49 protein-coding genes and 2 pseudogenes (1 of these 51 running past the window's edge) are annotated in these 50,663 nt (G+C 62.8%); 33 read left to right on the forward strand and 18 right to left on the reverse strand.

Features of this window, described 5'->3' with window-relative positions; translation table 11 throughout:
* On the reverse strand, positions 1–86 hold the 5' portion of the coding sequence (gene hisB, locus AC0L2M_RS26195) for an imidazoleglycerol-phosphate dehydratase HisB (RefSeq protein WP_091592962.1). Its footprint begins 514 nt before the window's first position; only the first 86 of its 600 coding nucleotides appear in the window; its start codon is at positions 84–86; the stop codon falls past the left edge of the window.
* Positions 87–325: 239 nt separating this feature from the next.
* On the opposite strand from hisB, the gene hslV reads away from it, so the two are divergent.
* The 5 genes from hslV (at position 326) to AC0L2M_RS26220 (ending at position 4,644) form a co-directional block, all read left to right on the forward strand.
* A complete protein-coding gene (hslV, locus tag AC0L2M_RS26200; protein ID WP_023796923.1) occupies positions 326–877 on the forward strand; it encodes an ATP-dependent protease subunit HslV in 552 nt (183 codons plus the stop codon).
* Positions 878–950: 73 nt separating this feature from the next.
* The gene (locus AC0L2M_RS26205; protein WP_473536303.1) at positions 951–1,481 is read left to right on the forward strand and encodes a GNAT family N-acetyltransferase; all 531 of its coding nucleotides are present in this window, start codon (positions 951–953) and stop codon (positions 1,479–1,481) included.
* A 40-nt stretch (positions 1,482–1,521) separates the two neighbouring features.
* Positions 1,522–2,121 (forward strand): DUF2585 domain-containing protein, encoded by a 600-nt coding sequence (locus tag AC0L2M_RS26210; RefSeq protein WP_023796925.1) that lies wholly within the window; start codon positions 1,522–1,524, stop codon positions 2,119–2,121.
* A 4-nt stretch (positions 2,122–2,125) separates the two neighbouring features.
* Complete coding sequence (gene hslU / locus AC0L2M_RS26215; protein WP_023796926.1) at positions 2,126–3,439, forward strand: ATP-dependent protease ATPase subunit HslU; 1,314 nt, start codon at positions 2,126–2,128, stop codon at positions 3,437–3,439.
* A gap of 245 nt (positions 3,440–3,684) precedes the next feature.
* The gene (locus AC0L2M_RS26220; protein WP_023796927.1) at positions 3,685–4,644 is read left to right on the forward strand and encodes a DUF1402 family protein; all 960 of its coding nucleotides are present in this window, start codon (positions 3,685–3,687) and stop codon (positions 4,642–4,644) included.
* A 261-nt stretch (positions 4,645–4,905) separates the two neighbouring features.
* Here AC0L2M_RS26220 and AC0L2M_RS26225 read toward each other — a convergent pair whose 3' ends face one another.
* The 3 genes from AC0L2M_RS26225 to AC0L2M_RS26235 are packed head-to-tail and all read right to left on the reverse strand — an operon-like array spanning position 4,906 to position 7,621.
* A complete protein-coding gene (locus tag AC0L2M_RS26225; RefSeq protein WP_473531374.1) occupies positions 4,906–6,135 on the reverse strand; it encodes an NAD(P)/FAD-dependent oxidoreductase in 1,230 nt (409 codons plus the stop codon).
* Between the two features lie 5 nt (positions 6,136–6,140).
* Positions 6,141–6,455, reverse strand: coding sequence for a MocE family 2Fe-2S type ferredoxin (locus tag AC0L2M_RS26230; RefSeq protein WP_023796929.1), 315 nt, complete (start codon positions 6,453–6,455; stop codon positions 6,141–6,143).
* A gap of 56 nt (positions 6,456–6,511) precedes the next feature.
* Positions 6,512–7,621: a fatty acid desaturase family protein gene (locus tag AC0L2M_RS26235; RefSeq protein ID WP_128172837.1), complete on the reverse strand. Its 1,110-nt coding sequence runs from the start codon at positions 7,619–7,621 to the stop codon at positions 6,512–6,514.
* Positions 7,622–7,786: 165 nt separating this feature from the next.
* Here AC0L2M_RS26235 and AC0L2M_RS26240 point away from each other — a divergent pair, with 165 nt between their 5' ends.
* The 7 genes from AC0L2M_RS26240 to AC0L2M_RS26270 all read left to right on the forward strand — a co-directional run bounded on the left by AC0L2M_RS26240 (position 7,787) and on the right by AC0L2M_RS26270 (position 15,400).
* Positions 7,787–8,818, forward strand: a complete 1,032-nt coding sequence (locus AC0L2M_RS26240) for a LacI family DNA-binding transcriptional regulator (protein WP_473536287.1) — start codon at positions 7,787–7,789, stop codon at positions 8,816–8,818.
* A gap of 371 nt (positions 8,819–9,189) precedes the next feature.
* On the forward strand, positions 9,190–10,131 hold the full coding sequence (locus AC0L2M_RS26245; RefSeq protein ID WP_077374705.1) for a sugar ABC transporter substrate-binding protein: 942 nt from the start codon (positions 9,190–9,192) through the stop codon (positions 10,129–10,131).
* A gap of 158 nt (positions 10,132–10,289) precedes the next feature.
* Positions 10,290–11,366, forward strand: coding sequence for an ABC transporter permease (locus AC0L2M_RS26250; RefSeq protein ID WP_128168852.1), 1,077 nt, complete (start codon positions 10,290–10,292; stop codon positions 11,364–11,366).
* Between the two features lie 2 nt (positions 11,367–11,368).
* Positions 11,369–12,136 carry an ATP-binding cassette domain-containing protein gene (locus AC0L2M_RS26255; RefSeq protein WP_128172835.1) on the forward strand — a complete coding sequence of 256 codons (768 nt, stop codon included), beginning with the start codon at positions 11,369–11,371 and terminating at the stop codon, positions 12,134–12,136.
* Positions 12,137–12,261: 125 nt separating this feature from the next.
* The gene (iolG, locus tag AC0L2M_RS26260; RefSeq protein WP_473531372.1) at positions 12,262–13,263 is read left to right on the forward strand and encodes an inositol 2-dehydrogenase; all 1,002 of its coding nucleotides are present in this window, start codon (positions 12,262–12,264) and stop codon (positions 13,261–13,263) included.
* A 23-nt stretch (positions 13,264–13,286) separates the two neighbouring features.
* The gene (locus AC0L2M_RS26265) at positions 13,287–14,081 is read left to right on the forward strand and encodes an SDR family oxidoreductase (protein WP_023796934.1); all 795 of its coding nucleotides are present in this window, start codon (positions 13,287–13,289) and stop codon (positions 14,079–14,081) included.
* 227 nt (positions 14,082–14,308) lie between these two features.
* The gene (locus AC0L2M_RS26270) at positions 14,309–15,400 is read left to right on the forward strand and encodes a 3-deoxy-7-phosphoheptulonate synthase (RefSeq protein ID WP_023796935.1); all 1,092 of its coding nucleotides are present in this window, start codon (positions 14,309–14,311) and stop codon (positions 15,398–15,400) included.
* A gap of 56 nt (positions 15,401–15,456) precedes the next feature.
* Here AC0L2M_RS26270 and AC0L2M_RS26275 read toward each other — a convergent pair whose 3' ends face one another.
* Positions 15,457–16,566 carry a Gfo/Idh/MocA family protein gene (locus AC0L2M_RS26275; protein WP_473531369.1) on the reverse strand — a complete coding sequence of 370 codons (1,110 nt, stop codon included), beginning with the start codon at positions 16,564–16,566 and terminating at the stop codon, positions 15,457–15,459.
* 154 nt (positions 16,567–16,720) lie between these two features.
* Between AC0L2M_RS26275 and AC0L2M_RS26280 the strand changes: the two genes are divergently transcribed.
* From AC0L2M_RS26280 to phnN, 9 genes are all read left to right on the forward strand, one after another.
* The gene (locus AC0L2M_RS26280) at positions 16,721–17,566 is read left to right on the forward strand and encodes a MurR/RpiR family transcriptional regulator (protein ID WP_473531368.1); all 846 of its coding nucleotides are present in this window, start codon (positions 16,721–16,723) and stop codon (positions 17,564–17,566) included.
* Between the two features lie 144 nt (positions 17,567–17,710).
* Positions 17,711–19,645, forward strand: a complete 1,935-nt coding sequence (locus AC0L2M_RS26285; protein ID WP_473531367.1) for a bifunctional 5-dehydro-2-deoxygluconokinase/5-dehydro-2-deoxyphosphogluconate aldolase — start codon at positions 17,711–17,713, stop codon at positions 19,643–19,645.
* 35 nt (positions 19,646–19,680) lie between these two features.
* Positions 19,681–21,531, forward strand: a complete 1,851-nt coding sequence (gene iolD / locus AC0L2M_RS26290; protein ID WP_473536288.1) for a 3D-(3,5/4)-trihydroxycyclohexane-1,2-dione acylhydrolase (decyclizing) — start codon at positions 19,681–19,683, stop codon at positions 21,529–21,531.
* A 44-nt stretch (positions 21,532–21,575) separates the two neighbouring features.
* The gene (iolE, locus tag AC0L2M_RS26295; RefSeq protein ID WP_473531365.1) at positions 21,576–22,493 is read left to right on the forward strand and encodes a myo-inosose-2 dehydratase; all 918 of its coding nucleotides are present in this window, start codon (positions 21,576–21,578) and stop codon (positions 22,491–22,493) included.
* A 48-nt stretch (positions 22,494–22,541) separates the two neighbouring features.
* Positions 22,542–22,760 carry a DUF3329 domain-containing protein gene (locus AC0L2M_RS26300; protein ID WP_287051263.1) on the forward strand — a complete coding sequence of 73 codons (219 nt, stop codon included), beginning with the start codon at positions 22,542–22,544 and terminating at the stop codon, positions 22,758–22,760.
* A gap of 6 nt (positions 22,761–22,766) precedes the next feature.
* Positions 22,767–23,579: a 5-deoxy-glucuronate isomerase gene (gene iolB / locus AC0L2M_RS26305; protein ID WP_473536289.1), complete on the forward strand. Its 813-nt coding sequence runs from the start codon at positions 22,767–22,769 to the stop codon at positions 23,577–23,579.
* Between the two features lie 153 nt (positions 23,580–23,732).
* Positions 23,733–24,440: a DUF1045 domain-containing protein gene (locus AC0L2M_RS26310; protein ID WP_023796943.1), complete on the forward strand. Its 708-nt coding sequence runs from the start codon at positions 23,733–23,735 to the stop codon at positions 24,438–24,440.
* A 90-nt stretch (positions 24,441–24,530) separates the two neighbouring features.
* Positions 24,531–25,670: an alpha-D-ribose 1-methylphosphonate 5-triphosphate diphosphatase gene (locus tag AC0L2M_RS26315; protein WP_287220439.1), complete on the forward strand. Its 1,140-nt coding sequence runs from the start codon at positions 24,531–24,533 to the stop codon at positions 25,668–25,670.
* Positions 25,667–26,296: a phosphonate metabolism protein/1,5-bisphosphokinase (PRPP-forming) PhnN gene (gene phnN / locus AC0L2M_RS26320; protein ID WP_023796945.1), complete on the forward strand. Its 630-nt coding sequence runs from the start codon at positions 25,667–25,669 to the stop codon at positions 26,294–26,296. Before AC0L2M_RS26315 ends, phnN begins: the two co-directional genes overlap by 4 nt.
* 47 nt (positions 26,297–26,343) lie before the next feature.
* On the opposite strand, the gene AC0L2M_RS26325 is transcribed toward phnN, so the two are convergent.
* The 3 genes from AC0L2M_RS26325 to AC0L2M_RS26335 all read right to left on the reverse strand — a co-directional run bounded on the left by AC0L2M_RS26325 (position 26,344) and on the right by AC0L2M_RS26335 (position 30,146).
* Positions 26,344–27,339 carry an ABC transporter permease gene (locus AC0L2M_RS26325; RefSeq protein ID WP_473536290.1) on the reverse strand — a complete coding sequence of 332 codons (996 nt, stop codon included), beginning with the start codon at positions 27,337–27,339 and terminating at the stop codon, positions 26,344–26,346.
* A gap of 82 nt (positions 27,340–27,421) precedes the next feature.
* On the reverse strand, positions 27,422–28,966 hold the full coding sequence (locus tag AC0L2M_RS26330) for a sugar ABC transporter ATP-binding protein (RefSeq protein WP_473536304.1): 1,545 nt from the start codon (positions 28,964–28,966) through the stop codon (positions 27,422–27,424).
* 217 nt (positions 28,967–29,183) lie between these two features.
* Positions 29,184–30,146 (reverse strand): sugar-binding protein, encoded by a 963-nt coding sequence (locus tag AC0L2M_RS26335; RefSeq protein ID WP_023796948.1) that lies wholly within the window; start codon positions 30,144–30,146, stop codon positions 29,184–29,186.
* Between the two features lie 581 nt (positions 30,147–30,727).
* Here AC0L2M_RS26335 and AC0L2M_RS26340 point away from each other — a divergent pair.
* Positions 30,728–31,867, forward strand: a complete 1,140-nt coding sequence (locus AC0L2M_RS26340; RefSeq protein ID WP_473536291.1) for a LacI family DNA-binding transcriptional regulator — start codon at positions 30,728–30,730, stop codon at positions 31,865–31,867.
* Positions 31,868–32,126: 259 nt separating this feature from the next.
* Here the strand turns inward: AC0L2M_RS26340 and AC0L2M_RS26345 are convergent.
* Positions 32,127–32,545: pseudogene (locus AC0L2M_RS26345) on the reverse strand (winged helix-turn-helix transcriptional regulator).
* Positions 32,546–32,588: 43 nt separating this feature from the next.
* On the opposite strand from AC0L2M_RS26345, the gene AC0L2M_RS26350 reads away from it, so the two are divergent.
* Positions 32,589–33,521, forward strand: coding sequence for an NAD(P)-dependent oxidoreductase (locus tag AC0L2M_RS26350; protein WP_473536292.1), 933 nt, complete (start codon positions 32,589–32,591; stop codon positions 33,519–33,521).
* Between the two features lie 428 nt (positions 33,522–33,949).
* Here AC0L2M_RS26350 and AC0L2M_RS26355 read toward each other — a convergent pair whose 3' ends face one another.
* Positions 33,950–34,096 carry a hypothetical protein gene (locus AC0L2M_RS26355; protein WP_236393309.1) on the reverse strand — a complete coding sequence of 49 codons (147 nt, stop codon included), beginning with the start codon at positions 34,094–34,096 and terminating at the stop codon, positions 33,950–33,952.
* A 45-nt stretch (positions 34,097–34,141) separates the two neighbouring features.
* On the opposite strand from AC0L2M_RS26355, the gene AC0L2M_RS26360 reads away from it, so the two are divergent.
* The 3 genes from AC0L2M_RS26360 to secDF all read left to right on the forward strand — a co-directional run bounded on the left by AC0L2M_RS26360 (position 34,142) and on the right by secDF (position 37,660).
* Entirely contained in the window at positions 34,142–34,399 is a 258-nt protein-coding gene (locus AC0L2M_RS26360) for an SRPBCC domain-containing protein (protein WP_236393308.1), read from the forward strand.
* A gap of 204 nt (positions 34,400–34,603) precedes the next feature.
* Positions 34,604–34,969 carry a hypothetical protein gene (locus AC0L2M_RS26365; RefSeq protein ID WP_287171476.1) on the forward strand — a complete coding sequence of 122 codons (366 nt, stop codon included), beginning with the start codon at positions 34,604–34,606 and terminating at the stop codon, positions 34,967–34,969.
* A 135-nt stretch (positions 34,970–35,104) separates the two neighbouring features.
* Complete coding sequence (secDF, locus tag AC0L2M_RS26370) at positions 35,105–37,660, forward strand: protein translocase subunit SecDF (protein WP_473536293.1); 2,556 nt, start codon at positions 35,105–35,107, stop codon at positions 37,658–37,660.
* A gap of 97 nt (positions 37,661–37,757) precedes the next feature.
* On the opposite strand, the gene AC0L2M_RS26375 is transcribed toward secDF, so the two are convergent.
* Complete coding sequence (locus AC0L2M_RS26375) at positions 37,758–37,988, reverse strand: hypothetical protein (RefSeq protein ID WP_473536294.1); 231 nt, start codon at positions 37,986–37,988, stop codon at positions 37,758–37,760.
* A gap of 61 nt (positions 37,989–38,049) precedes the next feature.
* Here AC0L2M_RS26375 and AC0L2M_RS26380 point away from each other — a divergent pair, with 61 nt between their 5' ends.
* Positions 38,050–39,018, forward strand: a complete 969-nt coding sequence (locus AC0L2M_RS26380) for a LysR family transcriptional regulator (protein ID WP_473536295.1) — start codon at positions 38,050–38,052, stop codon at positions 39,016–39,018.
* Positions 39,019–39,190: 172 nt separating this feature from the next.
* On the opposite strand, the gene AC0L2M_RS26385 is transcribed toward AC0L2M_RS26380, so the two are convergent.
* Positions 39,191–39,793: an ArsR/SmtB family transcription factor gene (locus tag AC0L2M_RS26385; protein ID WP_473536296.1), complete on the reverse strand. Its 603-nt coding sequence runs from the start codon at positions 39,791–39,793 to the stop codon at positions 39,191–39,193.
* 235 nt (positions 39,794–40,028) lie between these two features.
* On the opposite strand from AC0L2M_RS26385, the gene AC0L2M_RS26390 reads away from it, so the two are divergent.
* Positions 40,029–40,421, forward strand: coding sequence for a GFA family protein (locus AC0L2M_RS26390; RefSeq protein WP_128244616.1), 393 nt, complete (start codon positions 40,029–40,031; stop codon positions 40,419–40,421).
* Positions 40,422–40,460: 39 nt separating this feature from the next.
* Here AC0L2M_RS26390 and AC0L2M_RS26395 read toward each other — a convergent pair.
* Positions 40,461–41,977, reverse strand: a pseudogene (locus tag AC0L2M_RS26395) (winged helix-turn-helix domain-containing tetratricopeptide repeat protein).
* Positions 41,978–42,111: 134 nt separating this feature from the next.
* Between AC0L2M_RS26395 and AC0L2M_RS26400 the strand changes: the two are divergent.
* Positions 42,112–42,357, forward strand: coding sequence for a DUF1127 domain-containing protein (locus AC0L2M_RS26400; RefSeq protein ID WP_287171490.1), 246 nt, complete (start codon positions 42,112–42,114; stop codon positions 42,355–42,357).
* Between the two features lie 143 nt (positions 42,358–42,500).
* Here AC0L2M_RS26400 and AC0L2M_RS26405 read toward each other — a convergent pair whose 3' ends face one another.
* The 3 genes from AC0L2M_RS26405 to AC0L2M_RS26415 all read right to left on the reverse strand — a co-directional run bounded on the left by AC0L2M_RS26405 (position 42,501) and on the right by AC0L2M_RS26415 (position 44,496).
* On the reverse strand, positions 42,501–42,776 hold the full coding sequence (locus tag AC0L2M_RS26405; RefSeq protein ID WP_287343529.1) for a hypothetical protein: 276 nt from the start codon (positions 42,774–42,776) through the stop codon (positions 42,501–42,503).
* Between the two features lie 334 nt (positions 42,777–43,110).
* Positions 43,111–43,989 carry an ankyrin repeat domain-containing protein gene (locus AC0L2M_RS26410; RefSeq protein ID WP_473536297.1) on the reverse strand — a complete coding sequence of 293 codons (879 nt, stop codon included), beginning with the start codon at positions 43,987–43,989 and terminating at the stop codon, positions 43,111–43,113.
* Between the two features lie 183 nt (positions 43,990–44,172).
* Positions 44,173–44,496 (reverse strand): winged helix-turn-helix transcriptional regulator, encoded by a 324-nt coding sequence (locus AC0L2M_RS26415; protein ID WP_473536298.1) that lies wholly within the window; start codon positions 44,494–44,496, stop codon positions 44,173–44,175.
* 129 nt (positions 44,497–44,625) lie between these two features.
* Between AC0L2M_RS26415 and AC0L2M_RS26420 the strand changes: the two genes are divergently transcribed.
* The 4 genes from AC0L2M_RS26420 to AC0L2M_RS26435 all read left to right on the forward strand — a co-directional run bounded on the left by AC0L2M_RS26420 (position 44,626) and on the right by AC0L2M_RS26435 (position 48,269).
* Positions 44,626–44,904 carry a hypothetical protein gene (locus tag AC0L2M_RS26420; RefSeq protein WP_473536299.1) on the forward strand — a complete coding sequence of 93 codons (279 nt, stop codon included), beginning with the start codon at positions 44,626–44,628 and terminating at the stop codon, positions 44,902–44,904.
* Complete coding sequence (locus AC0L2M_RS26425; protein WP_473536300.1) at positions 44,901–45,872, forward strand: quinone oxidoreductase family protein; 972 nt, start codon at positions 44,901–44,903, stop codon at positions 45,870–45,872. The genes AC0L2M_RS26420 and AC0L2M_RS26425 overlap by 4 nt, the downstream gene beginning before the upstream one ends.
* A 54-nt stretch (positions 45,873–45,926) precedes the next feature.
* On the forward strand, positions 45,927–46,055 hold the full coding sequence (locus tag AC0L2M_RS26430; RefSeq protein ID WP_023796963.1) for a hypothetical protein: 129 nt from the start codon (positions 45,927–45,929) through the stop codon (positions 46,053–46,055).
* Positions 46,056–46,445: 390 nt separating this feature from the next.
* Positions 46,446–48,269 (forward strand): adenylate/guanylate cyclase domain-containing protein, encoded by a 1,824-nt coding sequence (locus AC0L2M_RS26435; RefSeq protein WP_473536305.1) that lies wholly within the window; start codon positions 46,446–46,448, stop codon positions 48,267–48,269.
* Between the two features lie 440 nt (positions 48,270–48,709).
* Here the strand turns inward: AC0L2M_RS26435 and AC0L2M_RS26440 are convergent, their stop codons facing one another.
* On the reverse strand, positions 48,710–49,741 hold the full coding sequence (locus AC0L2M_RS26440; RefSeq protein WP_473536301.1) for an S-adenosylmethionine:tRNA ribosyltransferase-isomerase: 1,032 nt from the start codon (positions 49,739–49,741) through the stop codon (positions 48,710–48,712).
* Positions 49,738–50,460, reverse strand: coding sequence for an SDR family NAD(P)-dependent oxidoreductase (locus AC0L2M_RS26445; protein WP_473536302.1), 723 nt, complete (start codon positions 50,458–50,460; stop codon positions 49,738–49,740). Before AC0L2M_RS26445 ends, AC0L2M_RS26440 begins: the two co-directional genes overlap by 4 nt.
* Positions 50,461–50,663 lie beyond the last annotated feature (203 nt).

Here is a 50,663-nt window from a genome sequence, read left to right on the forward strand (position 1 = left end):
GATTTTCCCGAGCCGTCGACCTGGACCGATACGGAGATGTCGGTTTCCCTGGTCTTGCGGCTTGCGTTGGCGGAACGGGGCGGCATGTTCATCCTTGTCCAGAGTTCAGGCGTTCCAAGCGTCCACATGCTTGAAAGCGTCCACATGCTTGAAAACGAGAGCCTTCTAGCAGCATGATCCGGTGATTGCCAGTTGCCGTGCCAAGCAGTATCGAGCCTGGCCGATGACCGGTTGGCAATCGTCGGACCTATGCATACATAGGGTCGATCAAGTCACTCGTAATGCGCCAATCGCCTTGTCGGGACCGGTGCTGATCGGAGCAGAGATGTCGAACGAACTGACCATGCACGCCACGACGATCCTGACCGTGCGCAGGGGCGGCAAGGTGGTGATCGCCGGTGATGGCCAGGTCAGCCTTGGCCAGACGATCATGAAAGGCAACGCCAAGAAGGTGCGCCGAATCGGCAAAAGCGGCAATGTCATTGCCGGTTTCGCCGGCGCCACCGCTGATGCCTTCACGCTTCTGGAGCGGCTGGAGGCCAAGCTCGAACAATATCCGGAGCAATTGACGCGGGCCTGCGTCGAACTCGCCAAGGACTGGCGCACCGACCGCTATCTGCGCCGGCTGGAAGCGATGATGCTGGTTGCCGACAAGTCGGTCTCGCTGGCGCTGACCGGCACCGGCGACGTGCTCGAACCCGAACATGGCGTCATGGCGATCGGCTCGGGCGGCAATTATGCGCTGGCCGCGGCGCGCGCGCTGATGGACACCGACAAGGATGCCGAAGAAATCGCCCGCAAGGCGATGCAGATCGCATCCGACATTTGCGTCTACACCAACAACAATTTTGTCATCGAAATCCTCGATGCCGGCTGAGCCGGCCGCTGGCCATGATCCCGAAAAGTGGAAACCGGTTTTTGCTTCGCTGACCTTCGGTTCGCAGGAGATCATGGCCAAACGAGAAAATAGATATGATTTTCGACCGGTGACGGAGGCGGACCTGCCGATGATCGCGGCATGGCTGGCCGAGCCGCACGTCGCGGAGTGGTGGGACGATCCCGAGACGGAGATCGCCCAGATCCGCGAGCATATCGACAGCATTTCCGTCGAGCCGCTGATCATCGAGCTCGACGGCGAGCCGATCGGCTACATGCAGAGCTACGATCCGCATCTGGAGGACGGCCACCCCTACAGCGACCAGCCTTTCGGCACGCTCGGCATCGATCTGTCGATCGGCAGGCCCGAGCTTGTCGGACGCGGCCACGGCTCGGCAATTGTCCGGCAGTTCGTGGAACAGCTGTTCGAGGAAGGGGCACCGCGTGTCATCATCGACCCGGATCCATCCAACGGACGAGCGATCCGTGCCTATCAAAAGGCCGGGTTCAGAGCTATCGATCGCAGGCAATCGGAATATGGCGACGCCGTGCTGATGGCAATTGACGCCGAAGAGCGCGACGCCCAAGAGGGCAATATCGAATAGGGTGACGCCGAATAAGGCGCCGAAGAGGGGCAGTAACAGCATGAGTACAAGCGGCGCCGACAAGACCGTCTCGGCCTATGAAGACAGCTGGCGGATGGGACTTCTGCTCGTCCTCGGCCTGATTATATTCCAGGCTGGAGCCCTTTACGGCATGGGCCGAACGCCGATCTGCGAATGCGGCTATGTCAAGCTGTGGCACGGCATCGTGCAGAGCTCGGAGAATTCCCAGCATATTTCCGACTGGTACACATTCTCGCACCTCATCCACGGCTTCCTGTTCTACGCGCTGGCGTGGGCTCTGTTCCCGCGCTCGCCGATCGGGCTCAGGCTGGCTTTTGCCGTCGTCATCGAGGGCGGCTGGGAGCTTCTCGAGAACAGCCCGTTGATCATCGAGCGCTACCGCGCCGGCACGATCTCGCTCGACTATTACGGCGACAGCATCATCAATTCGGTGGCGGACACGCTGGCGATGGTGCTGGGATTTGTGATGGCGCGCAGGCTTCCTATATGGGTGATCGTGACCCTCGCTCTCATCTTCGAATTCGGTGTCGGCTACATCATCAGGGACAATCTGACACTCAACGTGATCATGCTGCTGCATCCGTTCGAGTCCATCCGGCAGTGGCAAAGTGGAATTTAGCGATATGACCACATTCTCACCCCGCGAAATCGTTTCGGAACTCGATCGCTTCATCATCGGCCAGAAGGACGCCAAGCGCGCCGTGGCCATCGCCTTGCGCAACCGCTGGCGCCGCCAGCAGCTCGAAGGCCAGATGCGTGAAGAGGTGATGCCGAAGAACATCCTGATGATCGGCCCGACCGGCGTCGGCAAGACCGAGATCTCGCGCCGCCTAGCGCGCCTTGCCGGTGCGCCGTTCGTCAAGGTCGAGGCGACCAAGTTCACCGAGGTCGGCTATGTCGGCCGCGACGTCGAGCAGATCATCCGCGACCTGGTCGAGATCGCCATCGGCCTGGTGCGCGAGAAGATGCGCGAGGACGTCAAGGCGCGCGCCCATATCAATGCCGAGGAACGCGTGCTGGAGGCGCTCGTCGGCAAGACGGCGAGCCCGGCGACGCGCGACAGTTTCCGCAAAAAGCTGCGCGACGGCGAGCTCGACGACAAGGAGATCGAGATCGAAGTGAGCGATACCGGCACCGGCGGCATGCCCGGCTTCGAGATCCCCGGCATGCCGGGCGCCAATATCGGCGTGTTGAACATCAACGACATGCTGTCGAAAGCGATGGGCGGCCAGAAGACCAAGACCCGCAAGACGACGGTGAAGGAATCCTACGCGGTGCTGGTCGGCGACGAGTCCGACAAGCTGCTCGACCAGGACGAGGTGGTGCGCAGGGCGCTCGAATCGACCGAAAACGACGGCATCGTCTTCCTCGACGAGATCGACAAGATCGCCTCGCGCGAAGGCGGCATGGGCGCCGGTGTTTCCCGCGAAGGCGTGCAGCGCGACCTGCTGCCGCTTGTCGAAGGCACCACGGTCGCGACCAAATACGGACCGGTGAAGACGGATCACATCCTGTTTATCGCATCGGGCGCGTTCCACGTTGCCAAGCCATCCGACCTGCTGCCCGAACTGCAGGGCCGTCTGCCGATCCGCGTCGAGCTGCGTGCGCTGGAGAAGGACGATTTCGTCCGCATCCTGACCGAGACCGAGGCCAGCCTGATCAAGCAGTACATCGCGCTGATGAAGACCGAGGGCGTCGATCTCGTCTTCACCGACGACGCCATCGATTCACTGGCCGGCATCGCCGTCGATCTCAACGCCAGCGTCGAGAACATCGGCGCCAGGCGGCTGCAGACGGTGATGGAGCGGGTGCTGGACGAGATCTCCTATGACGCGCCGGACCGCCACGGCACGTCGGTGACAGTCGACGCCGCCTATGTGGAGAAGCATGTCGGCGATCTGTCGAGAAACACGGATCTGTCGCGATTCATCCTGTAGCAGGCGATCCATCCGCAAGAGTCGGACCGGCGGAGCCGGCACGTGTGGCCAAATGGAAGCATCTGGCCAGCTTTTGTCTTGCCGGGCGACGGGGCTCTCGACTCCCGTTGCAGCTTTACCTAGTTTGCCGGCAACACCAGCGCCGCGCAGCTTTTTGGATGCGCAAAGGACGCTGTACAGTTGGTTCTGCGCATGACCCCCGAAAATCGGTTCCGAGGGTCATGCGTTGTTGCAGGCGGCGGCGCATGAAAAAAACGATCCTCGTCACTCTCGGGCTGACGCTGGCGACAGCCATGTTCGCCGCCGAAGCGGCGACCATGGTGCCGCCGGGCAACAGTCATGTCGAGCAGCCCAACATACCGGGCGCCTCAAGCCGGCGCACCCAGGCCACCAACACCACCTTCCAGTCGAAATACCGCAAGGTCTATGCGCTGCTGCAGCACGACGCCGGTCTTCGCGGCAAGATCGAGCAGGCAGCAGCGACCTATGGCATCGATCCTATGCATATCGTCGGCGCCATCGTCGGCGAGCACACCTACAATGTCGACGCCTACGACCGGCTGCAGACCTACTACGTCAAGGCGATCTCCTATCTGTCGAGCAAGCTGTCCTTCGCCTACGAAGGCGAGGACATCACCGATTTCGTGCAACGGCCGCAATTCCAGGAATGCGTCGGCAAATCGGATAGTTACGAGCTCTGGGAATGCCGCGAGCAGGTGTGGAACCTTTCCTTTCGCGGCAAAACTGTCGGCGGTGAGAGCTTCCCCGACGACCGCTTCGGCGCGACTTTCTTCCAGCCCTATTATGCCGGCCAGACTTTTGGCCTGGGCCAGCTCAATCCGCTGACCGCCTTGCAGATGAGCGATCTCGTGCACCAGGTGTCCGGCCTGCCGAAGCTCGACGTCGGCGATCCGAACGCGGTCTACAAGACCATCATGGATCCGGACCTGACCTTGGACTATGTCGCGGCGACGATCCGGAAATCGATCGATGCCTATCAGAGCATTGCCGGCTTCGACATATCGGGCAATCCCGGCATCACATCGACGCTCTACAATGTCGGCAATCCTGAGCAGCGCGCCCATGCGCTGAAGGCCGAAAACGACAGGCGCCGCGCCGCGGGCGAACCGGAGAAGCTGCCTGAGGAAAATTACTATGGCTGGCTGGTCAACGACAAACTGCCGGAGCTCAACGCGCTGTTTTAGTGGGTGTTGAGATCTGGCCTTCGAGCTGAAATCGAAGTCGCCTCTTCGGCGTTTGCGCTGCCCCTCATCGCCCTGCCGGGCACGTCTCCCCGTATAGCGACGGGGAGAAGGACGCCTTCGCAAAGGATTTCGCCAATCGCCCAGGGTTGCAGAAAGAACGCCAGGTTCGCGGCCAGCTTCTTTCTCCCCGTTTACGGGGAGAAATGCCCGGCAGGGCAATGAGGGGCGGCGCCTGCTTTCGACAATCGGCACGCACCGGGCTCACGCCGCCAGCAGCGACTTCAGCTTGATCGTTTGCGAACCGAGCGCCTCAGGCGCCGGCTTTGCCCTTTTTGCGATCAGCATCTCGGCCAGCCTGATGTCGCGGGCGACAGAATTGCCCGGACCGATTCCGCTCGCCGCGACCAGCCTGCCGTCTTGCGCCAGGTGAAACAGGATGAAGGCGCCGTCGTCGAGGTCGCGGCGCACGACCTTGCTGCCCTCGTCCGACAGCCCAGATATCTGCAAGGTCAGGCCGTACTGATCCGACCAGAACCATGGCACAGCCGAGTGGGCCTCACCGGCGCCAAGCATGTTGCTGGCCGCAATCGCGCCCTGCTCCTGCGCGTTGCGCCAGGCCTCCAGCCGCACGCGCCGGCCGCCATAGACGGCAAGCGGAAACGAGCAGCAATCGCCGGCGGCAAAGATATCCGGATCGCTGGTGCGAAGCTCGGCATCGACGGCTATGCCGTTGTCGATCGTCAGGCCCGCTTCTGCGGCAAGTCCGGTCACCGGCACAGCGCCGATGCCGATCACCGCCAGGTCGGCGACGATGTCCTGCCCGCCGGCAAGCGCGATGCTCACCTCGGCGCCGTCATCGGCAATCGCGGCGATTGCGTCGCCGCACAGGATTTTGACGCCTTCGGCTTCATGCGCCTCGTGGACGATCTTGGCGATCTCGGCCGGCACGCCGCGCATCAGGATGCGCGGCTGCGCCTCGATGACGGTGACAACTGCGCCCAGTCTGCGTGCTGCGGCGGCGAGCTCAAGACCGATGAAGCCGCCGCCAATGATGGCGATGCGGTTTCCGGCGCGGAGATGGGCTCGAATTGCCAGCGCGTCGTTGAAGGTCCGGAGATAGGCACAACGCGGCCCGAGGCCCGGCATTGGCAGTCTGCGCGGCAGGGAACCGGTCGCCAGCAGCAATTTGTCGTATGGCAGCGCCGAGCCGTCCGACAGGCGCACGACATGAGCAGCGCGGTCGATCGCCACCGCCTGAACCGAATGGATATGCCTTATCGATCTCTCGGCCAGGATCTCATCGCTGGCGATCGCCTTGATCACCGGCGCATCGCCGGCCATCGCGTCCTTCGACAGCGGCGGCCGCTCATAGGGCAGATGCGGCTCGTCGCCTACCAGCGTCACCGGGCCATCATAGCCGAGATCGCGCAGCGCCAGGGCAGCCCGCCCGCCGCATTCGCCGGCGCCGATGATGAGCATTCCTTTCGCCATCACCGTCACCCGATCTGAATGAGGATTTTGCCGGCGTCGAGCTTGACCGGATAGGTCCTGAGATTGACGCAGACCGGCGCGCCCCTGGCTGCACCGGTCTTGTAATTGAAGCGGCCATTGTGCTTCGGGCATTCGATGATGTCGTCCATCACCAACCCGTCGGCCAGATGCACCTTCTCATGCGTGCAAAGGCCGTCCGTCGCGAAATATTCGTCGTCGGGACTGCGATAGATGGCGAAGGTGCGGCCGTCATGGTCGAACCGCATCACGTCCTCTTCGTCGATGTCATCGGCACCACAGGCCTCGACCCAGTCGCTCATTGGTCCTCCCGGGCAGAATTTTTCTTGGTCAACATGCCCCGGCACAGGCGCGCAAATCATTCGGCTGCTGCCGCGACGGCGTCGTTATCGTTGTGGAATTCCTCGCGATAAGGCTTGGCGGTCGGCGGCAGTTCGCGCTTGAGGAAATAGTCTTCATTGCGCAGCTGGCGCAGGAAGGCAGGCACCATCTCGCGATAGCCGGCCAGGATCGATGGCGTCGGCGCCGGCAGGTCGTGCTTGATCAGCTCATGCAGCCTCGGCAGCGCGTGGTAGGGCACCATCGGGAACATGTGGTGCTCGACGTGGTAGTTCATGTTCCAGTAGATGAAGCGGCTGATCGGGTTCATGTGGACCGTGCGGCTGTTGAGGCGATGGTCGATGACATTTTCGGCGAGGCCGCCGTGCTGCAGCAGGCCGGTCATGACATGATGCCAGGCGCCGTAAAGCCTGGGCAGACCGACCAGCATCAAGGGCAGGAACGAGCCGCCATAAAGCGCCAGCGCGATTGTCGCGGCATAGATCGCGGTCCAGATGCGGGCAATGCGGATCGCCTTTGGCTGCTCCTGCTCGGGAATGAAGGTCTTTTCCGCCGGGCTGATGATACCGGCCGCGTTGCGCACCATGTCGGCCATGGCATGCCAGGCATCGACAATGCCGAAGAAATTGAGCACGACGCGCAACAGGTCCGGCGGGCGCATCACCGCGATCTCCGGATCGCGGCCAACGATGACCGTGTCAGTGTGATGCCGTGTATGGCTCCAGCGCCAGGTCACCGGGTTGCGCATGATCATGAAGCAGGCGATCTGATAGACCGCATCATTCATCCACTGCGTCCTGAAGGCGGTGCCGTGGCCGCATTCGTGCCAGCGTGAATCAGTGGAAGAGCCGTAGAGCACGCCATAGACGAAGAAGAACGGCACGCACCACAATGTGCCCCAGAACCAGGCGCCGCCGGCGCCGCTCACGACCAGGGCGGAGAGCCAGATGATGGTGTCGCGGATCGCCGGCCCATCGGAGCGCTGCATCAGCTCCTTCATCTGCTTGCGGGGCACGTCGGTATGATACCATTCGGCCGCCGCCAGGCCGGTCTCGACGGCGCGTTTCGCGTCGCGGCCGAGCAGGCTGTAGTCTCGCCGGGACGGCATTGCGGATAGTGTCGCTTCCATTGAGGCTGCCTCCGTCGGCATCCGTCGGAACGGGTGCCTCTGCCACAGGTGCTTATGCCCTAAAATAACGCCAAGCCGTGATAGGCTCAACATCATGAAGATAGTTTCTATCATTTCCCATCAGAATGATGTATAGCCTATGCCAGGCAATCAGGCAGGAAGCGTATGGCAAAACGGCCGACCATCACCGATCTGGCGCGTATTTCGGGGGTCAGCGTCGCCACCGTCGATCGGGTGCTGAACAATCGCCTGCCGGTGCGCGAGGAAACCGCGCGCCGCGTCTATGAGGCCGCCACCAGCATCGGCTACCACGCCGCCGGGCTGATCAAGCAGCGGATGCGCCAGGAACTGCCGGAATACCGGCTCGGCTTTCTGCTGCTGAGGGGCAATGATGTTTTCTACAGCGATTTCGCCCGCGAGATCGAACTGGCTGTTTCGCAATCGCAGCGCTTCCGCGGCGTCGCAACCATCGATTTCGCCAGTTCGCTGGCCCCCGACGAGACCGCCGCGCAGATGCGCAAGCTGGCGGCGAAATCCAGGGCAGTCGCCCTTGTCGGTCCGGACCATCCGACGCTGACGGCAGCCGTCGAGACCCTGAAGGCGAGGGGGCAACCCGTCTTCTCCCTGCTATCCGACTTTGCAGCCGGCATCCGCGAGGGCTATGTCGGCCTCGACAACCGCAAGGTCGGTCGTACCGCGGCCTGGATGATCGCCAGAGCGGCGAGAAAGCCCGGCAAGGTCGCCCTTTTCGTCGGCAGCCATCGCTTCCATGGCCATGAGCTGCGCGAGATCGGCTTCAGATCGTTTTTCCGCGAGCATGCGCCGGAATTCACGGTGATGGAGACGCTGGTCAACCTGGAAGCCAACCAGGTGACCCATGATGCAATGATCGATCTTCTGGCGCGGTACCCGGATCTGGCCGGCTGCTATGTCGCTGGCGGCGGCATGGAAGGCGCGGTTTCCGCGCTAAGGGCGGCCAGGCCGGCAAACATGCCAGTGGTCGTCTGCAACGAGATCAACGCCGAATCGCGCGCGGCGCTCGCCGACAACATCCTGACCATGGTGATTTCGACGCCGCTGGCAGCACTATGCCGCGAACTTGTCGGGCTGATGGTGCATGCCATCGAGGCAGGCGCCGCCAATGCGCCGGGCCAGACCTTCCTGCCCTTCGACATCTATCTGCCGGAAAACATCTAGGCTCGGGCAGAAGATCTGGGCTCAGCCAAGACATCCTGTTTAGATCGGGACGTCGGCAGTGATGTGAACCATCAGCCTGATGGATTCTTGCAGAAGGTTTGCCGACCCTCAGCCGCGTTGTCCGAAAAAACCGGCAGCCGCTTTCGGAATCTCCTTGACGCCCGCCAGTAGAATGGAATAAATATTTCACCAACTAGGTATTTTGGTTCTTTCGTTCCGGAACATCTGTTTCAACGGAGGGCTTGGCGTTCCAGCCAACGCGGAAATCGCCATCGGAAAACGGAGAAGCAATCGGGAGAGATTCCCTGGGAGATCGGGGATTCCGGGTAGATCGGTGCAGCCGGACACCAATTCTGTGGAGGAGAAATAGAATGAAAAAGCTGCTGTTGGGCGCCGCATTCCTGGCGCTGATGAGCTCGTCCGCCCTCGCTGCCAAAATCGGCGTGTCGATGGCGCTGTTCGACGACAATTTTCTCACCGTGCTGCGCAACGGCATGATTGAGCAGGCCAAAGGCATGGAAGGCGTCGAACTGCAGGTCGAGGACGCGCAGAACGACGTCGCCAAGCAACTCGACCAGATCAAGAACTTCGTCGCCTCGGGCGTCGACGCGATTGTCGTCAATCCAGTCGACACCTCGGCCACCCAGGCAATGTCGGATGCCGCCGCTGCGGCCAACGTTCCGCTGGTCTATGTCAACCGCGAGCCGGTCAATGTCGACACGCTGCCGGACAACCAGGCTTTCGTTGCCTCGAACGAGGTTGAGTCAGGCACTCTCGAGACCCAGGAAGTCTGCCGGCTGTTCAAGGAAGCCGGCAAGACCGAGGCCAATGTCTATGTGATCATGGGCGAACTGTCGAACCAGGCCGCGGTGCAGCGCACCAAGGACATTGACGATGTGATCGCCACTCCCGAATGCAGCTTCATCAAGATCATCGACAAGCAGACGTCGAACTGGAAACGCGAGGAAGCACAGAACCTGATGACCAACTGGCTGTCGACCGGCGCGCCGTTCGATGGCGTGATCGCCAACAATGACGAGAGCGCCATCGGCGCCATCCAGGCCATGAAAGCTGCCAACATCGACATGAAGTCGGTTGTCGTCGGCGGTGTGGACGCCACCCAGGACGCGCTTGCCGCGATGCAGGCGGGCGATCTCGACGTCACCGTGTTCCAGGACGCGGCCGGCCAAGGCGCCGGGGCGCTGGACGCGGCGCTCAAGCTTTCCAAGGGCGAGGCGGTTGAGCAGAAGGTCTACATCCCCTTCCAGCTGGTCACGCCGGCAAACATCGACAAGTTCCTGCAGAAGAATTGAGCAGAGGAGCGTTCTCGATAGGAGCGGCGCGGCAGAGGATCGGACCGGTTTTTGGAAATCCGACGCTTTAAGAACAAAAAGCAGCGCCGCTCCCTCTTTTCCCTCATCGCCGAAACAAGCGGCGGGAGGGCGACTGCAGCTGATGGAGGAAGCAAAAGTTGACACAGACAACCCATGGCGTCGGTGGACTGAGCTATGATGCGAAAAAGCGGACATGGCCTGCCGAATTCAACGTTTTCCTGGCGCTCATCATCCTGGTCGGCGCCTTCGAGCTGATAGGCCGCGTCTTTCTTGGCGACAGCTTCCTGTTCAACACCCGCGCCAACGTCGATACGATCTTCAACGAGGCGCGCCTGCAGATCATCATCCTGCAGGTGTCGATCGTCGGCATCATCGCCATCGGCGTGACGCAGGTGATCATTTCCGGCGGCATCGACCTCTCCTCTGGTTCGATCGTCGGCGCCACGGCGATGATCGCCATGAGCTTCGCCCAGGTGGCGACGGTCAACGGCAACCCGAACCCCAAGGCGATGTTCATCGAGCAGGGCTGGACCGACCTGCCGGTGATCGTGCCGGTGCTTGTCGCGATCGGCTGCGGCCTGCTGGCTGGCCTGATCAACGGCACGCTGGTCGCCTATACCCGCATTCCGCCGTTCATCGCCACGCTCGGCATGATGGTCACCGCGCGCGGTGTCGCCAAATGGTGGTCCAAGGGGCAGCCGATCTCGTTTCCCACCGAGAGTTTCGCCGCCATCGGCAAGGGGCTGATGCCGGTCATCATCTTCATATCGCTGGCGATTTTGTTCCAGCTGATCCTGTCATACACCAGATACGGCAAGCACTGTTATGCCATCGGCTCCAACGAGGACGCCGCGCGCATGTCCGGCATAAATGTCAAGAACCACAAGATCCTCGTCTTCGTCATTGCCGGTATCCTCGCCGCGCTAGCCGCCGTGGTGCTGAGCTCCAAGAACCTCACTGCTCAGGCCGGCATGGGCGTGATGTACGAACTGGACGCGATCGCCATGGCGGTCATCGGCGGCGTCTCGCTGTCGGGCGGCCGCGGTTCGATCATCGGCACGGTGATCGGTGCGCTGATCTTCGGCGTCATCATCTCCGGCTTCACCTTCCTGCGCCTCGACGCCTACTACCAGGAGATGGTCAAGGGCGTGATCATCATCGGCGCAGTCGTTCTCGACCAGTGGCGCCAGCGCCTGCGGGCAATGAGGGCTTGACCATGTCAGACATCGTCCTGAAGACCGAAAACCTGACCAAATACTATGGCGGCGTGCATGCGCTCGAAAGCGCGAATTTCGAACTGCGCAAGGGCGAGCATGTCGCCATCATGGGTGACAATGGCGCCGGAAAATCGACCTTCGTGCGCCAGATCACCGCCGTCGAGCAGCGCACCAGCGGCAAGATCTGGTTCGACGGCAAGGAAGTCAACTTCGCCGGACCGATCGCGGCGCGCGAGGCGGGCATCGAGACCGTGTTCCAGAACCTGGCGCTTGCCGACGATCTCGACGTGCCGTCGAACCTGTTTCTCGGCCGCGAAAAGGTGCTGTTCAATCTCGGGCCTTTCTCGATCCTCGATCGCAAGTTCATGCGCAAGGCGACCGAGGCAGCGCTGATCCGCACGGCGGTGAAGATTCCCAATCTTTCCAACACCATCCGCCACATGTCGGGCGGCCAGCGCCAGTGCGTGGCAATCGCCAGAACCGCGACTTTCGCATCCAAGCTCATCATCATGGATGAGCCGACGGCTGCACTTGGTGTGCAGGAGACGACGCAGGTAGAAAACATCATCCGCACGCTGAAAGCCAATGGCGAGCCGCTGATCCTGATCAGCCACAACATGCGCCAGGTGTTCGACCTGGTCGACCGCATCGTCGTGTTCCGGCGCGGCCGCATCGTCGCCAACCTGCGCAAGCATGACACCGACGGCAACGACATCGTCTCATACATCACCGGCGCCAAAACCGGGGAGGCGGAACTTGCGGCTTAGGGCGGATGCGCGGCGGGTCATCGGCCCGTCGCCGATCAGCTGCAGTAAGAAAATCTACTGCGCCTTGCCCTGAACGGTTCAGTAAAGACGCACTTCCATTTCGAACCATCCCAAAGGAAATTTCCATGTCTCTCCGCTTCGCTCTTCTCGGTGCCGGCCGCATCGGCAAGGTCCACGCCCGCGCCGTCGGTTCCAATCCGCAGGCCAGGCTGGTCGCAGTTGCCGATGCCTTCGAGAAGGCGGCGACCGATCTGGCGTCGGCCTATGGCGCGGAAGTGCGCAGCATCGACGCCATCGAAAAAGCCGGGGATATCGATGCGGTCATTATCTGCACGCCGACCGACACCCATGCCGATCTGATCGAGCGGTTCGCCAAGGCCGGCAAGGCGATCTTCTGTGAGAAGCCGATCGACCTCGACGCCGGCCGAGTGGAAGAATGCCTGGCCGTGGTCGACAAGGCCGGCGCCACTTTGATGGTCGGCTTCAACCGCCGCTTCGATCCGCATTTCGCCGCCGTGCGCAAGGCGATCGACGACGGCGCCATCGGCACGGTCGAGATGGTGACCATCACCTCGCGCGATCCCGGCCCGCCGCCGCTCGACTACATCGGCCGCTCGGGCGGCATCTTCCGCGACATGACCATCCATGATTTCGACATGGCGCGCTTCCTGCTCGGCGAGGAGCCGGTGGCGGTCAGCGCCCACGCCTCGGTGCTGGTCGACAAAAAGATCGGCGAGGCCGGCGACTTCGACAGCGTCAGCGTCATCCTCGAAACCGCCTCCGGCAAGCAGTGCATCATCTCCAATTCGCGACGCGCCACCTATGGCTACGACCAGCGCATCGAGGTGCATGGCTCGAAAGGCATGGTTGCGGCCGAGAACCAGCGGCCGGTGTCGATCGAGCTGGCCAATGAAAAGGGCTATACGCGCCCGCCGCTGCACGACTTCTTCATGACCCGCTACCTCGACGCCTATGCCAACGAGATCGCCGCCTTCATCGCGGCGGCGACGTCGGGCAACAAGGCGGCGCCGAGCGGTGGGGACGGGCTCGTCGCGCTGCGGCTGGCGGACGCGGCGCTGAAATCGGCGACGGAAGGCAAGGCCGTCCGCCTCGACAAGACAGTCTGACCATCAAGCACAGGAGCAAGGCGATGAACGGTTCCGCCGGTCGAAATTCACAAACACGCGCCATCGTCACCGGCGGCGCGCAAGGCATCGGCTTCGCCGTCGCCGAGGCGCTGGCCGACGAGGGCTGCCGCGCCCTGGCGCTGGTCGGCCGTTCCAGGGAGAAGGGCGACAAGGCGGTCGCCGCACTTGCGAAAGACGGCGTCGAGGCCATTTTCATCAGCGCCGACGTCTCGGTGGTGGCCGATTGCAAGCGGGTCGTCGAAACCGCGATCGCTCATTTCGGCACCGTCAATGCGCTGGTCAACGCCGCCGCCACCTCGGCCCGCGGCTCACTGGTTGAGACCTCCGAGGATCTTTTTGACCAGATCTTCCAGACCAATGTGCGCGGCCCCTTCTTCCTGATGCAGGGTGTGGTGGCGCATCTGCTCGACCGCAAGGCGCTTGGCTCGATCGTCAACGTGCTTTCGATGTCGGCGCATTGCGGCCAGTCGTTCCTGGCGCCCTACTCGTCGAGCAAGGGCGCACTGGCGACGCTGACCAAGAATGTCGCCAATGCCTATCGCAGCAATCGCATCCGCTGCAACGCCGTGCTGCCCGGCTGGATGGATACCGAGGGCGAGGCGATCGTGCAGAAGAAATGGCACGACGCGCCGGACGACTGGCTGGAAAAGGCCGAGGCAGCGCAGCCGATGGGCCAGTTGGTGAAGCCGGCGCAGCTTGCCCGGCTGATCAGCTATATGATCAGCTCGCAGTCCGGCGTCATGACCGGCTCGCTGGTCGACTACGACCAAACCATTGCAGGGTCTTCGCCGGAATAGCGTCATCTGAGTAGCGTCATCTGAACGTGACAAGCACCCTGGCTTCGGCTATAGGGCTGGCATGATCCACCTGACCGCCTCGTTCTGGTACTTTAGCTACGGCAGCTCGCTGGCGGCGGGAGGATTGCGCTCGATCTGAAGATTGCAGCAACAACATCCGAACAGCCGCCAGACCTGGCGGCTTTTTTGTTTCAGCCGGCAGGTCTCCCAACCAGGAGCAGAAAGCCGTGTTGACCACCACAGATGATCTTCGGGTCAAGGAAATCCGAGAGCTGAGTACGCCGGACGACGTGATGCGGGAGATACCGCGCACGCTGACGGCGACGCGCACCGTTGCTGCGTCACGCAACGCTATCCATGCCGTGCTGACCGGCGCCGACGATCGGCTGGTCGTCGTCGTCGGCCCCTGTTCGATCCACGACCCGATCGCTGCCGTCGACTATGCCAGCCGGCTGGTGGCGCTGCGCGAGAGCCTGTCGGACCGGCTGGAGATCGTGATGCGCGTGTATTTCGAGAAACCGCGCACGACCGTCGGCTGGAAGGGCCTGATCAACGATCCCGACCTCGACGGCAGCTTCAACATCGACAAAGGCCTGCGGATGGCCCGCAACGTGCTCTCCGCGGTCAACAATCTTGGCCTTCCGGCGGCGACCGAATTCCTCGACATGGCCACCCCGCAATACATTGCCGACCTCGTCGCCTGGGGCGCGATCGGCGCGCGCACGACGGAGAGCCAGATCCATCGCGAACTCGCATCCGGCCTGTCCTGCCCGGTCGGCTTCAAGAACGGCACCGACGGCAATTTGCGGATCGCCGCCGAGGCGGTGAAGTCCGCCGCCCAGCCGCATCATTTCATGGCGGTGACGAAGGGCGGGCGCAGCGCCATCGCGACGACCACCGGCAATGAGGACTGCCACGTCATCCTTCGCGGCGGCATTCAGCCCAATTATGACGCGGCAAGCGTCGCCGCCGCCAGTGCGGAACTCGCCCGGATCGGTGTCGCGCCACGGTTGATGATCGATGTCAGCCACGCCAACAGCAACAAGAAGCCCGAGAACCAGCCGAAGGTCGCCGCCGACGTGGCGGGCCAGGTCGCGGCAGGCGACGAGCGCATCATCGGCGTCATGATCGAGAGCAATCTCGTCGCCGGCCGGCAGGAAGTCACGCCCGGCAAGCCGCTCATCTATGGCAAGAGCATCACCGATGGCTGCATCGACTGGGCGACCACCGAGACGGTGCTGTACGGCCTTGCCGACGCCGTCGAGCAGCGCCGATCGGCGCGACGCGCCCTGGTCGCCAGCCGTCCAGGCGCCGCTTGAGACAGCTGACGCCGTTGGCCGCGAAAGCGCGGCCGGCGGCCGGCTGGAAGCAGCCTCTACCGCACCGCCACCCAGCGCTGCTCCTCGAACGAGCGCGCCATTGCGTGCACCGTGCGCTCGATCTCAAGGCCTTCGTCGAAATCGATGATGCGCGCCGGCTTGCCGGCCAGCCTGGTCAGCAGCTCGCGGCATTCGATGATCTTGAGGTCGTTGAAACCGAGACCGTGGCCGGGCGCCGGCAGGAAGGCGTCGTAGGGCTTGTGGTGCGGCGCCACCAGGATGGTGCGATAGCCTTGCTCGGTCGGGCGGTCGGCTGTCAGGTAAAGCTGGAACTCGTTCATCCGCTCCTGGTCGTACAGGATCGAGCCCTTCGAGCCGAAGATCTGGATGGCGATCCGGCCCTTGCGGCCCCAGGCCGAACGGTTGACCAGCAGCGTGCCGGCAATGCCGTTTTCGAGATGCATCAGCACGCTGGCGATGTCGTAGGTCTCGACCGCGCGGCGCCCGCCTGATGCGACGCGGCGATCGGCATAGGGTTTCGCCATGTCGCACATGACGCGGGCGACGCGGCCGAACAGCACCGAGACCAGCGACAGCGGATGCACGGCGAAATCGTCGAGGGCGCCGTAACCGGACGCCGCCTCGTGCTTCCAGAAGAACAGCGCCTCCGGGTCGGCCATGAAATCCTCGTCCATCTCGATGCGCAGATGATTGATTTCACCGATGATCTTTTCGTCGAGCAGCGCACCGATATGGCGGATGACCGGATTCTGGATGTAGTTGTAGCCGAGCGCGGCCACCTTGCCGGACTTTTTGGCCGCGGCCGCCATGGCTTGCGCCTCGGAAAAACTCGGCGCCATCGGTTTTTCGCACCACAGATGCTTGCCGGCTTCGAGGATGGCGATGGCCATCTCCGGGTGGAACTGGTTCGGCGTGGTCAGCGAGACGATATCGACGTCCGGGTCATCGACGACGGCGCGCCAGTCGCCGGAGCCCTTGGCGAAGCCGAACTCGGCCGCCCGGCGCTTGGCAAGGTCGTCATCGACCTCGCCGAGATGGACCAGCCTTGGCTTGGCCACGTCGGGAAAGACGGTGCCGACCGCGTTCCAGGCAATGGAATGGCACTTGCCCATGAACCCCGTGCCGATAAGACCGACTCCGACCATTTCCTTGTCTCCGCTGCCAGAAAGGTTGTGTGGATGAATTAGTCCATTTTTTCCAGAAATGGAACGCATGGCTCATTTTTTATGGCCTTCTTGCACAGGCTCGCTATGATGGGGCATCACACGGCATCGACTGATGGACCTGGGCGGAGCGACTATGGACGAACGGGTGCCCCGCGATTTCGAGACGCTGCGTACGACGATCCTGGAACGGCGCCAGAGCCTGCCCAAGCGCATCGCGCAGATCGCCGCCTATGCGCTCGACAATCCCGACGATATTGCCTTCGGCACCGCCGCCAGCATCGCCGCCTCCGCCGGCGTCCAGCCTTCGACCTTGATCCGCTTCGCCCAGCAGCTCGGCTTCGACGGCTTCACCAGCCTGCAACTGGTGTTTCGTGAGCGCCTGCGCGAGCGCAATTCGTCTTATGATGAAAGGCTGGCGGCATTGCGCGCCAAGGCCGAGGAAGGCGCCGGTCACCGGGCGATTTTCGACGGCTTCGTCGCCGCGGCGAGCACCTCGCTCAACGATATTTCAGACAGGTTGAACGAAGACCATTTCGAAGCTGCCATCGCCTTGCTGGCGAAGGCGGAGACGATTTATGTGCTGGCCAAGCGCCGCTCCTATCCGGTCGCCTCCTACATCGCCTATGCGCTGGGCAAGCTCAAGATCCGCAACCAGCTGATCGAATCAGCCGCCGGCCTCAACGCCGAGATGATCAGCTTTGCCTCGCCCAGGGATGCCGTCATCGCCATCAGTTTCTCGCCTTATGCCCCGGCGACCATTGAGGAGGCGCGCGTCATCTCGGAGCAAGGCGTTCCGATCGTAGCGATCACCGACAGTTCCTTTTCCCCGCTCGCCCAGTTCGCCAGAGTCTGGTTCGAGGTCGCCGAGGCCGATTTCGCCGGCTTCCGCTCGCTGTCGGCAACGATGGCGCTGGCCATGGCGCTGACCGTCGCGGTTGGCGAGAAGCGCCGCGATGCAGGCCGCAAACGCAAGACCTAGGGACCACTTTTCAGCAAAGGAACGCTCGTTCCATCTTGACTATGGATTGGAATTATTATTTCATATTTCCGGCGCCACGCTGCCACTCGCGCGTGTTACCCAAACAATGTGTTACCAAGACAACAAGGCTGATGGGAGGTTCGAATGGGCGAAGCCGTGGACGCGAAACATGCGCCGCTCGACGTTATCACCATTGGCCGCGCCTCCGTCGACCTCTACGGCCAGCAGATCGGCTCGCGCCTGGAGGACATCACCTCCTTTGCCAAGTCGGTCGGCGGCTGTCCGGCCAACATTTCGGTCGGCACGGCGAGGCTCGGCCTGCGCTCGGCGCTGCTCACCCGCGTCGGCGACGAGCAGATGGGCCGCTTCATCCGCGAGCAGTTGACGCGCGAAGGGGTTTCGGTTGACGGCCTCAGGACCGATCCGGACCGGCTGACCGCGCTGGTGCTGCTGTCGGTCGAGGACGAGGGCGTGTCGCCGATGATCTTCTATCGCACCGACTGCGCCGACATGGCGCTTTCGGAAGACGACATCGACGAGGCGTTCATCACCTCGGCACGCGCCATCGTCGTCACCGGCACGCATTTTTCGCGGCCCAGCAGCGACGCCGCGCAGCGCAAGGCGATCCGTGCCATCAAGGCCACGGGCGGCAAGGTGGTGTTCGACATCGACTACCGCCCTAATCTGTGGGGCCTTGCCGGCCATGCCGAAGGCTTCGAGCGCTATGTGAAATCCGACCGGGTCTCCGCCCAGCTGAAGACAGTGCTGCCCGACTGCGACCTGATCGTCGGCACCGAAGAAGAGATCATGATCGCCTCCGGTGCCGATGATTGCCTGAATGCGTTGAAGACGATCCGCTCGCTGTCCAAGGCCACGATCGTCTTGAAGCGCGGCGCCATGGGCTGCATCGTCTATGACGGGCCGATCAGCGACGACCTCGAGGACGGCATCGTTGGCAAGGGTTTTCCGATCGAGGTCTACAACGTGCTCGGCGCCGGCGATGCCTTCATGTCGGGTTTTTTGCGCGGCTGGCTCGGCGAGGAGAGCCTGGAGACGGCAGCGACCTGGGCCAACGCCTGCGGCGCCTTCGCCGTGTCGCGGCTGCTCTGTGCGCCGGAATACCCGACCTTCGAGGAATTGCAGTTCTTCCTGAAGAACGGCAGCAGGCATCTGGCGCTGCGCAAGGACGAGGCGATCAACCATATCCATTGGGCGACGACGCGCCGGCGCGACATTCCATCGCTGATGGCGCTGGCCTGCGATCACCGTATCCAGCTTGACGATGTTGCCGCGAAGACAGGCGCCGACCCGTCGCGCATCCATGATTTCAAGGTGCTGACGGTCAAGGCGGCGGCAAAGATTGCCGCCGGCCGCGCCGGCTACGGCATGCTGCTCGACGAAAAATACGGCCGCGAGGCGATGTTCGAATTCGCCCGCCATCCTTTCGCCTGGCTTGGCCGGCCAGTCGAATTGCCCGGATCGCGGCCGCTTCGTTTCGAATTCTCTCAGGATATCGGCTCGCAACTGATCGAGTGGCCGGTCGACCATTGCATCAAGTGCCTGTGCTTCTACCACCCCGACGACCCGGAGGCGCTGAAGACCGAGCAGCAGCAGAAGCTCAAAAGCCTGTTCGGGGCCGCGCGGAAAGTAGGCAGAGAACTTCTCATCGAGATCATCGCCGGCAAGCACGGCGAGCTCGACGACACGACGATCCCGCGGGCGCTGCAGGAACTCTATGCGCTTGATATCAAGCCCGACTGGTGGAAGCTTGAACCGCAGGCCTCAGCCGGGGCCTGGGCGAAGATCGAAGCGGTGATCCTGAAGAACGATCCGTGGTGCCGCGGGGTTGTGCTGCTCGGCCTCGAAGCGCCGCCGGACGAACTGGAAGCGGCCTTTGCCGCCACCGCCAAGGCGCCCATCGTCAAGGGCTTCGCCGTCGGTCGCACCATCTTCATCAACGCGGCCGAACAATGGCTTGCCGGCAAGATGTCGGACGAGGAGGCGGTGGCCGACATGGCGTCGCGCTTCGAGAGGCTGACCGAGGCATGGCTTGCCGCGCGCGGCCGCAAAGCAGCATAAGAAGGCGCGGCATAAGGACTGCGGAGGAAAACAACATGACCAAGACAATCCGCCTGACGATGGCGCAGGCGCTGACCCGCTTTCTCGGCTGCCAGATGACCGAGATCGACGGCAGGAAAATGCCGATCTTCGGCGGCGTCTGGGCGATCTTCGGCCACGGCAATGTCGCCGGCATCGGCGAGGCGCTTTATCAGGTGCGCGACGAATTGCCGACGTTTCGCGCCCACAACGAACAGGCCATGGCGCATGCGGCGATCGCCTATGCCAAGGCCAATTTCCGTCGCCGGTTCATGGCGGCAACCAGTTCGATCGGCCCCGGCGCGCTCAACATGGTGACGGCGGCGGCACTTGCGCATGTAAACAGGTTGCCCGTCCTGTTTCTCCCCGGCGACGTCTTCGCCAATCGTATCCCCGATCCCGTGCTGCAACAGGCAGAGGATTTTTCCGACGGAACGGCGACGGTCAACGACTGCTTCCGCCCGGTGTCGCGCTATTTCGACCGCATCACCCGGCCCGAGCAGATCATCCCGGCGCTCAACCGTGCCATGCAGGTGCTGACCGATCCGGCCGAATGCGGACCGGTGACCTTGGCGCTCTGCCAGGACGTGCAGGCTGAGGCCTTTGATTACCCCGAGAGCTTCTTTGCCGAACGGGTCTGGCATCAGCGCCGGCCGCGTCCGGACCGTGGGGAATTGGCGGCCGCGGTGGCGGCGCTGAAGGCCGCAACAAAGCCCTTGGTGATTGCCGGCGGCGGCGTGCTTTATTCGCAGGCTTCCGGCGAACTGGCGAAGCTGGCGCAAGGCGCCGGCATCCCGGTCTGCGAGACGCAGGGCGGCAAATCCTCGCTGCCGGACGATCATCCGCTCAACATGGCGGCGGTCGGCGTCACCGGCACTTCGGCGGCCAACCGGCTGGCTGAAGAAGCCGATGTCGTGCTTGCCGTCGGCACCAGGCTGCAGGATTTCACCACCGGCTCGTGGGCGCTGTTCAAGAATTCCGGCAAGACCATCATCGGGCTGAACGTCCAGCCTTTCGACGCGGGCAAGCACCAGGCGTTGCCGCTGGTCGCCGATGCGGCGGAAGGGCTGGCCGAACTCGGCGCGGCGCTGAATGGCTGGCAGGCGCCGGCTGCCTGGACCGATAATGCGGCCAGCGGGAAGAAAGAATGGCAGGCCGAAGCCGGCAAGGTGACGGCCTCGACCAATGCCGCCTACCCGTCGGACGCGCAGGTGATCGGCGCCGTGCAGCGCGCCATGGGCTCCGACGTGATATTGCTTCATGCCGCCGGCGGCCTGCCCGGCGAATTGCACAAGCTCTGGCAGGCGGGCGCGCCCGGCTCCTACCACGCCGAATACGGCTTCTCGACCATGGGCTACGAGATCGCTGGCGGGCTCGGCGTCAAGATGGCGAAGCCCGACGAAGAGGTCGTCGTCATGATCGGCGACGGCTCCTATCTGATGCTCAATTCCGAGATCGCAACCTCGGTCATGCTCGGCCTCAAGCTGACCATCGTGCTGCTCGACAACAGGGGCTATGGCTGCATCAACCGGCTGCAGATGGCAACCGGCGGCGCCAATTTCAACAATCTGCTGAAGGACGCCCGCCACGAGATTATGCCCGACATCGACTTCGCCGCGCATGCGGCAAGCCTCGGCGCCATCGCCGAGAAAGTTTCGTCGATCGCCGGGTTGGAAACGGCGCTGGCAAAAGCGAAAGACAATAGCAAGACGACGGTACTGGTCATCAACACCGACCCACTGGTGTCGACCGATGTCGGCGGCCATTGGTGGGATGTCGCCGTGCCGGAAGTTTCTTCGCGGCCGCAGGTCAATGCCGCACGCAAAGCCTATGAAGAAAAGCGGCGGATGCAGAGTGTTGGTGATTGATGTCGGCGAATGAAAATTGAACGAACTGACATTGGAGTGACGACTTGAAAGCCAAACTGGGCATGTCCCCCATTGCATGGTGGAACGACGATCTTGCGGAACTCAGCGATGACGTGTCGCTGGAGGAATGCTTGGCGCAGTCGCGCTCGGCGGGCTTCACCGGCATGGAAATGGGCCGCCGTTTTCCCAGTGATCCGAAAATCATGCTGCCGATCCTGAAGAAGGCCGACGTGACGCTCTGCGGCGGCTGGTTCTCCGGTACTCTGGTCGACGAAGACATGGCCAGGAATAAGGATCGCATCCAGCCGATGATTGATCTGTTCAAGGCGGTGGACGCGCCCTGCATCGTCTATGGCGAGGTCGGCCGCTCCATCCAGGGTGACCGCTCAAAGCCGCTCGCCACCAAGCCGAGGCTTTCGGACGACGAGATGAAGGCCTATGCGAGGCGCCTCACCCAATTCGGCGAATGGTGCGCCGAGCAAGGCATGCCGCTCTCCTATCACCATCATATGGCGGCGGTCGTCGAGACCGAGCCGGAGCTCGACGCCTTCATGCGTCATTCGGGAGAAGGCATTCCACTGCTGCTCGATGCCGGCCATCTGGCTTTTGCCGGCGGTGACGTGCTGCGCGCCATCGACAATCATCACCGGCGCATCAACCATGTCCATGTCAAGGACGTGCGCATGGACGTCATCGAAAAACTCGATCGCCAGAAGCAATCCTTCCTCGATGCCGTAGCGCTCGGCGCCTTCACGGTGCCGGGCGACGGGTCGCTGGATTTTGGTGCCATTGTGGAAAGGCTGGCGAACTACGGCTATGAAGGCTGGTTCGTGGTCGAGGCTGAGCAGGACCCGAAGAAGAATCCGCCGCTCAAGATGGCGCAAGTCGGCTATAAGGAGTTGATGCGGGTGATGACGGCCGCCGGCTATACGGTGGAAACACAGGGCTTCCCCAATGCTTGAGCGAGTCTATTCCCGGCGACGGGGCGATCCGATGCGGGGGCTGATCCGATGAAGGACTCCGAGCATCCGTTCTTCCGGCCGCTGTGGCGGCGCGTTGCCATCGTCGCCGTCTGCCTGGTCTGGGCCGTGGTCGAGTTTGCCACCGGCGCGCCGTTCTGGGGCACGATCGCGCTCGGCTTCGCCGGCTATGCCGTCTGGCAGTTCTTCTATCTCTACAAGCCGGCCGACGGCGGCAAGGGTTCGGCCGACACCGAACCAAAGGAATGAGCCAAGATGTCGAAACTGCTCGTCAAAGCCGATAAGGGCCATGGCCGCGTCGCCCATGTGACGCCGCAAAACGCCGGCTGGACCTATGTCGGTTTCGATCTGCATCGATTGCGGCCCGGCGAGACCGTCTCCGGACAAACCGCGAGCCGTGAAGTCTGCCTGGTGTTCGTCACCGGCAAGGGCAAGGCCAAGGCTGGCGGCAACGATCTCGGCCTGCTCGGCGAACGCATGTCGCCCTTCGAAGGCAAGCCGTGGTCGATCTATGTGCCGCAGGGCTCTGACTGGTCGGTGACCGCCGACACCCGTCTCGAACTCGCGGTCTGCTCGGCGCCGGGGCTCGGCGGCGGCCTGCCGGTCCGCGTCATTGCGCCAAAAGATCTCGGCCAGGAGGTTCGCGGCAAGGGCACCAACACGCGCTATGTCACCAACATCCTGCCGGAAGGCAAGCCGGCCGATTCATTGCTGGTGGTCGAGGTCATCACGCCCGGCGGTCACACATCGAGCTATCCGCCGCACAAGCATGACCAGGACAATCTGCCGGCCGAATCCTATCTCGAGGAGACCTATTACCACCGCCTCAATCCGCCGCAGGGCTTTGCCTTCCAGCGCATCTACACCGATGCCGACCGGAACGGCGCTCGTTCGCTCGACGAGGCGATGGCGATCGAGGACGGCGACGTTGTGCTGGTGCCCAAGGGCTATCACCCTTGCGCCGCCTGCCATGGCTACGACCTCTACTACCTCAACGTCATGGCCGGGCCGAAGCGGACGTGGAAATTCCACAACGCGCCCGAGCACGAATGGCTGATGAAGGCCTGAGGCGCTGCCCGTCCGGGTCGGCAACTGGCCCAAGGCGAAAAAAATCGTCGGCTAATGACCCGCCTGAACAAGTTTGTTATCAGGAGCGATCATCAGCTTCGTCATTTCGTCATGCAAATCGCCTATGGCAGCGGGAGTTGACGAGGACTTTCGATGCGCTACGCTATCTATTTCACCCCCCGGCAGGACGAACCGCTGGCGCGGATCGCCGCCAATTGGCTCGGCCGTGACCCGTTCGGCGCCGCCACGAGGCCGGTCGAGGCCGTGGGCGAACTGTCGGCGGCGGAAGTCGCCTTCCATACCGCTTCGGCGCGCCGCTACGGTTTTCATGCGACCCTGAAGGCGCCCTTCCGGCTGGCTTCGAACGAAACGGAAGCCGCGCTTCGCGCGGCACTGGACGATTTCGCCGAAACGACGCCGGTGGTGACGATCCCACGGCTGGTCGTCAGCCAGATCGACGGCTTCTTCGCGCTGGTGCCGGAAGGACCGCTGCCGGCGCTCAACCGCTTCGCCGACGACGTCGTGCGCGACTTCGACCGTTTTCGCGCGCCGCTGAGCGAGGCTGAGATCGAACGGCGCAGCCCTGACTCGCTGAAGCCGGCTGAATTCCGCAATCTCTGCCAGTGGGGTTACCCCTATGTCTTCGAGACCTTCCGTTTTCACATGACGCTGTCCGGCCGCGCCTCGTCACAGGAAGGCCCTCGTCTTCGCGCAGCAATCGACAGCCTGTTTGCGGGAGTCCTGCAACGGCCGGTGCCGGTGGACGCACTGACCCTGTTTGTCGAAACCGAACCTGGCGCCCCGTTCATGGTGCTCTCCCATCACGCGCTCGGGCGCCGCCCGGCGAGAAAAACCGCCTGAAATACAATTTATTTAATCGCTTTTGTGCGACGCCAACTCATCCCAATCGGTGATTCAATTGGCTGCAAAATGCTCCAAGGACTGCCTGAAATGACCGTCGAGACCGTTCTCAACAATGCCCGCATCGTGCTTGCCGACGAGATCGTCGAAGGCTCGATCGTGCTGCGCGACGGCTTGATCGCCGGGATCGATGCCGGCGCCGGCCGGAACGGCGAGGACATGGCCGGCGATTTCATCATTCCCGGGCTGGTCGAGCTTCATACCGACCACCTGGAGGGTCACTACGCGCCGCGGCCGAAGGTGCGCTGGAACCCGATCGCCGCCGTTCTCGCCCACGACGCACAGGTGGCGACCGCCGGCATCACCACCGTGCTCGATGCCTTGCGCGTCGGCATGGACGACGACGCCGACATGAATTCGGCCGACATGCGCAAGCTGGCCGATGCGATCGAGGACAGCGTCCAGCAGGACCGGCTGCGGGCCGACCATTTCATCCATCTGCGCTGCGAGGTTTCGGCGCCGGATTGCCTCGCAGCCTTCGCGCATTTTGACGGCGATGATAGGATCAAGCTGGCGTCGCTGATGGACCATGCACCGGGACAGCGTCAGTTCGTCGATTTGGAAACCTATGCCTACTACTACCAGCGCAAGCTGAAGCTGACGGATCGCGAATTCCAGCAATTTTGTGAGAAGCGGATGGCGGAGTCGGCGACGAATTCTGGGGCGAACCGCGCCTTCATCGCTGCTGCCTGCCATCAGCGCGGCATCGTGCTGGCCAGCCATGACGACGCCACGACCGGCCATGTCGACGAGGCGATCGAACAAGGCGTCCGCGTCGCCGAATTCCCGACCACCAAAGAGGCCGCAAAAGCTTCGAAGGCGGCAGGGCTCGGGGTACTGATGGGCGCCCCGAACGTCATGCGCGGCGCCTCGCATTCGGGCAATGTTTCAGCCCGGACACTCGCCGGCGAAGGCTTGCTCGACATATTGTCGTCCGACTACATCCCCTTCAGCCTGATCCAGTCGGCGTTTTTCCTCGGCGACGTTGTCGACGGCATCTCCCTGCCGCAGGCGGTGGCGATGGTTTCGAAGAACCCGGCCGAGGCAGTCGGCCTCGCCGACCGTGGTGTCATCGAGCAGGGCCGGCGCGCCGATCTGGTTCGCGTCCGTCTTGACGATCATGTCCCGGTTGTCCGCACGGTCTGGCGGCAGGGACGTCGGGTCGCGTGATGGTGTCGGCGTCGATCGAGCGTGAATTGTCCGCCGCGGCGTTTCCGATCCGCGACGGGGTGTTCGTCGCTGTCGTCGGGCCGAGCGGCGCCGGCAAGGACACGGTGATCGGCTATGCCCGGTCACTGTTTGCCGACGAGACCCGGTTGGAGTTCGTGCGCCGGGTCATCACCCGGCCGAGCGACACGGCAAGCGAGGATCACGACACGCTGGCCGATGCGGCCTTCGTCGAGGCTGAGGCGGACGGCGCCTTCGCCATCTCCTGGGAGGCGCATGGCTTGCGCTACGGCATCCCGGCTGAAGTCGACCGGTCGGTGGCCAATGGCCGCGTCGCCATCGCCAATGTCTCCCGCGCCATCATCCCGGCGCTGCGTGATCGCTATGCCAATCTGGCTGTCGTCGAGATCACCGCATCGCCGCAGATCCTGGCCGAACGACTGGCGATGCGCGGCCGCGAGTCGCGCGGCGAAGTGCTGGCGCGGCTGGCGCGCAGCGCCAATGTGGCGTTGTCCGGGCCAGGCGTCACCCCGATCGACAATAGCGGCCAGCGCGAGGCGGCCGGCGAGCGTTTTGTCGAAGTGCTGCGCAAGGCAATGGCCTTCTCCGACCGGTCGGGCACGATTTAAGCCGCCTCTTACCTTCTCCCTCTGTGGGAAAGGGAGAGGCGGAGCCGCTACTCCGCTGCCGCGCCGGCCGCGCCCTTGCGGGTTGCCTCCAGCATCAGCCGCCGCTCCCGGTACACGCCCCATTGCTGGTCGACCAGCACGCCGATCAAAATCACGCCGCCCATCACCGCGAAATTGAGCGAGGACGGGATGCCGAGCAGGTTGACGAGGTTTTGCAGTTCCTGCAGCAGAACCGTGCCTAGGATCACGCCGAGCAGCGAGCCTTCGCCGCCGCGCAGCGAGAAGCCGCCGAGCACGGCTGCGGCAATGGCGTAGAGTTCGTAGAACTGGCCGTGGCTGGCCGGCGAGATCGAGCGCGTGTACATGGCGAAATAGATCGCCGACAGCGCCGTCAGCACACCGCAGATGACATAGGCCGCCATGACGACGCGGCCGGTGCGGATGCCCGAATATTTCGCCGCCTCCTCGTTCTTGCCGATGGCGTAGAGGTAGCGGCCGAACACCGAACGGTGCAGCACCACCCACATCACGATGGCGATGACGATCAGCGCGATAAAGCTGTTCGGCACGCCATAGGATCGCCCGGCGGTCAGGAATTCGAGCTCCGGAAAGTTCTGTCCGAAGGCAAAGCCCGCCGTGCCGTCGGCTGTGTAGAACCGCGCCACGCCGCGATAGATCAACAGGCCGCACAGCGTCACCACGAAAGGCTGCAATTTGAGCCGCGTGATCAGCCAGCCATGTGCCAGCCCGATGATGCCGCCAAGCATCAGGATCAGCGGCAGTGCCACCGGCCATGCCATGCCGCGCGTGGCGATGAAATCGACGAACAGGACGCCGAGCAGCGCAACCACCGAGCCGACCGATAATTCGATGCCGCCGGTGATGATGACGAAGGCCTGGCCGATCGCCAGGATGCCGAACAGCCCGATCAGGTTCGATGTGTTGGCGAGGTTGATCGGCAGCAGGAAACGCGGGTTGATGATCGCCACCACCGCTCCGACCACAAGGATCAGGATCAGCAGGCCGAGATCTTTCTTGCTCATCGTCTTCTCCCCAATGCCTGCCTAAGCAGGTTCCGCAAAAGTGTTGCGCGGTTTTGCGACCGGAACCTGCACCAAACAAAAGCTATTTCGGCTGCTTGCCGACGGCCAGCAGCAGCACGTTTTCCTGGCTGAACTGTTCCTTGTCGAGAATGCCTGAGATCTGGCCCTCATGCATGACGGCGATGCGGTCGGAGACGCCGATCACCTCCTCCATGTCGCTCGATATCATCAGCACGGCGACGCCGGCATCGGCCAGCGCCCGCATCAGCCCGTAGATCTCCGCCTTGGCGCCGATGTCGATGCCGCGGGTCGGCTCGTCGAGGATCATCACCTTGGGGCTCATGGCCAGCCACTTGGCCAGCACCACCTTTTGCTGGTTGCCGCCCGACAGCGTGCCGGTGCGAGTCGCCACCGAGGGCGCCTTGATGCCGAGATTGCGTTTCTGCTTCTCGGCGGTGACGGCTTCGGCGCGGGCACAAACCAGGAATCGCCGGGCATGGGCCGGCAGATTGGGAAGCGAAATATTCTGGGCAATCGACAGGTCGAGCAGGATGCCGGTCAGCTTGCGATCCTCGGGGACGAGGAAGATCCCGTTGGCCACAGCGTCGGCCGCCGAACCAAGAGCCAGATCTTTTCCATCAAGCTGGAGCGCGCCGCCAAGGCTCTTCTCGATGCCGAAAAGCACGCGCGCCAGTTCCGTGCGGCCGGAGCCGACAAGACCCGCCAGGCCAAGGATTTCGCCGCGCCTGACGCCGAGATCGACAGGTCGGTCTGGATAGGCGCTGGTGCGAACGGCCTTGGCCGACAGTGCGACGGCGCCGGGCGGGCGGGCCGATTCTGCGGCCTTCTCCCGCTCCTTCAGCATGCGGCCGATCATCAGTTTGACCATAGAGTCGTGGTTGATGGCGTTCTTCGGCAGCGTGCCGGCAAGCATGCCGTCCCTCAGCACGACGACGCGATCGGCAACCCGCTCGACCTCGTGAAGGCGATGCGAGATGAAGATGACGCTGATGCCGTCGGCCTTCAACGCCTTGATGACATCGAGCAGCTTGTCGGTTTCGGCAAGGGGCAGGCTCGACGTCGGCTCGTCGAGGATGACCAGCCGCGCCTCGATCGACAGCGCCTTGGCGATTTCGACCATCTGCTGCTGGGCAAGCGACAGCGCCGATACCGGGGTGTCGGCCGAGAAATTGGCGCCCACACGTTTGAGCAGCGGCGCCGCCAGCATGCGCAGCCTGGTGCGGTCGACAAGCCTGAGCGGACCGGCGCGCAACGGCTCGCGGCCGAAAAAGATGTTGGCGGCAACGTCGAGGTTTTCGAACAGGTTGAGTTCCTGGTGGACGAAGGCGATGCCGGAACCGATGCTGGCCTCGACCGTCAGCCCGTCATGGGCGACGCCGTCGACGGTGATCGTGCCGGTGTCGGGTGTGGTCACGCCGCCGAGGATCTTCATCAGCGTCGACTTGCCGGCACCGTTTTCGCCGACGAGGCCGATAACCTCGCCAGGCCTGACCTCCAGCGAAAACCCGTCCAGCGCGACCACGCCGGGATAGGTCTTGCGCACGGCCTCGAGACTGAGGAACGGGGCAATCGTGGATGCGCCGATGGATGCGTCGGAATAGTTCATCATGCCTGACAGCAGTTGGCGGGCCAGCCTCCCCGCAGATTGACGAGCCTGATCAGGCCCGTAAATAACAAGCGGAGCCAGTCACGCCAGCGTCGCGCTGCCCCTCACCCCTAACCCTCTCCCCGTAAAAAACGGAGGATTCGCCGGCGTTGCAACCACTGCCCTTCTCCCCGTTCTGCACGGGAAGAAGGGGATGAGGGGCCAGCGCCGACGACGCTCAGTTTCCGGACATCGCCTTCAGATTGGCGGCATAGGCGTCGACGTCGTCCTTGCCGATGATCTTGGTCGGGATGATGATCAAGCCGTTCTCCGGAATACCCGACTTGTCGCCCTCGAGATAGGCAGCCATCAGCTTCATGCCCTGGTAGGCCCACTCGAACGGCTGCTGCACGACGGTGGCGGCAACGGTGCCTTCCTTGACGCCGCCGAGCGTGATCGGATCGTCGTCGAAGCCGACGACCGTGATCTGGCCGAGCTTGCCGGCGTCGCGCAGCGCTTCATAGATGCGCGGGGTGTTGTAGGAATAGAAGCCGACCATGCAGGTGACGTCTGGGCTGGCGACCAGCGCGTCCTCGACGTTCTTCTTGGCGCGGGCCTGGTCGATGTCGTCGCCACGCACGTCGATCAGCTCGATCTTGGTGCCGGCGAGCCCTTCCTTCATGCCTTCGATGCGCTCCTTGGCATTGTCGGCGCCGAGCAGGCCGACGAAGCCGAGGCATTTGCCGCCGTCGGGCATCGCCTTCTTGGCGATCTCGGCCGCCTGCTTGCCGGCATCGATGTTGGACGAGCCGATATAGGCGATCCGCTTGGTCTGCGGCGCGTCGCTGTCGGTGGTGAACAGCGCCGTCTCCGAGGCGATCTTGTTGAGCCCGTCGGTCGAGGTCTTGGGATCGACGGCCGAAACCATGATCGCCTTGACGCCGGCCGTCACCAGATCATCCATCAGCCGCTGCTGGATGGCGACCGACGACTGTTCCGGATATTTGAGCTCGAGATTGTAGTTGGGCAATTCGGCCTGGGCCTTCTTGACGCCGGCTTCGGCCGCCTTCCAGAAATCGGAAGCGCCGTTGACGACGAAGGCCAGCGTCGGTTTGTCCTGGGCACCGGCGATCGCCGTGAAGGACAGACCGAGAGCCAGGGCCGCTGCGGCGACGGACACATTTCGTATCGCAGATTTCATGTTCAACCTCCCGTTTGATTCAGTCATTTTCGCTGATCTGAACTTTGTCGAATGCGGCTTGGACGCCCTCCTCCTCAAGGGTGCTGGCAGCGAAAGAACGGCGCCATCCCAGCCGCGATTTTGGACTTTAGAGACTCATTGGCAGTTCGTATAGTCGGATTTGTCTGACATTTCAGTATTGCTTTGCCGGCCCAAGAGCCCGGATGCCGCGCCACACGCCTGCTTCCCGTCATGGCCCGTTCGGTCCCGAGCCGGGCATGACGAATTGAGAATAGAACGCTTACTGCTATTAGTAAATAGTATTAGTCTCTGGTTGGAAACCTGGTTGTCGCTGGCGAATGGCTGCCTGCCGTGTGGTGAGAAAGGGAACCTTGAAATTGGATCACGTTCCCAGCAATCGATCTTTCAGAACCGCGTATCGCTGTCTCCGCGCTGCTAGCCATTCGGCTGCCAGGATGATAATAATGATTAATCGAGTGCCTGTTTTATAAATGCGAAGCGCCGTCGGCCGTCCTGCCGTCTTTAATGATGTCCCAGGACGACCGCTGGTTAGCCAAGCCGGGAATATGGAATACAATGCCATGAGCGAACCAACGGATCTGCGCGATCCTGCCCTCGAAGCCTCCCGGCGCCGAAAGCCATCGGCCAAGAATCCCAAGAGTCGCGTCACCATGACCGATATCGCCAGGGCCGCCGGCTGCTCGCAGGCAACGGTTTCGTTCGTCCTCAACAACACGCCGGGCATAAGGCTCTCGCAGCAGACCCGCGATCGGGTGATTGAGGCCGCGCGGGGTCTCGGCTATGCGCCACCAGCCTTCTCTGCTCTTCGCAGCCCTATCGCCTCGTTCGAAGGGCTGGACGGGGTGATCGGCTTCGCAGTCGATCAACTGGCGACCAGTCCCGAGGCAGTCGTCGCCATAGAAGGAGCGCGCCAAGCCTCGTGGAATGCCGGGAACGTCGTGCTGATCGCTCAGACTTTGGGTGATTCCGTCATGGAGCCGCGCGCGATTGCGGCACTGACCAAGCGAGGCATTTCGGCGCTGATCTACATGACCATCTTCACGCGCGAGATCGCCGCGCCCGACTATCTCTACGACCTCGATATCCCGGTCATCCTGCTCAATTGCTATACCGCCGACTACGCCTTCCCCGCCGTGGTGCCGAGCGAAATCGCCGGCGGGCAGAGTTCCACCCGCCACCTGATCAGCCATGGCCACCGCCGCATCGCCACCATCACCGGCGAGCCGTGGATGCAGGCGGCGCAGGATCGGCTGAAGGGCTACCGCCGGGCGCTGGCGACGGCCGACATCCCGTTCGATGCGGAGCTGGTGGTCGAGGGCGACTGGTCAGCGAGCGCCGGCTACGCCGCGACCGTCAAGCTTCTGGCGCTCAAGGACCGCCCAACCGCAATCTTCTGCCAGAACGACCGAACCGCGATCGGCTGCTACGAAGCGCTGAAGGAAGCCGGCCTGCACATCCCTGGGGATATTTCCGTGATCGGCTATGACGACGAGGAAATCGCCCGGCATCTGTTCCCACCTTTGACGACGTCGATCCTGCCGCATATGGCGATGGGGCAATGGGCGATCGAGCAATTGGAAGTCCCTGCACCGCCCGGCCGCGGCCGCTACCCCATTACCAAGCTTGAATGCCCGCTGGTCGAGCGGGAATCGGTCAGTGCCGTGGCGCCTGGGCGCACACACGGACTGACAGCCAGCTGAGCACCTCCAGACTCCGTCAATGCAAACGCCGTACTGATGCCGCTCCAAGCCAGACAAGCGCCCCGCAAAGGGCGGTGGCCCCGAAATTGTCGCCTGGCGTGGTGGATCGGCATCCTTGTGTCCAGAGTTCTGCGGATTGACATACAGTTTCGCCGTCTTCATGCGCCGCAACGATATCGCCCGGTATTGGCTGTCGCTGTTTCCGGCCGAGGGCGAAGCGCCATGAGCCAACTTCCAACTCGCATGGCGAACGGCATCCTTAAGCATCGGTGCGGGAAGGGAATTGCTCACCCCAACGGCATAACGCCTCTGCTCCAGCATTGAGCGCCGCTCCGCTTTCTGTCAACGAATAGACGACCTTGGTCGGCGATCCCGGATAGCTTCTCGGTTCACAAGCCCGTCAGCCTCCAGTTCGCGTAATTGCTGCGTCAGCATCTTTTCACTGATCGGCGGAATGGACTGCCTCAATCGGCCGAACCTGCGAGACGCCGTTCCAAGCTCACAAAGAATATCCACTTTCCACTTCCCTTCGATCGCCTTGATCGCCGTTGCGAAGCCGCAATTGCCCGTCGGCTCATTCATGATGCTCTCCTTACCCTTGGGTAACCACTTACCTCCAGGTGCGTATTGTGCGCCCCATTCACTCCGACATACCTCTGCCCTTGACGGCAAAACCATGGCGCCGCTCGCCTATTGGCGTCTATTGGCATGGAGTGTTGCAATGAAGCTTTCAATCAGCGTTGTCGGGACGGGTCGTATGGGATCGGCGCTCGCCCGCGCCCTGCTCCGGTCGGGATATCGGACGACGGTCTGGAACAGGACGAAACAGAAGGCCGAACCGCTGGCCACGCTCGGCGCCACTGTCGCGGGGTCCGTCCTGGAAGCTGTCAATGCGGCTGAAATTGTCATTGTGAACGTAAGCGACTACCAGGCAACCGCTGCAGTTCTGCACGACGATGCTGTTGCTTCAGCTATTCGCGGCAAGCTGGTCGTGGAACTCACTTCGGGAACGCCGCATGGCGCACGTGAAGCCGCTGAATGGTTTGCCGAGCACGGAGCCAGCTATCTCGATGGCGCAATCATGGCCACGCCGGATTTCATCGGCACAGATGCCGGGACGATACTGATCTCGGGGCCAAGGCAGGCTTTCGACGCGAACGAGGAGATGTTTCGTGCCTTGGGCGGCAATGTCCAGCATATCGGGGAAGAGCCGGGACGTGCGAACGCACTTGATAGCGCGCTGCTTGCTCTCATGTGGGGCGCGCTGTTCGGCACGCTGCATGCGATCGCCGTGAGTCAGGCCGAAGAGATCGACCTCGGCGAGTTGGCTCGGCAGTGGACCGCAACAGCGCCTGTTGTTGACGGGCTTGTCGCCGACCTGATCAAGCGAACGGATGCTGGCCGTTTTGCCAGCGACGATGAGACGCTCCCGTCGATCTCCCCGCATTACGGCGCATTCCAGCATCTTTTGGAGCTGATGGAGGCGCGCAAGATCGACCGCTCTGTGGCCGACGGTTACGACGCGATCTTCCAACGGGCGATTGCAGCTGGCCACTTACATGATGATTTCGCAGTGTTGTCGCAATTTCTGGGAAGTCCGGATAAGAGATCTCTCCGATCTGGAGTGCGAGGCGGATCCCTTCTGACTGGCTGAGCGGATTTGGTCTCCGGCCTTATTGAGGCGGACCACGCTTTGCCGTCAGCCAGCGGGTTCGGGCTTTGTTGTCCGAGCATGGGCCGGTCAGACCAGTGACCTACTTGGGGGAATAGAATGCCTTTGACGCTTCTCATCGATTCGTATTGTGCTGCTTGGTCCGATCAGAACGCCGAGCAGCGGCGGGCATTGCTGTTACCGATCTGGAGCGATGGCGCGACATACACAGACCCTACAGTCCATGCGACTGGCGCGGAAGAACTGCTCGCGCACATCGCAAGAGTTCTGGCCAAGCGTCCCGGTGCCCGCATCCTACGGACAAGTGACGTGGATGTTCATCATGGGATCGCACGCTTTGCGTGGAAGTTTGTGATGCCTGATCGATCGTCCTTCCCTGAGGGTTTGGACATAGCCTTCCTCGACCCTGGTCATAAGCGAATAACGCGTATCATCGGCTTTTTTGGGCCGTTGGCACGGTCAAGCTGATCGACCAGCGCGTGCCAGCCCGTGCGCCACCAGCCGATCGATAATCTCGCAATAGCGACGCCGCTTGCCGCCATCGCCTTGGAATACATGCTGATATCGGTGGCGAGGATGGGACGGAATGCGACTGGGGCGAAGTGCTGGCCTGGGAACCGCCAAACCGCATCGTCCTGGCATGGCGGATTCGCGCCGACTGGCAATATGATCCGTCGCTGCTGACCGAAGTCGAGGTCAAGTTCTCCGAGGCCGGCGAGAACGCGACTCGCGTCGAGCTCGAGCATCGTCAGCTTGAGAACATGGGCGCGGCCGGTGAAGCGGTGCGTGAGATCTTCGAATCCGATCGTGGCTGGTGCGGTATCCTGCAAAACTATGTCCGGTTGATCGAGAAGCGGTAGGCTGCCAACCGATCGGCCAACTGACTTACCCTTTGAGTACGTAAAAGCTGCGCTTCAATTCGCAACGCAAGTGCTATAGTTAGACCAGGAAAGCGGCTCGCCGCTTACCGAGGCAACGAAAGCGAAAGCGTATTGGTCGCAGTGTATGAAAGCCGTAGCGATGGGATGAGACGAGGCGGCCGAGGACGGGACGGGCCCGGCGTCGTGCTCAGCCTGGGTGCCGGTCTGCGGCTGCTGGCTTCGTTGCTCTTTCTGATCTGGACCATTCCTGCGGCAACAGCCGACCAGGTTGCGCAAGACCTAGCCAAAGGCCAAATCGGCGCGACCGAGCCGGTCACACACCCGACTGCCCTTGCCCGCAGCATTGCGCGCCACGTCGGTGCTGAGACTTCCCGTGTCAAGACACCTGTCATTGCGAGAGATGGCAAACCGTTTTGCATTATCCCGGATTTGCGGCTGCCGCTCGAAACCGCGTCAGCCGCGCCGTTTGGCATATGGTCTGACGGCCGGCCGGAACTGTCGCCGATCCGCGCCTTTGATGCGCGCGCGCCTCCGCTTCTCACGGCGTGAACCTGGCCGCGACCGCGGCCCTAGACCCGCAAAACTTTCACACCGCGTTCCGTTCGTCGAGTTGCTCGCCGATCGGAACGCCAAAGCTCTTGTCGGAGGCGGTTTGCGCCCGATATGGGCTGAACGGACAAGAACATGCTGCATTTTTCACGCTGGAAGACCATTCTCATCTGGCTGACGGTCCTGGCCGGTATTCTTTACGCAGCTCCCAATTTGGTTCCAGCCTCCACTCTGGCATCGCTGCCGAATTGGCTGCCAAAGCAGCAGCTGACGCTGGGGCTCGACCTGCAGGGCGGCTCGCACATCCTGCTCCAGATCGATCGGCAGGACCTTGCCAACGAACGTCTCGAATCGGCACGCGACGAGGTCCGCACATCGCTGCGCGATGCCCAGATCGGCTATACCGGGCTTGCCGGCACCGCCAATTCCATCCAGGTCCGCATTCGCGACCAAGGCCAGATCGAAGCGGCGAAGAGCGCGCTCGAAAGATTGGCGCAGCCGATCTCGACGGGCATGTTCATGAGCGGCTCGGTGACCGAGATGGAGATGACCGAGCCGGAACCGGGCCTGCTGCGCTTCACGCTGACCGAAGCCGGGATCGACTACCGGATCGCTGCGGCGCTGACCCAATCGATCGAGGTGGTGAGCCGGCGCGTCAACGAACTCGGCACGACCGAGCCGATCATCCAGCGCCAGGGATCGGACCGCATCATGGTCCAGGTGCCGGGCCTGCAGGATCCGCAGCGGCTGAAGGATATCCTCGGACAGACGGCTAAGCTGACCTTCCAGATGGTCGACCAGTCGATCCCGGTCGAGGAGGCGATCTCCGGCCGCCCGCCGGCGGGCTCGACGGTTATGTATTCGACGGAAGAGCCGCGGGTTCCGCATCTGATCGAGAACCGGATCATCGTTTCCGGCGAAAACCTTGTCGATGCGCAGGCAACCTTCGACCAGCGCACCAACGAGCCGGTGGTCTCGTTTCGCTTCGACAGCCGCGGCGCCACCCGCTTCGGTCAGGCTACCCAGGCCAATGTCGGGCGCCTGTTCGCGATCATCCTCGACAACGAGGTGATCTCCGCGCCTCAGATCCGCGAACCGATCCTGGGCGGCACCGGGCAGATATCCGGGAGTTTCACGGTGGAGAGCGCGAACGATCTTGCGGTCCTGCTGCGCGCCGGTGCACTGCCTGCCGACCTCACCATCGTCGAGGAGCGAACCGTCGGTCCGAGCCTCGGCAGCGATTCGATCGAGGCGGGCCAGTTCGCGGCAATCATCGCCGGGGTCCTCGTCGTCGGCTTCATGCTGTTCGCCTATGGGCGGCTGGGGCTGATCGCGAATATCGCGCTGCTGGCCAACGTCGCACTGATCATCGCCGTCCTGTCCGTGCTCGGGGCGACGCTGACGCTGCCTGGCATCGCCGGCATCGTGCTGACGATGGGCATGGCGGTCGATTCCAACGTCATCATCTTCGAGCGCGTCCGCGAAGAGAACCGCCAAGGGCGCTCGATCGTGCAGTCGATGGATTCCGGGTTCAAACAGGCGCTGGCGACTGTCGTCGACGCCAATGTGACGACGCTGATCGCCGCCGTCATCCTGTTCTTCCTCGGCTCGGGGCCGATCAAGGGGTTTGCCGTCACCCTCGCCATCGGTATCGTCACCACCGTGTTCACGGCGTTCACGCTGACGCGCTGGCTGGTCGCGTTCTGGCTTCGCCGGCAACGGCCGAAAACCATGCCCGCCGGTGTCATGCGGCTGGTGCCCGACGACACGCGCGTGCCGTTCATGGCATTCAGAAGATACGCCTTCACGCTGTCCGTGCTGTTGTCGATCGCTTCGGCGGTGCTGTTCTTCACTGTCGGCATGAACTACGGCATCGACTTTCGCGGTGGTTCGAGCATCGAGGTGCAGGCAAAGGGGCAGCAGGCCGACATCGGCGACATCCGTGAGCGGCTGACGGATCTCGAACTGGGTGAGGTGCAGGTGCAGGAGTTCGGCTCGGCCCGGGATGTGCTGATCCGCATTGGCACCCAGGGGGGCGGCGACGTTGCCGAACAGTCCGCCGTCGAGAAGGTAAGAAGCGCGCTCGAAACCGACTACGAGTTCCGCCGCATCGAGGTCGTCGGTCCGACAGTGTCCTCCGAACTCGCGTTCAACGGCACAATGGGCGTGCTCGCCTCGCTGCTGGCGATGCTCGTCTACATCTGGATCAGGTTCGAGTGGCAGTTCGGGCTCGGCGCCATCATTTCGACGTTCCACGACGTGATCCTGATGGTCGGCTTCTACGTCGTCGCCGGCATAGAGTTCAATTTGACCTCGATTGCCGCGATCCTGACTATTGTCGGCTATTCCATCAACGATACGGTTGTCGTCTATGACCGGGTCCGCGAGAATCTGCGCCGCTATAAAAGGATGCCGATTGCCGAGCTGCTCGACCTGTCGATGAACCAGACGCTGGCGCGAACGGTCCTGACCGGCGTGACCACGCTGTTTGCGCTGGCGGCGCTTTCGATCTGGGGCGGCGAGGTGATCCAGTCCTTCACGGTCGCAATGATCTTCGGCATCCTCGCCGGGACCTATTCCTCCATCTTCGTCGCCGGGCCGCTGCTGATCCTGTTCAAGCTCCGGCCGGGCGCCCTGAGCCAGGAGGAAGCCGCAGTGGCGAAAGAGCCGCCGGCGCAACGGGCCTTGTAATGGGCGGTGCCATCTCTTTGGGTCCGCTGTAGCTTTTGATCTGGCGCATGATCGCTTGCGAAATCGATTCCGATTTTCGGGGTCATGCGCCAACTGGCTAGACCGTCTCTCGCATCGCCTCGTTGCCGTGCAGCCAGTCGGCGGCAATCATCTTGGCGACCGGCAAGGACGGCGGCGGCGACCTTGGGAGCTTCAGAGCGCGGCAATTTCGTCGTGAATGCCGGCAGCGGCGGGCCAGCGCGGCCGCCTGCTCCAGGCTGACACCCGGGACGAGCGGGTCCGCGTGACGGTGCTCGAGCCGCCATTCGCGTTCGTCCGAGCGATGCACCCGCTCAGCCGGCAGAATTGCATGTTGATCTTGATGAAGCCAAAGATATGATTTCAGGAATATGCTGAACGCAATTGATCTTTCGCGCACCGATCTCAATCTCCTCGTCCTCTTCGAGGCCGTGCTCGGAGAGGGCCACGTGGGCCGGGCGGCGGACCGGCTTAACCTGACGCCATCGGCAGTCAGTCACGGAATCGGCCGGCTGCGCCGGCTCCTCAACGATCCGCTGTTCCTGAGAACGCCCAAGGGCGTGGTGCCGACGGCGCGTGCAACGGAACTCGCCGCGCCGATCGCCGACGTTCTGGCGCGCGTGCGCAGCGTGATGGCGACTGCCGCGCCCTTCGATCCCGCCACGGCCATGCGCCGGTTCGCAATCGGCGCACCGGACGGTGTCTCAGCCGTGATCCTGCGCCCGCTCCTCGCCGAACTCAGCCGGATTGCGCCACGCATCGACGTCGGCGTGCGTCAGATCTTGCCCTCGCCAGCCCGCGTCTGGCGGAGCGCGATTGTCGATCTCGAGGCGCACGCCATCGATATCGCGATCATTCCGTCCGATGACATCCCGCCTCGCTTCGAAAAGCGCTGCATCTACGAAGAGGACTTTGTCATTGCCATGCGCCCTGGACATCCGTTCGCGCGTGATCCGAGCCTGGAGCGATACTGCAGCATGCAGCATCTGGTCGTCTCGGACAGCGGCGATCCTTACGGCTTCGTCGATGAACATCTGGCCAAGCAAGGCCGGGCGCGACGGGTTGCGTTGACGGTTCCGAACTTCATGTTTGCGCTCGCGGTCATCGCCGAGACCGACCTCATCTCGGCCCTGCCGCGGCGGTTCGTTGCCATGCATGCGGCGCGTTTCGGCGTGCTGAGCCTCGATGCCCCGTTGCCGTTGCCCGGCTTCCGGCTCAACGCCGTCGCTCCCAAGGTCGCGATGATGGATGCGGGCGTGGCATGGCTCTTCGATCTGCTTGCGGAGCAGACTGCGCAGAAGCACCCCAGCGGCTTGCCCGCACGAAGTCGGCAATCATAGCTCGGAAAGCTTCGTCGGCGCCGCCAGCGTGGATGAAACTGACAATTGCGTTTCCCCTGCAGCGCTACTCCGCGGGCGTTGGGAAGTGCTTTCCAAGCCAGGTTCGCCATTTTGGCTCCTCCCGTTTTGCGATGCTTGCTGCATCGACCGAGCGATCGCCGGCAGCATCTTTTTACTGAACCTCCTTTCCTTGCGGTTTGGCTGGTGACGGATGCGCCGTCACGACAAGGCGATGCGACCGTCCCTGCGGCGCAGTTTCGTCGTGATAGCGTGCCGCCAGCGTGGTGATGGCCTCAGTCAATTCACGCGTGAACGAGGCGCGGTCGGCGGCGGAGCGGAAGCGGATTTCGGTGTCGATCGCCAAGGTCGCCAAGCGCTTGCCGGCACCGGTGGCGGCGCGCTGCAGAGCTCCGATCTCCCGCACCAGCCGGGCGCCGAGCGCGATCAGGTAGCTTGCCGACAGGCGGTCCGGGGTGCGGTCCGGATCGGCGCCGACCGGACCCAGTGCGCTCGTCGAGACGACATAGCTTGTGGCGCTCGCCACCATGAGCCGCTCCGTCAGGCCACCCCACTTGCGCGTGTCTGCAACTTGGACAAGCCCGTGCTCCTCCAGAGCATGCAGGTGGTAATTGATCTTCTGCCGCTTGAGGCCGAGGCGTGTGGCGAGGGTAGCGGCCGAGGCCGGCTCCCGCAGTTCTGAAAGGAGTTGACTCCGAATGGGCTCCAACGCGGCGGCGGCCGCGCTCGGCCGATCTATGACTTCGATATCGAGCATGCAGCCCTCACATTGACAATCATTCCTGTCAATGCGCGTTGACGAGTGTAATTGTCAAGAGCGAAAGGGCCGCTTCGTCCGAACTTTCCAGCTGGCTGCGGCTGCAGCAAGCGAGCCAGCTATCGCCCACTACGGAAGTCGATGCGTCCCGCAGACGGCCCCGCACGGGGCAATTGCAATGACGGTGCCGTTCGTTGTAGCCATTGCGACCGCTTGATTTTGGAGGAGACGCAGCATGGACCGATTCACTGGCAGTTGCCTGTGCGGCAGCGTCCGGATTGTGGCGTCGGGGCTCCCATACCGGGTCGGCATCTGTCATTGTCTCGACTGCCGCAAGCACCATGGCGCCCTTTTTAACGCTTCGGCGGTGTTCCCCCAGGATGCGGTGACGATCGAAGGCGAGACGCGCGACTACGCCGGGCGGTTTTTCTGCCCCCGCTGCGGCTCGACAATTTTCGGACGCACCGCAGACGAAATCGAAGTGAACCTGGGATCACTGGATGCCCCTGACCAACTGATGCCAACCTACGAAAGCTGGATAATCCGTCGCGAGTCCTGGTTGCCGCCGTTTCCGCTCACGAGGCGGTACGAGCGCGATCGTGACGCCACGAGTCGCTTTGAGGAATAGTCGCACGAACTGTGCGAAAGCGTTTGGGAGGCCGGCACGTCACTCGGGAAGACCGGCCTTGCGGAAGCCATCGACGAAATGCTCGAGCGTCACAGCGTCGCGGAATGGCTCCGTCGCGGCCCAGTGCCGGGTGGTGAAATGCGGGTTGCCGACGAGGAACAGTTCGGCCTCTGCGCGCGCCTCGTCGACTTGGCCCAGTTGGGCAAGGCTTGCCGCCAGGAAGCGGCGCGAACTTGTACGATAAGTCTCGTCCCTGCGCAGTGTTTCGACAGCCGCTTCGTATTGGCCGGCCGCATATTGCGCCTGGCCAAGCGTCAGATAGTACCAACTTGCCGGAAACGGGTTCAACCGGAACGCCTTGCGAATGTGCTCAAGGCCTTCCTTGACCCGTCCGGCCAGGACCGCGATGTCGGACAATGCCGCCCAGGCATCGGCCTCGTTCGGATCGAGCTCGATCGCCTGGCGAATTCCGCATCCGCCTCGGCGAAGCTGCGCTCATAGGCAAGCAGGTAAGCCAGAACCCAGCGGCAGCCGGCATCGTTCGGATCGATCACCACGGCTTTGCGCGCCAGTTCCAACGCAACGCTACGGGACGTTTCGGTTGGTCCGCCGGAATGCACCCATCCCATCCAGTGGTTCATGGCAAGCCAGCGATAGGCCTCGGCATATTCCGGATCGAGCGAAACCGCGCGGGTAAGCATCAGATGCGCTTCGCGCGCCGTCTGCGGCGTGTCATCCATCAGCTTGCGCGCCCGCACGCAGAGATCGTAGGCCTCAAGACTTTTGGGCCGGTTGCGCGGCGGCGGTGCGCGCAGCCTGCCGAGCAACGCCTCGACGATCTTGCCGGTGACCTCGTCCTGAACGGCAAAAATGTCTTCCAGGCTGCGATCGAAGCGTTCTGCCCACAAATGGTCGCCACTCACTGCGTCGACCAATTGGGCGTTGATGCGCACGCGCCCCGCAGCACGTCGTGCGCTCCCCTCCAGCAGGTAGCGCACGCCGAGATCCTGCGCGATATCGCGCACGTCCATCGCCTTGCCTTTGTAGGCGAAGGCCGAGTTGCGTGCGATGACGAACAGCCCGGAGATCCTGGACAGGTCGGTAATCAGGTCTTCGGTCAAGCCATCCGCGAAGGATTCCTGCTCGGGATCGTTGCTGACATTGACAAAGGGCAGCACCGCTATCGATGGCTTGCCGGGCAGCGGCAAAGGTTTTCGCTTCGCGCCGAGCTGTTCGACGGCCCCCGTGAAGCGGTAGCCGACGCGCGGGACCGTGGCGATCCATTCGCCGCCCCCATTACCGGCATCGGCGGCCGGGCCAAGCAGCTTTCGCAGCAGCGCGATCTGCACGGTGAGGTTGCCTTCCTCGACGGCCGTGCCCGGCCACGCCGCGTCCATCAACTCGGCCTTCTCGAGGATTTCGCCGGCTCGTCCGACGAGCGCCGCAAGCAGCTTTAGCCCGCGGTAGCCAACGGCAACGGGGACATCGTTGCGAAGCAGCGTTCCCGCACCGGAATCAAGCACGAACGGACCAAAGGCAAAGCGCGATCCCTGCATGCGGCGTATCTTTAGCCCGTTTGGAAGTTTTGAGAACTATTTGGCAGAGCTTAATTACGACGCTGTTCGTATCCTGCAGAATTCAGCCTCTTTCAGGTCGAAGGTCCCTGGACCTCAAACCTATGGAGGTTGCTATGAACGATACTCTTGCATCGGCCCCGCATCAGGCAGGGGGAACGCCGGTGGAGCCGGCGGGAATATTGCGTCGGCAACACAGCCTGGCGACCCTGAGAAGCATTATCGCGGCGTGGGACGACCGGAAACGCTTTCGCTGGGAACTTGAACAAATGGCGAAGGACAATCCCCATTTGATCGACGACATCGGTCTGACGAGACGGCAGGTCGAGGCAGAGATCGCCAAGCCCTTCTGGCGACGATGATCCTCGTCGCCGCAAGGTCGCGAAGCCGATAACCGTCATCCTCGCCCTTGGTGCGCCAAAAGCATCTCGGTGCGAGAAGCTGGGCCGCCGTTCCGGTCCCAAAATCGAGCGTTCGCGTGCGTCAGCGGGGCGGCCTTTTTCCCCTAGTCGTCGTCGTCGTCATCATCCGTGTAGCGGTCGCGATAGCGGCGACGATCATAGTCCTGGTAACGACGGGAGGATCGGTCCTCCTGGTAAACCCTGCGCTTAACGTAGGTCTCACAATAGTCGTCTTCACAGTAGGTCTCGACAATCCGCTCACGCACAACGCCGTTGTTCGACGAGCTATTCGAGCTTGTGTTCGAGGACTGACTGTCCGCGTGGGCAACGACTGTCGCCATCATCGTCGCTGATGTCACCAGTAGGAACTTCATACGCATGGCTGCCTCCATTTTTGGCTAGATGGCGCAACTCAAAGCCAAGTCGAGGTGAACTCAACGGCTGGGCATGCGGAGCGTGCACTGCAGTCTGGCCCAAAGTGTGGCTTGGCGCGCCGGACAGGATGAAACTGGGGTCTCGTACATTGTTGCTGCGCCTTTCTGAGATCACCGCTCGGAGCGGTCCGACTTGCGCCCCATAAACTGCCCTCGCCGCCCCAGCCAAGATCGGACCAACCGGTCATTGGTCAAGGGGAAGCGAAGTGACCTCCATGCAGAATTCGAGCGCTCATCGGCTTCGGCGCAACCCGGCCGCGCCACTCCTGGGCGCGAGGGCTCAGGGTAGCGGGATTGGCTTGTCACTGAGTGTGCGCAAGTAGGCAATTATGTTTGTTCTTTCAGTCTCGTCCGGAGCACCCGGCACTTCCATGTAAACGCCCGGCGTCGTGAGCATGGGCTCAAGCAGAAATTTGTTCAGGTCCTCGTATGTCCAGACACCCTGCCATGCCAGTAAGGCGTCGGAGTAACGCCTCTTGGCCACAGATGCTTTGTCGCGACCGATGACGTTCCACAAAGTCGGTCCCTGATTGCCCCCTTCGTCCGGCACGGCATTGTGGCAGTAGGCACAGAGGCGGGAGAAGGAGGCTCGGCCTTTCTCCACGTCGGCGGCAGCCAACCTCTTCGAGATCGGGGCTGGCGTTGGCAAGATGACGCCGTGCGCGATGAGATAATCAGCCACTTCGCGTTGCCCCTTGAATTTCGCCAGATGGAGCGGTGTCTTGCCGTCCTTCGTCTTCGCATTCACATCCGCGCCGGCCTCGACCAGTGCCTTCACGCAATCGAGGCAACCGGATCTGGCGGCGATGTGAAGGGCGTTTTCGCGGTTGCGCTGCGAATTTGGATTTGCGCCCCTCTCCAGCAACAGATTGATCAAATCGATCCGGCGTTTTGCCAGAGCCGGCATGAGGGCAGGACCCAAACCCGGCGTCGGGGCGGCGTTGACGTCGGCACCGCGTTCGATGAGCAGTTTTGCCGCCGCAAAATGCCCGCCCCTGACCGCAAGATAGAGTGGTGTGGCTTGCCCATCCCTCTCATCGACATCGGCGCCTGCGTCGAGCGCTGCCGCAATCGCCGCGACATCGCCCGTTTTCGCGGCGTCGTGGATGGCGGCGGCATGCGATGCAATCGGTGCAAGCACCAACAGAATGAACAGCAAAACCCCGCGCATCCGGCACCCCACTGTCAAACTGGAGGACGGCCAACAAGGCGCTCGTTCGACAGTTCGTCGACGATATCCTTGCCAACGGCCGTTGGAAAGACTCGCCGGGTATATATCGTCAGCGACGCGAAAGTGCGAACCGCGGTCGCTTCATCGACACGACCTTTCAGAATCGCGCGATCACTCCGGCTTACCCGAGCAATGGAACTGTTCACCCCAGCGGCATAAGCCCTCTGCCCCAGCACAGAGCGTCGATCCGCTTTCCGTCAACGAATAGACGACTTTCGCCGGAGAACCGGGATGGACTTTTCGATTCACAAGCCCGTCTGCCTCAAGTTCTCGCAGCTGCTGCGTCAGCATCTTTTCGCTGATCGCCGGAACTGACTGCCGCAGCCGGCCGAACCTGCGTGGTGTCGAGCCGAGTTCGCAGATGATGTCCAGCTTCCACTTGCCGGAGACCATCTTTATCGCGGTTGCAAAACCATTCTCGGTGGGTTTGTTCACCTTGCCCTCCTTACCGGCAGGTAATCACTTACGCATCCGTGCGTATTGGTGTCGCGCTTCCCAAATCATAGCTCTCCCTCGGACGACAAGCGAGCCGAGTGTTGCGCCAATCAAAATATGGATGTCGGAATGATGCCTGCAATCGGTGCCTGGACACTGGACGTATGGGATAGGCGCTCGCCCGCGCTGCTTGAAGCGGAATATCGCACGACCGTCCGGGACAGGACAGCAAAAGGGACAGGAAGGCGATCCAAGCCTTCATCATCAACCAATCATGGGACGCCTCCGAAAAGCGAACTCCTGCTTCGCCGGCGCGAAACAACAATTCACGTCGGCGAGGCTCGATTGACGACCGCTGGAAGCGGTGGCCGTTTCATGACCAACAGTATTTTAGGAGAAAAAGCATGAGGAATGCAAAACCGGATACAATGCAGGCCGCCGCCATCGACCGGTTCGGTGGAGCCGAGCTGGTTACTGTGCGAGCCGTGCCAGTGCCCGAGGTCGGGCCGAGCGATGTCCTAATCCGCGTCGAAGTGGCGGGCGTGGCCTCGTGGGACGCGCTCGAGCGTGAGGGTCTCTACGACGGGGCTTTCGGAATGCCGTCGACGTTCCCCTATGTGCTCGGCTGGGACTGCGCGGGCGCAGTCGTCGCCGTTGGCGGCCAGGTTAGCCGCTTCAAGGAAGGCGACCGGGTGTACGCTGCATCCATGCCACTTCCCAAGGGTGGAACCTATGCCACCTACGCAGTGACGGATGCGGACAACGTGTCGCTCATCCCCGCCAAGCTCACGATCGAGCAAGCGGGCGTCATGGGCTGGGATGCGTTGACCGCGCTCAGCGGCCTGGAAGAGATCGGCCTAAAGCAGGGCGATACAATGATGATCTTCGGCGCCAGCGGCGGTATCGGGCACATGGCCATCCAACTCGCAAAACGATTGGGCGCCCGCGTATTGGCGGTGGCTTCGGGCGATGACGGCGTTGCGCTATCGCAGCGGCTGGGCGCCGACGCCGTCGTCAACGGGCGCAGGGACGACGTGGTGGCGGCCGCTCGTGAATTCGCCGCCGGCGGCCTCGACGCTGGCCTTGTCACCGTAGGCGGTGAGGCGGCCGACCGCGCGCTGACGTCAATGCGCGACGGCGGTCGGGTCGCCTGCCCGCACGGCGCGATGCCCGATCCAACTGTCAGGCCCGGCGTGGAGCTCATTCGCTACAACGGCGCCCGCAGCCAGGACGCGACCGACAAGCTTAACCGCCTGATCGATTCTGGCCCGTTCGACGTCCATGTCGCCCGTACATTCCCGTTCGACAGGGTTGTCGATGCGCACCGAGCGCTTGCCACCCACTACGTCGGCAAGCTCGCCTTGCGGGTGAGTTGAGCAAAGGGTGGATCCATCAGACATCACCAGGCGTTGCGACGGCGGAACGGGATTATGACAGCCATGGAAATGTGCTGGCGCTTTCCCATCCGCCGATCGCCGCTGATCTGCCAGAAACAAAAAAATGTGCTGCCGTTTGCGGTCACCGACTATCGGCTGCAAATGGCGCGTCGGAGAGGATGAAACTGGGCACCGCTATGTCATTGCTGCGCCCATTGATTTCTAAGATCACTTCTCGGAGCGGAGGATCGGCTTTGCGCCACGTGCCGACCTCAGCACCTCTAAGCGCGAACGTCTGGTGTGATGCGGGCGTTGTAGGGCATCTCCCTGTTACATCGCGGTGACAAAGCACCGCCACGGTGGCGTCAACCGGTTACACAGAGCAGGAAATATCTCCGGCCTTCTGGGAGTGGTCAGCGTCCCCAGAGACTGCGTGGGCGGGTCGTCGGTTGGCTGTTAGCATCGGCGACTGGAACGCTCCACGCCTCGCAAGCGGGATAGCGAAGTCTCGTGAAGGCAAGGTCAGCTGCGTTCTCCGTTCTGTATCGGCGGCGACTGGGAGAGATGGATACCATGCACGTAGGGCGTCCGGAAGTTAGCAGGACATGGACGCGGGGCGGCCCGCGTGCTGGCGCTTGGCTGAGCGGTGCAATAACCACGCAGCGCCGCCTCGCAGCGATCCTGGCTTGCGACGTGGTCGGCTATTCGCGCCTGACGGAGCGCGACGAGCGCGGCACGCTCGAGCGGCTGAAGATCTACCGGAAGGACCTCCTCGAACCGCTGGTCTCCGAGCACCAGGGTCGGATCGTCAAGCTCACCGGCGACGGCATGCTGTGCGAGTTCGCGAGCGTCGTTTACGCGGTGACCTCGGCGATGGCGATCCAGCAGGCCCTGGCAGAACACGAGGCGGAGACGCCCGAGAAAGAGCGGATTCGCTTCCGCATCGGCGTCAATCTCGGCGACGTGGTCTGCGAGGAGGACGGCGACCTCTACGGCGACGGGGTCAACATCGCCGCCCGCCTCGAAAGCATCGCCGATCCCGGCACCGTGGTCGTCTCGGGCACCGCCTACGACCACCTTCAGGGCAAGCTCGACTGCGGCTTCACGCCGCTCGGCGACCTGCGCCTCAAGAACATCGAGCGGCCTGTGCGCGCCTACCGCGTCGAGACCGACGCCAGCGCCTCGGTGGCTGCACTGCCTCCCCTGCCCGAGAAACCCTCGATCGCGGTTCTGCCTTTCACCAACATGAGCGGCGACCCCGACCAGGAATACTTCGCCGACGGGCTGGTGGAGGACATCATCACGGGATTGAGCCGGGTGAACTCCTTCTTCGTGATCGCCCGCAATTCGTCCTTCACCTACAAGGGCCGGGCGGTGGACCTGCGCCAGGTCGGACGCGAGCTGGGCGTCCGCTACGTGCTCGAAGGAAGCATCCGCAGAGCAGGATCGCGGGTGCGCATCAGTGGGCAGTTGGTGGACGCGATCAGCGGACACCATGTCTGGGCCGACCGCTTCGAGGGCGATGTGAGCGACATCTTCGACCTGCAGGACAAGGTGACCGAGAGCGTCGTCGGCGCCGTCGAGCCGAGCATCCGGCTGCAGGAGATCAAGCAGGCGCGCATGAAGCCGACCGACTACATCAGCGCCTACGACCTCTACCTTCGCGCGCTGCCGCGCTTCTACAGCATGACGCGCGAAGGCTTTGCCGACGTGCGCCGGCTCACCAACGAGGCGCTCAGCATCGACCCCAGCTTCAACTTGGCGAAGGCACTCGGCGCCTATATCCGCAGCCTATCCGTGAGCCAGTGCTGGCACGAGCCCGACGATATCCGAGTCGCCGCGCGCATGGCACGCGAGGTATTGGCTGAAGCGCGCGACGACCCCACGAGCCTACGCTTCGCCGCGCAGGTGATCGCCTACAGCGCGAAGGACTACGAGATGGCGCTGGGCACGATCGAACGATCCCTGCTACTCAACCCCAATTCGGCGCAAGGCCATACGGGCAGCGGCTGGGTGAACGCACATTCCAGCCGCCCGCTCGTCGCGATCGAGCACTTTCACAGGGCAATGCGGCTGAGCCCGGTCGACCCCGAGAAGGGCATCGCGCTCTCCGGCATCGGGATGAGCTACCTGATGCTCGAGCGCTACGAAGAAGCGCTGGCATGGGGAGAGCGCGCGCTGCACGAGATGCCGAACTACGGCTCCTCGCACCGGGTGGTGATCATGGCGCTGGTCAAACTCAACCGGCTGGATGAGGCGCAGGCGGCGGCGCGGCGGCTGATGGAGGCGTTCCCGACCTACACGCTCACCCTGCAGAGACAGATCAACCCGTGGCGAGACAAGGTGTTCGCCGAGAGTTACGTCGAGGCGCTGGGCATCTCCGGCGTGCCGGAGTGATCGTCGCGGTTGCAAAGATGCCCTCTCCCGCGCGTCACGTCCGGCTAGGCGACGTCCCTTGATCCCGCGTCGCTTCTGGAAGGACAGTTCTCTGGCGGCTTGTCCGAGGACTGAGCGTAGAGCAGCAGTGAACAGCAGCTCTCTATTAGATTCGCGCCGTACTCCGGTTTCCACCCTGACGAGACCTACCGACGGTCCAGACAAAAGTCGCCGTTGGGTCAGAACTGGACGTCGCGACACGATTTTGGAATGTACTGCCGATTGGCGCGCCCGAAGAGATGCGAACTCCTGACCCTCGATTCGTAGCTATTAAGGTCAAAATAGTTGTTCTAAATCAATTACCTGTTAAAACATGGTTTTCCGGAAGCCCTGGAAAACCAAGATCTCGGATCGCCTATAGAGTAGAGGCTGCGTCTCGCGCACGGTTTGGGTCGTGCGAATCAATCCAGCGGTTGCCGATTGAGCAGCATGGAATCGCCGAATTCATGCGCGCGGTATCGGTGCGCGGCGAAGGCTGCGGAGGCCTTGGCGAGCAGAGCATCGTCGGCAAAGGCGCGCAGGAGCTCGAAATGGCTTTCGCCCGGCTGGTGGACGCCTGTGAGAATCGCATCGACCACGCGAAGCGGCGTCTTCCGCGAGACGCGGCCGGTCGCAATGCCATTGCCTGCACGCACGCTGCCATCGGGATTGGCGGCCGCCTCAAGCGCGCGCACGACGCTCGTGCCGACCGCGATGATGCGGCTGCCGCGCAGCTTTGCCCGCGCGACCTGCGCCGCGGTGTGCTCGGGGATGCGGTATGGCTCGTCGAAGGGAAGTCGCGAGTCGAGCGCGTGATCCCCGGTGGAGGAAATGCCCGTGGCATGCGTGAGTGTTGCGAAGCCGATTTCGTGCCGCCGCCAGCTTTGAAGTGTGCGCCAGTCGAGCGCAAAGCCTGCCGATGGCGCCTCGAACGCGATCGGCCGGGCGGCAATCTTCGTCCAAACATCCCAAAGTGCCAACGGCTCGGGAACATGCGCGTATTGGATCGGCCGGCCGTGCTGCGCCAGTCCTGCAAGCACAGCTGCGCGGTTGCCCAAGAAGCGCAGCTCGAGAAGGCGGGGATGGTCGAGAAGGCGCTCCACAACGGCTTCAAGCGGGCCGAGCCGGAGGCGATTGCCCGGTGACAGTGGAGGCGCAGGCAGCCGATCTTCGGTGCGCGTGCGGTGATCGCCCGCGCCGAAGGCAATCGCCACGAAACGCGTTGGATCGGCAAGTGACAGCCAGCCCGCCAGGCGGATCTCGATCGCTTCACTGCTGGGGACATGCGTGCCGTGCAAGCTGGCAGGCAAGGTCGCGGCGTCATTGGCGACGACCAGGTCGTCGGGCTCGAACAGCTTCGCGAGGTCAGCGCGCGGCAGGTCGGTCATCGCGCCGTCCGCCATGACGACCAACAGCCTGGCGGAGCGCCGATCCGGATGGTCGGCGGCAATCATCCACGTGCCACGGCACGGGGCGCTGCGCCAGCCGGCAACGCGTCAAGCAGCTTTTCGATGATCTCGGCAGCTGCCAGATCGGGGCGCTTCAAGGTGGCCGGATCGGCGTCAGGAAGCGCCAGCGCGTGCAGCGGGGTGTCCATATCGCCGGGGTCGAGCGCGAAGAACCTTATGCCATCGTCTTTCGCCTCCTCGTCCCAGATCACCGTCAGATGGGCAAGAGCCGCCTTGCTCGCACCATACGCGCCCCAGCCGGGATAGGCGTTCACCGCCGCGTCGCTGGAGATGTTGATCACCAGCGCGCCACGGCCCTCGCGCGCCGACGTGGCAAGCGCAGCGAACAGCGCTTTGGTCAGGCGAAACGCGCCGACGAGATTGACCGCAAGCGCTTTTTCCAGATCCTCGCACTCGGTGTCGGCGAGCAGCGCAAGAGGCACCGGCCCGAGGCTCGATGCATTGTTGATCAGGACGTCGAGCCCGCCGAGGCTGGCGGTGACCTGCAACGCGATCGGGTAGATGTCGTGCTTTTTGCCGAGGTCGCCGACAATGCCGTGTGCGCCCGTCTCGTCAGCGATGCGCTCGACGTTTGCGGCAGTGCGTGCGACGAAGGCGACGCTCGCACCCTGCGCGGCGAGCTGCCTCACAAGCGCCAGTCCGAGGCCGGACGTGCCACCTGTGACCGCGACGCGAAGTCGGTGGAAATCTATATTCGTCAGCATTGCCGATGCTCCTTCGATCCGTGCAAGCCAATGCTACAAGCTCAAGTTAACTTGAGGTCAAGCATTCAATTGCGTGGATCTTGCCTTCTCCCCTTGTGGGAGAAGGTGGATCGGCGCGCAGCGCCGAGACGGTTGAGCAACCGTGCTTCAAACGGAAGCCGGATTCCAGGGTTTGTTGGTGCGCACCATAGCGTTGAGGGTTG

It is taken from the genome of Mesorhizobium sp. WSM4806 (assembly GCF_055811635.1).

Coding starts and splice junctions, on each gene's coding strand:
- hslV (WP_023796923.1), top strand. CDS start 326: ATGTCGAACGAACTGACCATGCACGCCACGACGATCCTGACCGTGCGC.
- AC0L2M_RS26205 (WP_473536303.1), top strand. CDS start 951: ATGGCCAAACGAGAAAATAGATATGATTTTCGACCGGTGACGGAGGCG.
- AC0L2M_RS26210 (WP_023796925.1), top strand. CDS start 1,522: ATGAGTACAAGCGGCGCCGACAAGACCGTCTCGGCCTATGAAGACAGC.
- hslU (WP_023796926.1), top strand. CDS start 2,126: ATGACCACATTCTCACCCCGCGAAATCGTTTCGGAACTCGATCGCTTC.
- AC0L2M_RS26220 (WP_023796927.1), top strand. CDS start 3,685: ATGAAAAAAACGATCCTCGTCACTCTCGGGCTGACGCTGGCGACAGCC.
- AC0L2M_RS26225 (WP_473531374.1), bottom strand. CDS start 6,135: ATGGCGAAAGGAATGCTCATCATCGGCGCCGGCGAATGCGGCGGGCGG.
- AC0L2M_RS26230 (WP_023796929.1), bottom strand. CDS start 6,455: ATGAGCGACTGGGTCGAGGCCTGTGGTGCCGATGACATCGACGAAGAG.
- AC0L2M_RS26235 (WP_128172837.1), bottom strand. CDS start 7,621: ATGGAAGCGACACTATCCGCAATGCCGTCCCGGCGAGACTACAGCCTG.
- AC0L2M_RS26240 (WP_473536287.1), top strand. CDS start 7,787: ATGGCAAAACGGCCGACCATCACCGATCTGGCGCGTATTTCGGGGGTC.
- AC0L2M_RS26245 (WP_077374705.1), top strand. CDS start 9,190: ATGAAAAAGCTGCTGTTGGGCGCCGCATTCCTGGCGCTGATGAGCTCG.
- AC0L2M_RS26255 (WP_128172835.1), top strand. CDS start 11,369: ATGTCAGACATCGTCCTGAAGACCGAAAACCTGACCAAATACTATGGC.
- iolG (WP_473531372.1), top strand. CDS start 12,262: ATGTCTCTCCGCTTCGCTCTTCTCGGTGCCGGCCGCATCGGCAAGGTC.
- AC0L2M_RS26265 (WP_023796934.1), top strand. CDS start 13,287: ATGAACGGTTCCGCCGGTCGAAATTCACAAACACGCGCCATCGTCACC.
- AC0L2M_RS26275 (WP_473531369.1), bottom strand. CDS start 16,566: ATGGTCGGAGTCGGTCTTATCGGCACGGGGTTCATGGGCAAGTGCCAT.
- AC0L2M_RS26280 (WP_473531368.1), top strand. CDS start 16,721: ATGGACGAACGGGTGCCCCGCGATTTCGAGACGCTGCGTACGACGATC.
- AC0L2M_RS26285 (WP_473531367.1), top strand. CDS start 17,711: ATGGGCGAAGCCGTGGACGCGAAACATGCGCCGCTCGACGTTATCACC.
- iolD (WP_473536288.1), top strand. CDS start 19,681: ATGACCAAGACAATCCGCCTGACGATGGCGCAGGCGCTGACCCGCTTT.
- AC0L2M_RS26300 (WP_287051263.1), top strand. CDS start 22,542: ATGAAGGACTCCGAGCATCCGTTCTTCCGGCCGCTGTGGCGGCGCGTT.
- iolB (WP_473536289.1), top strand. CDS start 22,767: ATGTCGAAACTGCTCGTCAAAGCCGATAAGGGCCATGGCCGCGTCGCC.
- AC0L2M_RS26310 (WP_023796943.1), top strand. CDS start 23,733: ATGCGCTACGCTATCTATTTCACCCCCCGGCAGGACGAACCGCTGGCG.
- AC0L2M_RS26315 (WP_287220439.1), top strand. CDS start 24,531: ATGACCGTCGAGACCGTTCTCAACAATGCCCGCATCGTGCTTGCCGAC.
- AC0L2M_RS26325 (WP_473536290.1), bottom strand. CDS start 27,339: ATGAGCAAGAAAGATCTCGGCCTGCTGATCCTGATCCTTGTGGTCGGA.
- AC0L2M_RS26330 (WP_473536304.1), bottom strand. CDS start 28,966: ATGAACTATTCCGACGCATCCATCGGCGCATCCACGATTGCCCCGTTC.
- AC0L2M_RS26335 (WP_023796948.1), bottom strand. CDS start 30,146: ATGAAATCTGCGATACGAAATGTGTCCGTCGCCGCAGCGGCCCTGGCT.
- AC0L2M_RS26340 (WP_473536291.1), top strand. CDS start 30,728: ATGAGCGAACCAACGGATCTGCGCGATCCTGCCCTCGAAGCCTCCCGG.
- AC0L2M_RS26350 (WP_473536292.1), top strand. CDS start 32,589: ATGAAGCTTTCAATCAGCGTTGTCGGGACGGGTCGTATGGGATCGGCG.
- AC0L2M_RS26355 (WP_236393309.1), bottom strand. CDS start 34,096: ATGTATTCCAAGGCGATGGCGGCAAGCGGCGTCGCTATTGCGAGATTA.
- secDF (WP_473536293.1), top strand. CDS start 35,105: ATGCTGCATTTTTCACGCTGGAAGACCATTCTCATCTGGCTGACGGTC.
- AC0L2M_RS26380 (WP_473536295.1), top strand. CDS start 38,050: ATGCTGAACGCAATTGATCTTTCGCGCACCGATCTCAATCTCCTCGTC.
- AC0L2M_RS26385 (WP_473536296.1), bottom strand. CDS start 39,793: ATGCTCGATATCGAAGTCATAGATCGGCCGAGCGCGGCCGCCGCCGCG.
- AC0L2M_RS26390 (WP_128244616.1), top strand. CDS start 40,029: ATGGACCGATTCACTGGCAGTTGCCTGTGCGGCAGCGTCCGGATTGTG.
- AC0L2M_RS26400 (WP_287171490.1), top strand. CDS start 42,112: ATGAACGATACTCTTGCATCGGCCCCGCATCAGGCAGGGGGAACGCCG.
- AC0L2M_RS26405 (WP_287343529.1), bottom strand. CDS start 42,776: ATGCGTATGAAGTTCCTACTGGTGACATCAGCGACGATGATGGCGACA.
- AC0L2M_RS26420 (WP_473536299.1), top strand. CDS start 44,626: ATGATGCCTGCAATCGGTGCCTGGACACTGGACGTATGGGATAGGCGC.
- AC0L2M_RS26425 (WP_473536300.1), top strand. CDS start 44,901: ATGAGGAATGCAAAACCGGATACAATGCAGGCCGCCGCCATCGACCGG.
- AC0L2M_RS26430 (WP_023796963.1), top strand. CDS start 45,927: ATGACAGCCATGGAAATGTGCTGGCGCTTTCCCATCCGCCGATCGCCG.
- AC0L2M_RS26435 (WP_473536305.1), top strand. CDS start 46,446: ATGCACGTAGGGCGTCCGGAAGTTAGCAGGACATGGACGCGGGGCGGC.
- AC0L2M_RS26440 (WP_473536301.1), bottom strand. CDS start 49,741: ATGATTGCCGCCGACCATCCGGATCGGCGCTCCGCCAGGCTGTTGGTC.
- AC0L2M_RS26445 (WP_473536302.1), bottom strand. CDS start 50,460: ATGCTGACGAATATAGATTTCCACCGACTTCGCGTCGCGGTCACAGGT.